The sequence below is a fragment of the Massilimicrobiota sp. An105 genome (assembly GCF_002161155.1).
Classification (GTDB): domain Bacteria; phylum Bacillota_I; class Bacilli_A; order Erysipelotrichales; family Coprobacillaceae; genus Allocoprobacillus; species Allocoprobacillus merdigallinarum.
In genome coordinates, this window is the sequence record NZ_NFLY01000003.1 from 1 (window position 1) to 57,671 (window position 57,671).

58 protein-coding genes, 1 tRNA gene and 1 other RNA gene (1 of these 60 running past the window's edge) are annotated in these 57,671 nt (G+C 30.8%); 6 read left to right on the forward strand and 54 right to left on the reverse strand.

Annotation, left to right across the window (positions count from 1 at the left end; all coding sequences use genetic code 11):
• Positions 1-149: 149 nt before the first annotated feature.
• The 5 genes from B5E48_RS01100 to B5E48_RS01120 form a co-directional block, all read right to left on the reverse strand.
• On the reverse strand, positions 150-1,859 hold the full coding sequence (locus B5E48_RS01100; protein ID WP_087303792.1) for a GNAT family N-acetyltransferase: 1,710 nt from the start codon (positions 1,857-1,859) through the stop codon (positions 150-152).
• On the reverse strand, positions 1,856-3,085 hold the full coding sequence (locus B5E48_RS01105) for an ATP-binding protein (protein WP_087303793.1): 1,230 nt from the start codon (positions 3,083-3,085) through the stop codon (positions 1,856-1,858). Before B5E48_RS01105 ends, B5E48_RS01100 begins: the two co-directional genes overlap by 4 nt.
• A 47-nt stretch (positions 3,086-3,132) precedes the next feature.
• Positions 3,133-4,497: a PFL family protein gene (locus B5E48_RS01110; protein WP_087244018.1), complete on the reverse strand. Its 1,365-nt coding sequence runs from the start codon at positions 4,495-4,497 to the stop codon at positions 3,133-3,135.
• Between the two features lie 11 nt (positions 4,498-4,508).
• Positions 4,509-4,781 carry an ACT domain-containing protein gene (locus B5E48_RS01115; protein WP_087244017.1) on the reverse strand — a complete coding sequence of 91 codons (273 nt, stop codon included), beginning with the start codon at positions 4,779-4,781 and terminating at the stop codon, positions 4,509-4,511.
• A gap of 83 nt (positions 4,782-4,864) precedes the next feature.
• Complete coding sequence (locus B5E48_RS01120) at positions 4,865-5,179, reverse strand: PTS sugar transporter subunit IIB (RefSeq protein WP_087244016.1); 315 nt, start codon at positions 5,177-5,179, stop codon at positions 4,865-4,867.
• 173 nt (positions 5,180-5,352) lie between these two features.
• On the opposite strand from B5E48_RS01120, the gene B5E48_RS01125 reads away from it, so the two are divergent.
• A complete protein-coding gene (locus B5E48_RS01125; RefSeq protein WP_087296502.1) occupies positions 5,353-5,892 on the forward strand; it encodes a metallophosphoesterase family protein in 540 nt (179 codons plus the stop codon).
• A 33-nt stretch (positions 5,893-5,925) separates the two neighbouring features.
• Here the strand turns inward: B5E48_RS01125 and B5E48_RS01130 are convergent, their stop codons facing one another.
• The 8 genes from B5E48_RS01130 to yqeH form a co-directional block, all read right to left on the reverse strand.
• Positions 5,926-6,267, reverse strand: a complete 342-nt coding sequence (locus B5E48_RS01130) for a helix-turn-helix transcriptional regulator (protein ID WP_087245222.1) — start codon at positions 6,265-6,267, stop codon at positions 5,926-5,928.
• Positions 6,268-6,371: 104 nt separating this feature from the next.
• Positions 6,372-8,705 (reverse strand): peptidase U32 family protein, encoded by a 2,334-nt coding sequence (locus B5E48_RS01135; protein WP_087303794.1) that lies wholly within the window; start codon positions 8,703-8,705, stop codon positions 6,372-6,374.
• A gap of 36 nt (positions 8,706-8,741) precedes the next feature.
• On the reverse strand, positions 8,742-9,437 hold the full coding sequence (locus B5E48_RS01140; protein ID WP_087303795.1) for a 5'-methylthioadenosine/adenosylhomocysteine nucleosidase: 696 nt from the start codon (positions 9,435-9,437) through the stop codon (positions 8,742-8,744).
• Entirely contained in the window at positions 9,434-10,153 is a 720-nt protein-coding gene (locus B5E48_RS01145; protein ID WP_087303796.1) for a class I SAM-dependent DNA methyltransferase, read from the reverse strand. Before B5E48_RS01145 ends, B5E48_RS01140 begins: the two co-directional genes overlap by 4 nt.
• Complete coding sequence (rsfS, locus tag B5E48_RS01150; RefSeq protein ID WP_087245230.1) at positions 10,150-10,497, reverse strand: ribosome silencing factor; 348 nt, start codon at positions 10,495-10,497, stop codon at positions 10,150-10,152. Before rsfS ends, B5E48_RS01145 begins: the two co-directional genes overlap by 4 nt.
• Positions 10,497-11,597, reverse strand: coding sequence for a nicotinate-nucleotide adenylyltransferase (locus tag B5E48_RS01155; protein WP_087303797.1), 1,101 nt, complete (start codon positions 11,595-11,597; stop codon positions 10,497-10,499). Before B5E48_RS01155 ends, rsfS begins: the two co-directional genes overlap by 1 nt.
• Positions 11,594-11,881, reverse strand: coding sequence for a ribosome assembly RNA-binding protein YhbY (gene yhbY / locus B5E48_RS01160; RefSeq protein WP_087245234.1), 288 nt, complete (start codon positions 11,879-11,881; stop codon positions 11,594-11,596). The genes B5E48_RS01155 and yhbY overlap by 4 nt, the downstream gene beginning before the upstream one ends.
• 16 nt (positions 11,882-11,897) lie before the next feature.
• Positions 11,898-12,998: a ribosome biogenesis GTPase YqeH gene (gene yqeH / locus B5E48_RS01165; RefSeq protein WP_087303798.1), complete on the reverse strand. Its 1,101-nt coding sequence runs from the start codon at positions 12,996-12,998 to the stop codon at positions 11,898-11,900.
• A 99-nt stretch (positions 12,999-13,097) separates the two neighbouring features.
• On the opposite strand from yqeH, the gene sigK reads away from it, so the two are divergent.
• On the forward strand, positions 13,098-13,781 hold the full coding sequence (sigK, locus tag B5E48_RS01170) for an RNA polymerase sporulation sigma factor SigK (protein ID WP_087245239.1): 684 nt from the start codon (positions 13,098-13,100) through the stop codon (positions 13,779-13,781).
• A 1-nt stretch (position 13,782) separates the two neighbouring features.
• Here the strand turns inward: sigK and parC are convergent, their stop codons facing one another.
• Together parC and parE are read right to left on the reverse strand one after the other, a co-directional pair.
• Positions 13,783-16,341 (reverse strand): DNA topoisomerase IV subunit A, encoded by a 2,559-nt coding sequence (gene parC, locus B5E48_RS01175; protein WP_087303799.1) that lies wholly within the window; start codon positions 16,339-16,341, stop codon positions 13,783-13,785.
• Between the two features lie 11 nt (positions 16,342-16,352).
• On the reverse strand, positions 16,353-18,281 hold the full coding sequence (gene parE / locus B5E48_RS01180) for a DNA topoisomerase IV subunit B (RefSeq protein WP_087245244.1): 1,929 nt from the start codon (positions 18,279-18,281) through the stop codon (positions 16,353-16,355).
• A 160-nt stretch (positions 18,282-18,441) separates the two neighbouring features.
• On the opposite strand from parE, the gene plsY reads away from it, so the two are divergent.
• A complete protein-coding gene (gene plsY, locus B5E48_RS01185) occupies positions 18,442-19,050 on the forward strand; it encodes a glycerol-3-phosphate 1-O-acyltransferase PlsY (protein WP_087297809.1) in 609 nt (202 codons plus the stop codon).
• A 30-nt stretch (positions 19,051-19,080) separates the two neighbouring features.
• Here plsY and B5E48_RS01190 read toward each other — a convergent pair whose 3' ends face one another.
• The 17 genes from B5E48_RS01190 to B5E48_RS01270 all read right to left on the reverse strand — a co-directional run bounded on the left by B5E48_RS01190 (position 19,081) and on the right by B5E48_RS01270 (position 36,893).
• Positions 19,081-19,722: a histidine phosphatase family protein gene (locus B5E48_RS01190; RefSeq protein WP_087303800.1), complete on the reverse strand. Its 642-nt coding sequence runs from the start codon at positions 19,720-19,722 to the stop codon at positions 19,081-19,083.
• Between the two features lie 24 nt (positions 19,723-19,746).
• Positions 19,747-19,947, reverse strand: a complete 201-nt coding sequence (locus B5E48_RS01195) for a YneF family protein (protein ID WP_087245250.1) — start codon at positions 19,945-19,947, stop codon at positions 19,747-19,749.
• Between the two features lie 60 nt (positions 19,948-20,007).
• Positions 20,008-20,361, reverse strand: coding sequence for a hypothetical protein (locus tag B5E48_RS01200; RefSeq protein WP_087297811.1), 354 nt, complete (start codon positions 20,359-20,361; stop codon positions 20,008-20,010).
• A 71-nt stretch (positions 20,362-20,432) separates the two neighbouring features.
• Entirely contained in the window at positions 20,433-22,406 is a 1,974-nt protein-coding gene (tkt, locus tag B5E48_RS01205) for a transketolase (protein WP_087303801.1), read from the reverse strand.
• Between the two features lie 88 nt (positions 22,407-22,494).
• The gene (locus B5E48_RS01210; protein ID WP_087245256.1) at positions 22,495-22,710 is read right to left on the reverse strand and encodes a DUF896 domain-containing protein; all 216 of its coding nucleotides are present in this window, start codon (positions 22,708-22,710) and stop codon (positions 22,495-22,497) included.
• Positions 22,711-22,727: 17 nt separating this feature from the next.
• A non-coding RNA gene (gene ssrS, locus B5E48_RS01215) (6S RNA) lies at positions 22,728-22,888 on the reverse strand.
• A 61-nt stretch (positions 22,889-22,949) separates the two neighbouring features.
• Positions 22,950-24,245 (reverse strand): EF-P 5-aminopentanol modification-associated protein YfmH, encoded by a 1,296-nt coding sequence (gene yfmH / locus B5E48_RS01220; RefSeq protein ID WP_087303802.1) that lies wholly within the window; start codon positions 24,243-24,245, stop codon positions 22,950-22,952.
• Positions 24,232-25,506: an EF-P 5-aminopentanol modification-associated protein YfmF gene (gene yfmF / locus B5E48_RS01225; protein WP_087303803.1), complete on the reverse strand. Its 1,275-nt coding sequence runs from the start codon at positions 25,504-25,506 to the stop codon at positions 24,232-24,234. Before yfmF ends, yfmH begins: the two co-directional genes overlap by 14 nt.
• A gap of 84 nt (positions 25,507-25,590) precedes the next feature.
• Entirely contained in the window at positions 25,591-26,538 is a 948-nt protein-coding gene (locus B5E48_RS01230) for an ABC transporter permease (protein WP_087297815.1), read from the reverse strand.
• A gap of 1 nt (position 26,539) precedes the next feature.
• Positions 26,540-27,628: an ABC transporter permease gene (locus B5E48_RS01235; protein ID WP_087297816.1), complete on the reverse strand. Its 1,089-nt coding sequence runs from the start codon at positions 27,626-27,628 to the stop codon at positions 26,540-26,542.
• The gene (locus tag B5E48_RS01240) at positions 27,612-29,147 is read right to left on the reverse strand and encodes an ABC transporter ATP-binding protein (RefSeq protein WP_087303804.1); all 1,536 of its coding nucleotides are present in this window, start codon (positions 29,145-29,147) and stop codon (positions 27,612-27,614) included. Before B5E48_RS01240 ends, B5E48_RS01235 begins: the two co-directional genes overlap by 17 nt.
• A gap of 129 nt (positions 29,148-29,276) precedes the next feature.
• Positions 29,277-30,386 carry a BMP family lipoprotein gene (locus tag B5E48_RS01245; protein ID WP_087303805.1) on the reverse strand — a complete coding sequence of 370 codons (1,110 nt, stop codon included), beginning with the start codon at positions 30,384-30,386 and terminating at the stop codon, positions 29,277-29,279.
• 141 nt (positions 30,387-30,527) lie between these two features.
• Positions 30,528-32,786: a DNA translocase FtsK gene (locus B5E48_RS01250; RefSeq protein ID WP_087303806.1), complete on the reverse strand. Its 2,259-nt coding sequence runs from the start codon at positions 32,784-32,786 to the stop codon at positions 30,528-30,530.
• Positions 32,787-32,862: 76 nt separating this feature from the next.
• Entirely contained in the window at positions 32,863-34,557 is a 1,695-nt protein-coding gene (locus B5E48_RS01255) for a ribonuclease J (RefSeq protein ID WP_087303844.1), read from the reverse strand.
• Positions 34,558-34,675: 118 nt separating this feature from the next.
• Positions 34,676-35,524: a 4-hydroxy-tetrahydrodipicolinate synthase gene (gene dapA / locus B5E48_RS01260; RefSeq protein WP_087303807.1), complete on the reverse strand. Its 849-nt coding sequence runs from the start codon at positions 35,522-35,524 to the stop codon at positions 34,676-34,678.
• Positions 35,525-36,103 carry a dipicolinate synthase subunit B gene (locus B5E48_RS01265; protein WP_087245274.1) on the reverse strand — a complete coding sequence of 193 codons (579 nt, stop codon included), beginning with the start codon at positions 36,101-36,103 and terminating at the stop codon, positions 35,525-35,527.
• Complete coding sequence (locus B5E48_RS01270) at positions 36,096-36,893, reverse strand: hypothetical protein (RefSeq protein ID WP_087303808.1); 798 nt, start codon at positions 36,891-36,893, stop codon at positions 36,096-36,098. The genes B5E48_RS01265 and B5E48_RS01270 overlap by 8 nt, the downstream gene beginning before the upstream one ends.
• 197 nt (positions 36,894-37,090) lie before the next feature.
• Here B5E48_RS01270 and B5E48_RS01275 point away from each other — a divergent pair, with 197 nt between their 5' ends.
• A complete protein-coding gene (locus tag B5E48_RS01275; protein ID WP_087303809.1) occupies positions 37,091-37,633 on the forward strand; it encodes a hypothetical protein in 543 nt (180 codons plus the stop codon).
• A gap of 25 nt (positions 37,634-37,658) precedes the next feature.
• Here B5E48_RS01275 and B5E48_RS01280 read toward each other — a convergent pair whose 3' ends face one another.
• From B5E48_RS01280 to B5E48_RS01330, 11 genes are all read right to left on the reverse strand, one after another.
• Positions 37,659-38,066 (reverse strand): hypothetical protein, encoded by a 408-nt coding sequence (locus B5E48_RS01280; protein ID WP_087245280.1) that lies wholly within the window; start codon positions 38,064-38,066, stop codon positions 37,659-37,661.
• Between the two features lie 173 nt (positions 38,067-38,239).
• Positions 38,240-38,608: a diacylglycerol kinase family protein gene (locus B5E48_RS01285; protein WP_087297824.1), complete on the reverse strand. Its 369-nt coding sequence runs from the start codon at positions 38,606-38,608 to the stop codon at positions 38,240-38,242.
• Between the two features lie 93 nt (positions 38,609-38,701).
• Positions 38,702-38,778 (reverse strand) — tRNA-Arg (locus B5E48_RS01290).
• An 88-nt stretch (positions 38,779-38,866) separates the two neighbouring features.
• Positions 38,867-39,337: a metallophosphoesterase family protein gene (locus B5E48_RS01295; RefSeq protein WP_087244974.1), complete on the reverse strand. Its 471-nt coding sequence runs from the start codon at positions 39,335-39,337 to the stop codon at positions 38,867-38,869.
• A gap of 34 nt (positions 39,338-39,371) precedes the next feature.
• Entirely contained in the window at positions 39,372-40,256 is an 885-nt protein-coding gene (locus tag B5E48_RS01300; RefSeq protein ID WP_087303810.1) for a GerMN domain-containing protein, read from the reverse strand.
• A gap of 263 nt (positions 40,257-40,519) precedes the next feature.
• Positions 40,520-41,305 carry a glutamate racemase gene (gene murI / locus B5E48_RS01305; protein ID WP_087297826.1) on the reverse strand — a complete coding sequence of 262 codons (786 nt, stop codon included), beginning with the start codon at positions 41,303-41,305 and terminating at the stop codon, positions 40,520-40,522.
• A 2-nt stretch (positions 41,306-41,307) separates the two neighbouring features.
• A complete protein-coding gene (locus B5E48_RS01310) occupies positions 41,308-42,456 on the reverse strand; it encodes a M15 family metallopeptidase (RefSeq protein WP_087303811.1) in 1,149 nt (382 codons plus the stop codon).
• 65 nt (positions 42,457-42,521) lie between these two features.
• Positions 42,522-42,725: a helix-turn-helix domain-containing protein gene (locus B5E48_RS01315; RefSeq protein ID WP_087244970.1), complete on the reverse strand. Its 204-nt coding sequence runs from the start codon at positions 42,723-42,725 to the stop codon at positions 42,522-42,524.
• A gap of 33 nt (positions 42,726-42,758) precedes the next feature.
• The gene (gene uvrC / locus B5E48_RS01320; RefSeq protein WP_087297828.1) at positions 42,759-44,531 is read right to left on the reverse strand and encodes an excinuclease ABC subunit UvrC; all 1,773 of its coding nucleotides are present in this window, start codon (positions 44,529-44,531) and stop codon (positions 42,759-42,761) included.
• Positions 44,531-46,840 (reverse strand): endonuclease MutS2, encoded by a 2,310-nt coding sequence (locus tag B5E48_RS01325; protein ID WP_087303812.1) that lies wholly within the window; start codon positions 46,838-46,840, stop codon positions 44,531-44,533. The genes uvrC and B5E48_RS01325 overlap by 1 nt, the downstream gene beginning before the upstream one ends.
• A gap of 4 nt (positions 46,841-46,844) precedes the next feature.
• Positions 46,845-47,618, reverse strand: a complete 774-nt coding sequence (locus B5E48_RS01330) for a CvpA family protein (protein ID WP_087303813.1) — start codon at positions 47,616-47,618, stop codon at positions 46,845-46,847.
• Positions 47,619-47,714: 96 nt separating this feature from the next.
• On the opposite strand from B5E48_RS01330, the gene rnhC reads away from it, so the two are divergent.
• Entirely contained in the window at positions 47,715-48,623 is a 909-nt protein-coding gene (gene rnhC, locus B5E48_RS01335; protein ID WP_087297831.1) for a ribonuclease HIII, read from the forward strand.
• A 131-nt stretch (positions 48,624-48,754) separates the two neighbouring features.
• On the opposite strand, the gene B5E48_RS01340 is transcribed toward rnhC, so the two are convergent.
• The 4 genes from B5E48_RS01340 to trhA (B5E48_RS01355) all read right to left on the reverse strand — a co-directional run bounded on the left by B5E48_RS01340 (position 48,755) and on the right by trhA (B5E48_RS01355) (position 51,350).
• The gene (locus B5E48_RS01340) at positions 48,755-49,222 is read right to left on the reverse strand and encodes a deoxycytidylate deaminase (RefSeq protein WP_087244965.1); all 468 of its coding nucleotides are present in this window, start codon (positions 49,220-49,222) and stop codon (positions 48,755-48,757) included.
• A 2-nt stretch (positions 49,223-49,224) separates the two neighbouring features.
• Positions 49,225-50,145, reverse strand: a complete 921-nt coding sequence (locus tag B5E48_RS01345; RefSeq protein WP_087298180.1) for an RluA family pseudouridine synthase — start codon at positions 50,143-50,145, stop codon at positions 49,225-49,227.
• Positions 50,121-50,627, reverse strand: a complete 507-nt coding sequence (gene lspA, locus B5E48_RS01350) for a signal peptidase II (protein WP_087244963.1) — start codon at positions 50,625-50,627, stop codon at positions 50,121-50,123. Before lspA ends, B5E48_RS01345 begins: the two co-directional genes overlap by 25 nt.
• 72 nt (positions 50,628-50,699) lie before the next feature.
• On the reverse strand, positions 50,700-51,350 hold the full coding sequence (gene trhA / locus B5E48_RS01355) for a PAQR family membrane homeostasis protein TrhA (protein WP_087298179.1): 651 nt from the start codon (positions 51,348-51,350) through the stop codon (positions 50,700-50,702).
• A gap of 129 nt (positions 51,351-51,479) precedes the next feature.
• Between trhA (B5E48_RS01355) and B5E48_RS01360 the strand changes: the two genes are divergently transcribed.
• A complete protein-coding gene (locus B5E48_RS01360) occupies positions 51,480-52,034 on the forward strand; it encodes a DUF1836 domain-containing protein (protein WP_087303814.1) in 555 nt (184 codons plus the stop codon).
• A gap of 38 nt (positions 52,035-52,072) precedes the next feature.
• Here the strand turns inward: B5E48_RS01360 and trhA (B5E48_RS01365) are convergent, their stop codons facing one another.
• The 7 genes from trhA (B5E48_RS01365) to rlmD form a co-directional block, all read right to left on the reverse strand.
• The gene (trhA, locus tag B5E48_RS01365; RefSeq protein ID WP_087244977.1) at positions 52,073-52,720 is read right to left on the reverse strand and encodes a PAQR family membrane homeostasis protein TrhA; all 648 of its coding nucleotides are present in this window, start codon (positions 52,718-52,720) and stop codon (positions 52,073-52,075) included.
• 16 nt (positions 52,721-52,736) lie between these two features.
• Positions 52,737-54,494, reverse strand: coding sequence for a MutS-related protein (locus B5E48_RS01370; RefSeq protein ID WP_087303815.1), 1,758 nt, complete (start codon positions 54,492-54,494; stop codon positions 52,737-52,739).
• Positions 54,491-54,973 carry a GNAT family N-acetyltransferase gene (locus B5E48_RS01375; RefSeq protein ID WP_087303816.1) on the reverse strand — a complete coding sequence of 161 codons (483 nt, stop codon included), beginning with the start codon at positions 54,971-54,973 and terminating at the stop codon, positions 54,491-54,493. The genes B5E48_RS01370 and B5E48_RS01375 overlap by 4 nt, the downstream gene beginning before the upstream one ends.
• Positions 54,974-55,011: 38 nt before the next feature.
• Positions 55,012-55,863, reverse strand: a complete 852-nt coding sequence (locus B5E48_RS01380; protein WP_087303817.1) for an undecaprenyl-diphosphate phosphatase — start codon at positions 55,861-55,863, stop codon at positions 55,012-55,014.
• Positions 55,864-56,114: 251 nt separating this feature from the next.
• Positions 56,115-56,432 carry a cupin domain-containing protein gene (locus B5E48_RS01385; RefSeq protein WP_087303818.1) on the reverse strand — a complete coding sequence of 106 codons (318 nt, stop codon included), beginning with the start codon at positions 56,430-56,432 and terminating at the stop codon, positions 56,115-56,117.
• A 53-nt stretch (positions 56,433-56,485) separates the two neighbouring features.
• Positions 56,486-56,911: a hypothetical protein gene (locus tag B5E48_RS01390; RefSeq protein WP_087303819.1), complete on the reverse strand. Its 426-nt coding sequence runs from the start codon at positions 56,909-56,911 to the stop codon at positions 56,486-56,488.
• Between the two features lie 46 nt (positions 56,912-56,957).
• On the reverse strand, positions 56,958-57,671 hold the 3' portion of the coding sequence (gene rlmD / locus B5E48_RS01395) for a 23S rRNA (uracil(1939)-C(5))-methyltransferase RlmD (protein ID WP_087303820.1). It continues 414 nt past the right edge of the window; only the last 714 of its 1,128 coding nucleotides appear in the window; its start codon lies off the right edge, out of view — the gene reads right to left on this strand; the stop codon is at positions 56,958-56,960.

A 57,671-nucleotide genomic window follows, 5' to 3' on the forward strand; every position in this document is an offset into this window, starting at 1 on the left:
TCTTCACCTCGATATAAGTATAGCACTGATGAAAATATCATGTTTTATTTTAAAGGGCTTTAACACCGTTTTTATGGAGTTAAAATCAATTACCAACATTTAACTGAAGTTAAATTTTTTATAAAAAAAGAAGCATTTTAGCTTCTTCATTAGTATACTTCATTAATATATTTATTAGATTCCATTCTATCTTTTTGAAGCGTATTGCTCATCATTGTAATGATATATTTACTTTCACAGTTTAAATTTACAGTCATATCACATTCAAGAATTAACTTTTTAGAAGATTTCTTAAAATATGACAACATTTGTAAAAGATTATTTTGATTGAAATAGATGGCTTCACTTATATAAATACTTTCATCATCTTCATGATATATAAAATAGCCTAAATCTTCAAATATAAGGATTTGATCATTGAAACTTTCACATCTTTTTCTTAAAAGTTGCCAGTATTCATGACTACGAATACGATATTCATCAAAATGACTAACAAATTGATGATAATATTTTTCTAACAAATCATATTGCTGACTTATTTTCAAATCAGAATAATTTTCCAACATATTTTTATCAATCTCAATAACCTGATGATAATGTGATGCATGAAATCCAAAAGGTCGATAAATTTCAGGATGATAAGCTTGCAGATAAATCGTTTTATTTGTGTATTTACTCAAAACAAAATATAGAAGTTGCTTCATTAAGCCTTGTTTTTGAAAATATGGATGTGTACACACACCTAATATAAAATAACATTCTTCTGGCTTCTTATTTTTCATAATAGACATTGGAACGATTTGTAAAGCAGATAAAATACGATTATCATTTTTAAGTACAAAAGTATTTTCTTTGTGATAAAGCTCTTGAAAATAATAGTTTGTTGATTCTTCTGTTTCATCTTCGAAACATTGTAGCCATAGTTTTTTAATATCTTCTAAATCATGATCATTTACTTTTTCAATTATTGTCTGATTTTCATAAATACGATATTTATGAATCATCTTAACAGGGTGTAATGATTGCTTTGATCGTCTTAAATTTTCTAGACCCATATCTTCTTCCCTATTTACCCATTTTTCATTTTGAAAATGATGTTCTAATAGTTCTTTTAATATAGCAGGATATAATCCTCTAATATCTTTATTTGCTTTTTCAACGTGTATTTGAATAGTAGAATGATTAAGTTTTGAAGCAATAATAAAAGCTTCTAATTGGTTATGGATAAAAATTCCTCCAATATGAAATGGTAAAAGATACTTTGAGGAAAGCAATGACATGATTCCTCTAACTTCACTTGTCATTGATTCACTTAAATTATCCTTTTCCCCTTCCCATCTATTTAGACATGTAAAAATGATATCGAAATCTTTGACTATATCCAAATCACGATATTCATAATCAGGATAAGCTTTAAGAAAAGCATTGTAATGATTACGTCTTTTTTGCATTTTCTTACCAGCTAAAGTTTGAAGCATATCTTTATCATAGATATAATCATCATTAAATGGTGTCCTTTCAAAAAGGAATTGATGCGAATAATCATTTTTTTGAAGTGTTGAAACAAAACTTTCAATAGCACAATCAATCATAAAAGGAAAACCATGTTGATGGCTATATTTGATCATGTAATCCAAAGCTTCCTGATAAAATTCTGGTGTCGTAAAAGGCATGGCCCAAAAATAAATGTTTTTATAATGATGCAGCATAATAAGAAAGTTATCATGTATTTCATATTGTATATGATACTCATGATTCCACATCATCATTGTGACAAAATTGGAGTTATATCCTTCATAATTGGCTTTTTCTAAATATGGTTGAATAATTGCATAATCTTCTAATTTTAATTGTTTCATGATTGTTGAGAAAGCAGCATATGAATAAACTGTTTTGCTGTTCTTCCTGAAAAACCTCCATTTCTTATTTCCCACTGTAATGCTAATTCATGTAGTTGTTCAGTAGGCATTGTTAAATGATAAGTCTTAGCTAATGCATCAATAATATCTAAATAATGTTGTTTATCTGGATGAATATACATGATTTGAACACCAAATCGAGATACTAAAGATAATTTTTCCTGCATAGCATCGTTATTATTAATTTCCTGATCATGATTACGATCATTCCATGTTTCTTTGATTAAATGTCTACGATTACTTGTTGCATAAATCAAAATATTATCAGGTTTCTTTTCAAGACCACCTTCAATAACGGCTTTTAAATATTTATATTCAACTTCAAATTCTTCAAAAGACAAATCATCCATAAAAATGATAAAACGATAATTTCTATTTTGTAATTCATTAATAATTTGAGGCAATGATATAAATTGATGTTTATAGACTTCAACCATTCTTAAACCTTGTTTATAATAACGATTCAATAAAGCTTTAATACTACTTGACTTTCCTGTCCCACTATCGCCATAAAGTAAAACATTGTTGGCTTTTTGACCATTTAAAAATGCTTCAGTATTTGCTATTAAGCGTTCTTTTTGACTTTCATAACCAATTAATTGTTCAAGTGTATTATTGCCAATATGATCAATTGGTATAATTTGATTATTCAAATATCGAAAGGCTTTATTTAATCCATATTTTCCAACACCATACTGATAATAATGATTATATAATATTTGATAAAACTCTTCCACTGATGTGCTTTGAGAAAGCTGAGTTTGTAAATTTGTTAATACATCAAAAATTTCTTGATTGATAATCGTAGAACTATTTTGAAAGTCAAAAAATAAATCTTTATATAAAGAATTAAGATAAGAAAAATCATAATGATAAAGATTGTAAATGATTTCAAAATCATGACAAACTACTTTTTTTAAAGAAACAGAAATGTCTTTTTTTCTTTCTAATGCCAATGTGAATGTATTTTCATGATAAGCTAATAAATGCGTTAATAGACTTTGGAATAATTGTCCATGTAATTCATATTTTTCAGCTAAAACAAGAAGACTAGCAATAAATTCTGATTCATCAATAGATGCATCATCATCCATAAAAGATAAACATTTTAAAACAACATCATCCTGAGATATATTTTTATAGACTATAAGCTGATCGTTAATCATAAATTGAACTCCTTTCTGTAAAAAAAGACGATAAAATCGTCTTTTTGTTAATTTTTAAAACTGTGGATAGGAGCAGGAATACGTCCACCTCTATCAATAAATTCATCACATGAGAATGGATTGACAGGCATGATAGGTGCATATCCCAATAAACCACCAAATTCTACTTTTTCACCAACATCTTTACCTATAACAGGAATAATACGTACTGCAGTTGTTTTTTGATTAATCATACCAATAGCCATTTCATCTGCAATAATTCCAGAAATTGTTTTTGCTGATGTTTTCCCTGGAATCGCAATCATATCTAAACCAACTGAACATACGCATGTCATAGCCTCTAATTTTTCCAATGTTAAGGCACCAGCTTCAACAGCATCAATCATACCTTGATCTTCACTGACAGGGATAAATGCTCCAGAAAGTCCACCAACATATGAAGATGCCATAACACCACCTTTTTTAACCTGATCATTTAAAATAGCTAGAGCAGCTGTTGTTCCAGGAGCCCCTACTCTTTCTAAGCCCATTTCTGTTAAACAGTCGGCAATACTATCACCAACTGCCGGTGTTGGGGCTAATGATAAATCAATAATTCCAAAAGGAATATTTAAAGCTGCAGAAGCTTCTCTAGCGACTAATTGTCCAACACGTGTAATTTTAAAAGCAGTTTTTTTAACAATTTCGCATAATTCTCCAAAATCTTTTCCTTTAGCTGTTTGAATTGCTTTTCTTACAACACCAGGACCACTGACACCCACATTAATAATAGCATCAGCTTCACTGACTCCATGAAAAGCTCCAGCCATAAAAGGATTATCATCAGGGGCATTACAAAAAACAACAAATTTTGCACACCCAATAGAATCTTGTTCTTTTGTTAATTCAGCAGTTTCTTTGATGATTTCCCCTATTAATTTAACTGCATCCATATTAATTCCCGTTTTTGTAGATCCTACGTTTACTGAACTACATACCAATTCAGTTTCTTTCATAGCTTGAGGAATAGATTGAATTAATAATTTTTCAGCAGGTGTCATTCCCTTAGAAACAATCGCACTGTAACCACCGATAAAATTCACGCCAACTTTTTTAGCACAACGATCTAAAGTTTTAGCGATTTTGACAAAATCATCTGTTGATTGACATACAGATGCACCAATAAGACCAATTGGAGTTACAGAAATTCTTTTATTAACAATAGGAATCCCATATTTTTTTTCAATATTTTCTCCAGTTTCAACTAAATGTTCAGCAACACTTGTAATTTTATGATAAATATTTTGACATAAAGTATCTATATTAGCATCAATACAATCAAGTAAACTAATCCCAATTGTAATAGTGCGGACATCTAAGTTTTCCTGTTCAATCATCTTATTTGTTTCATTAACTTCAAATAAATTTATCATGATTTTCCTCCTTAGATTCTATGCATTTTATTAAAAATGTCTTCATGCTGTAATTTAATATAAACGCCTATATGATTTCCTAAATCTTCTAATTGATCACAAACGTCTGAAAATGATTCTTTTGCTAAAGACATATCAACAATCATCATCATATTAAAGTACCCATCTAATATTGTTTGAGAAATATCTAAAATATTAATATTTGCTTTAGATAAAAATTGACATACATGAGCAATAATGCCAACCTGATCTCTACCTACAACTGTTATAATTGCTTTTTCCATTTTTCTTCCTCCTGATTTTTAAACATTATAACAAACAATATGTAAAAAGAAAAGAAAAAAAGGAGCATAGCTCCTTTAAGAAATTATTTTAATAAAGATAAAGCTTTTTCGAATACGGCTTTACCGTTCATTGTTCCATAATCTCTCATATCAATGACATCTACAGGGATAGGTCCAGCTTTTCTACCAGCAGCTAATTTTTCAATAGCAGCTTTTTGGAATCTAACTTGTGGGCCAAGTAAGATGCAATCAACTTCTTCTAATACTCTAGGTGCATCAGAGAATGGTAATGCAAAGATTTTGCATTCAACACCAGCATCTTTAGCAGCAGCTTCCATTTTAGTAACTAATAAACTTGTAGACATTCCTGCAGAACATACTAATAAAATAGTTTTCATATTTCTTACTCCCTTTCTTATTATTACAATATATATTGTAACAATTTTTACCTGAATTGTAAACACTTACGGATAAAAATTTTCTATTTGAGAAAATCGGTTGATTCTATCAATATAATTATGAATTTATAATTGAAATATGATAGAATAATATAAGAAAAGAGTTGATTGAAATGAAATTATTAGTTGTCAGCGATAGTCATCTTTACGAAAATTATTTACAGCGTGTGGTAACTCACTATCGTTTTCATGTTGATTATATGATTCATTGTGGTGATTCATCTTTACCTGTTGATGATCCATATATACAATTATTTGATATTGTTGTTAAGGGAAACCATGATGATGCACCCTTCCCTATCTATAAAACATTTCAACATATCTGTGTTACACATGGACAATATTATGGAGTTTATTATGGATATGATCAATTAATACAGCTTTGTCAAAAAGAAAATTGTTATCTTTGTTTACATGGTCATACACATGTTCCAACGATCCAAAAACATCAAAACATTCTTTTTGTTAATCCAGGAAGTTTAATGATGAATCGAGGAAGTTATGGATATGGAACATATGCTCTTATTGATATTCGTGATAACAATGATATCCAAGTTGAATTTCATCATTGTCAAACAGATGAGATTTGTAATCAGGATATATTAGATGAAGGACTTGAATTATTAGAAGAATTTAAAACACTGTTAAAATAAAAAAGAAATTAGCTTCTGTAACTAATTTCTTTTTTATTGGTTGTTTTTATTTTTTTCTTCAACTCTTTTACGTTTATATTCAATAATAAACATAACTTCTTTTAAATCATCATCTGGCAATTCTGTTAATAGACGTGCAATATTTGCAATATTATAATAATCGTATTTTTTACCACTCATAATTTCTTCAACACTACGTCCATAAAGATGTGAAAGAATTTTTAATTCACTAACTGTCACATCTCTTTTACCATTTTCAATATCTGAAATAGCAGAATGTGGAACATTAAGATGAGAAGCAACTTCTTTTTGAGTAAGGTGTTTAAAATTACGATAAACCTTCAGTCTTTTAGCTAAATCCATATCTATTGCCATAAGGTCACCTCCATAATAATATTATATCATGAATGAAAAACAATCGCAATTTAGAATATGAAAAAACTTTTTTTGTGAAAGACATAAATATTGATGATTCAACATTATTCTTTGAAATATCCTGAAGTTACTTTTATTTTCTGTCGAATATGGCTCTTTTGTTGGTTATAGATCATCTGCATAAAATCATCCATCACCATTTGAACTTGTTGTTGATCTTCGTTAGTGAACGCAATAAGGAATCCACCAACTGGTAATTGTTTAAATTGATCATAAAAAAGTGTATGTGCATTTAATAAGTGCATGCGACATTTATTATCAACCATTATGTCAAATTTCTCATTTTTTCGATCTCTCAAGGCAAAATGACCTTGTTTACACATTTGACAATGCTTATTTTGATATCCAAAATAATATTGAGTAATTGGACAATATTCGCTAATCATATTTGTTGTTTTACCAAAGATTTGAACAAGACAATGTGTTAAATCAACCTGCAAATGTTTAATTTCAGTTGCTGACATTTCTAAAGAAACCAAATATGGTTGATGATAATGATGTGCAGCATACGAATTATAAATATTTAAGCCCTGACCCACAACCAGTTTTTTATCTTGGAAAGCCATATATGCACCATAATCATTTACCAATATTGTATCTATTTGCGAATAAATCTGTGATGATAATACATCTTCAATATCATCATCTTTCATAACAGGAGATGTCATCATAATCATTTTCTTTTGATGTTTTTGACAAATTTCATAAGCTTTTTCTATCCTTTCCTGATAAGGATAAATAATTGTATCAAAAGGATATTGAATGACTGTTTTTAATTGTTCTATGGAATGAACAAGAATATAAAATTGAGGTGCTTGAGAAGTGCTTTTTTGGCTATATGTAGACATTTTTTGTCGACTATGATGATGTATTTTTTGATGAGATAATTTTTCAATCAACATATCTGTTGCATATCTACGCATCTCATTAATATCTCTAATAGGCATTGAAATCCCTTCATCTATGTTTATCTGTATATGCTCAGCTATAAATGGTGTAGATCCCAGTTTTGATAACTGCTGGTTGATTCTCTGTTTTTCAAGAGGCGTATTATGAGCTAATTGAACTTCCTGTTGTGATTCAACTGTTACTTTTAAATTTTCTTTCTTAAGAATAAGTCTTGCTTTTTGATAAATACGGGCTTCAAATTCCATAGATATTGAGACTTTTCGTGGTGATTTTTGATATGTCTGTTGCATTTTTTCAACAACATTTGTATCAAGTGTTTTTCTAACCAATCCTCGATCAACATAATAATCAAATTCTATTTCAATCACATCATTTGAATAAGCTTTATTCACTAATTTTTTTTGATGATAGATTTTATTGACTGGTCTTCCTTTATCAATATTTTCAAAAACAATGCTATCACCTTGCATGAGTGTATCTTTTAAACGAATCCCCACTCTTTTTTGTTTTTTATGATAATACAAAACTTCACCAATAATACTACCCCTATGTCCAGAATAGTCACCATCTACAAGATGAGTATCATGTTTTAAATAACCTAAAGTATAATTGCGATTAAACATCGCCTTCATATCATGAATAAGGGGCTGTAAATCAATTTTTTTATGTTCATAAAAGGCATCAATTGCTTGGCGATATGCACGTGTAACGCTGGCAACATATTCTGGCCTTTTCATACGTCCTTCTATTTTCAATGAAGAAACACCTGCTTCAATAAGAGCACCAACATGTTCTATTGTCATCATATCCTTTGGTGATAGAATAAAAGGATATTTTTCAGGTAAAACTTGATCATCCTTTAATAATTGATATGGCAAACGACATGGTTGGGCGCACTGTCCCCTATTTCCACTTCTTTTTCCAATCATACTGCTCATTAAACATTGTCCAGAATAGCACACGCACATAGCTCCATGAACAAAAACTTCAATCTCTATAGATGTATTTTGGCAAATAGATTGAATATCTTCTAATGTATTTTCACGTGCTAATACAACACGTGATGCACCACATTTTTCAAAATAATTGACACCATAGTGATTCATAATAGAAGATTGTGTACTCATATGAATTTCAAAATCAGGATATAAAGTTCTGACGATATCAAATAATCCAACGTCTTGGATAATCAGAGCATCTACTTGAAATTCATATAATTTATCTAAATATGAAATCAAAGCATCTATCTCCGCATCTTTAAATAACGTATTTACAGTAACATAGATTTTGACACCATATAAATGAGCGTATTGTATTGCCCATTGTAGTTGTTCATCATCAAAATTTTTTGCAAAAGCACGTGCACTAAATAAAGTTCCACCTAAATATATAGCATCCGCACCATTTTGTACTGCAGCGATTAAAGATTCTTTGTCGCCAGCAGGAGCCAATAATTCAATTTTTTTCATAGAGATCCTCCTTATATAAAAAAGCAATAACAAGTGTTATTGCGATAATATAGAAATAAGATGATAACACATTTTTGCAGAAGCTTGGCTAGCTTGTTTTAAATATTCATCAAATTGCACATGATTTTCACCTTTTTGATAGATATCACTTAGAGATCTTGTGATAATAAATGGAACTCGAAAAACATGACAAACCTGTGCAATAGATGCAGCTTCCATTTCAGCACATATTGCATCAGGAAAATTCTTTTTAATCTGACTAACCTGATCATCACGACAAATAAATTGATCTCCTGAAACAATAAGTCCCATATGATATGATAGATGAAGATCTTTCAAAATATTTTCAACCTGTTTTAAAGCTTTTTTATCTGGTTCAAAGATACGCGGCATTCCAGGCACTTCACCAAGTTCACGTTGAAAAGCAGTTACATCAACATCATGATGGAGAACCCCTGTTGAAATAACAACATCACCAACATTTTGTGATAAAGAAAGTCCACCAGCAGAACCTACATTAATAAGAAAATCAATATCATAATTTGTTAATAACAAAGTGGTTGAAATAGCTGCATTCACTTTTCCAATACCACCTTGTACAACTACAACTTTTGTATTCGCTATTGTACCTTCATAAAAAGTATATCCATGAATTGTCTGCATAGAAGTTATATCCATATACTTTTTTATTTCAGCAACTTCTTCTTCCATAGCTCCAACAACTGCTATCATATGGTTTCCTCCTTTTGACATACAAATATAATTCTTTCACAATCATCATGATATTCATGAAAATCACTATAATAATCAACTTGCGAAAAACCAGCTTCCTTTAACCAGTATAAATATTGATTTACCGAATAAGTCTTTTGATAATGATCTTCATCAACTATTTCAGATTCTTGTTTATCTTCAATATAAACATGATGATGCACATATCCATCATCTATTTTATCAACACGCCATTCAAAAACAAACTCTTCATCTTCTTCTTTTTCTGAATATTGATCTAAAATAACATTCATTTTGTATAAACTATCAATATCAAAAATAAAAGTACCTCCAGCTTTTAATGAACGAAATACATTTTGAAAAGTCTGCATAATCTGATGTGGTTCAAGTAAATAATTGATAGAATCACACAAACATAAAATAAGATCAACTGGTCGTGATGTTTCAAAGTCGCACATATTAACTCTTTGTAAAATAAGATTTACTTGATTAGCAATAGCTTTCTGTTTTGCAACTTCTAACATATCAGTAGAAATGTCAGAAGCATATACAGTTTTATGATCTTTAGCTAAACGAATAGCAATTTCACCTGTTCCACATCCCAATTCAAAAACTTCTTCAAATTGACAATGTTCCAATATAAATTGATAGTAATCTTCATAAAATTGTTCATCCATTAAGCTATCATAATAGTAAGCAAAGTTTTCATAACTCATTTGGCCAACATTCCTTCAATGTTAATACGAGGCATATCTCCCCATAATTTTTCCAAATTATAACTTTCTCTTTCAGCCGCTTCAAAAATATGACAAACAATATCTCCTAAATCTATAAGAATCCATTTAGAATTTCTTAAACCTTCAATACTTTTGACTTCATAATGATTCTTAGCACATTCATCTTGAATATTATCAGTAATTGCCTGCATTAATCTTTCATTGCTAGCTGTACATAAAACAAAAGTATCAAACATTGGACTTACATCACGCATATCAATAGCAGTAATGTTAGTAGCAAGTTTGTCATCCATAGCCTTTACAACACATTCTAATTTTGTCATTATTTTTCTCCTTTTACAACGAAATAATCATAAATTTCATAAAAACAATCATCAATTTCTCTATTTTTCTTTTTTGAAAATTCATAAAAATCTATCAATGAATCTCTAAATCCTGCATTTATATCTTTTTTACATAATTCAATCTGCTTTGATGAATCATAACCTCTTAATGGGTCTAATTTATCTGCAACATATAGACATTTTCCAATCAATGAAATATCAACAGAAGCAGTTGTATGGTCTTCAATAGCCTTTAAAATAATAGGATCTTCTATTAAAAACTCATGTTCACTTACATATCTTGATAACCATTGATGCCATATAGGATATGGTTTAGAGATATATTCTGGAAAATAATTTTGCATAATAACAGTTGCTTCTTTTTGATCCATTTCTTTAGCAACATCATGCATAATCCCTGCAATATATGCCTGTTTTTCATTCAAATGATTTGCTTTAGCAATCTTTTTAGCCAATTGAGCAACACTACATGTATGTTTCCAACGTTTTTCTTTCATACGTGAAGCAACCATTGTTTCTAAGTATAATCCCTGGCTTGAAATATAACGCAATACATGGGGATTCAACATTTCAATATGCCCCTGTCTAACATCACTGCTTGATGCATAGACAGGACGATTATTTAAAACAAGAAAATGATATTGATTTAAAACATCCGATAATGGCTCATATCCTCCACGCTGAAAAGCAACTAACTGTACTAAGTTAGAAATTTTTTTAGCTTTTTTCCATTTATCAAAAGCATTTGCCTGATCCATACCCATAATATAATAATATTTGTTATTGGGATGTTTTTCAATGATCTTTTCAAGAGTATGAATAGTATAATTTTTTTGATTTTGATCATCATCAAGTTCAATTGTATTCACTGTGAGTTTATCATTGCCCTGAATAGCCAAATGAATCATATGTAAACGCTCTTTAGCATTGGCACAACTTTGATTTTTCCATGGATTATGTCGTGTAGGGATAAATTGCACTTCGTCTAATTGAAGTTGTTCAATTGCACACATGGCAATTTCTACATGTGCTTTATGAATAGGGTCAAAGCTTCCGCCAAATAATCCTATTTTTTTCATGGTAAGCGATAAATTCCTTGAGGACTATGACGATAAAAAACAATCGTACGACCAATAATTTGAACAACTTCTGCTTTTGTATGCATACTTAATTCAACAGCTACACTATTCACATCATCAGGACAACTTTCTAATATCTTCACTTTAATTAATTCCTGAGCTTCTAAAGCATCATCAATACCTTTAATCTGATTAGCAGAAACACCCTCTTTACCAACCTGAAAAATAGCTTTTAAATGATGTGCTTCACTTCTTAAATATCTTTTTTGTTTACCTGTTAACATAATTGTTTCCTTTCTTTTATATAATTGCTTCTCTAATCATAACTGAAATTTGAGGTGGAACATGAACTTTAACTTTTCCACCATGAGATGAAATGGTTATAAACCCTAATCCTGAAATAACAATATCACATTTTCCAGGTTTTAAGGTAAAATCATATGTTTTCATTTTTTCAATTGAATCCATACCATTTAATTCAAATGAAAAAGTTTTATGGCGATTATACAATGCATCAGCATTGCTTGTTTTTGTACGATGAATTTTAAGTTGTCTAGAAAAATAAGTAATAAAACTTGCCTGATCACCACTGATATAATCAATTCTTCCTAATCCATCAAAATAAATAGTCTGTTTATCCTGTAACTGAAAACCAATAGGTCTCAATTCACTTTGAGGAATAATCTTTTTTAAATCCTGAGGATCAATAAAATGAGTCATTTGATGATCATTAATAATTCCTGGTGTATCATATAAATATGAATGATTATCTAATGGAATTTCAATAAAATCAAGTGTTGTCCCAGGGAATTCTGAAACAGTAATTAAATTCTGTTCTTCAACTTGAGCATAATGTTTTAATAAGGCATTGATAAAAGTAGATTTTCCAACATTTGTTACACCTACAACATAGACATCCCTTTGTTTACGATATGACATAATAGCATCATAAATCGAATCCATATTCATATTTTTCTTACCACTTGTCACAATCACATCTACCGGTTTTATTCCTTCTTGTTTTAATTGTCTTCTCACCCAATGTTCTAACTTACGTTCTTTTACTGATTTAGGTAAAAGATCACGCTTATTAGCTAAAACCAGGACATCATTAAAACCAATATGACGTAATAACCCAGGAATCATGCTTCCCTGAAAATCAAATAAATCAATCATATACACAACTAAACAATCTTTTTCACCAATATGATCCAATAAATTTAAAAAATCATCTTTTGTGAGATTTGTTGTCTGCAATTTATGATAATTTTTTAATTGAAAGCAACGCTGACATAAGATATGTTCTCTTTGAGTTGCATTTTTAGGAACATAACCAATATGCTTTTCATTATGACTTTGAATGATAGCACCACAACCATAACATTTTTTTACTTCTTCCATATATACCTTCCTTCTCGCTTATTGTATACTATTTCTTATTTAATGAAAAGAGATAAACATAAACATCGACAAATTTCATATAATATTTTGAGGTGACTTATGTTTACAACAATTATTGCATTATTACAACAATTTTTATTTGTTTCGTTTATTAAAACGCAAGCATTTAAACCCCAATTAACACCACAACAAGAAAATGAGTTATTAGAAAAATATTTTCAAGGTGATCAGAATGCTAGAAATGCGCTAATTGAACATAACTTAAGACTAGTTGCACATATCGCTAAAAAATATGAAAGCTCTAAAGATTTACAAGAAGATCTGATTAGTATTGGTACAATTGGCCTTATCAAAGCAGTAGATAGTTATAATGCTGATAAATCAACAAAACTAGGAACATATGCTGCTAAATGTATAGAAAATGAGATTTTAATGCATCTGCGTCATCATAAAAAGACAGCTCTTGATGTTTCATTAAATGAAGTATTAGGTGTTGATAAAGATGGCGGAGAAATGACTTTACTTGACATTATCCCTGCCAAAGATAAAGATATTGTTGAACAGATTCAAACCAATGATCAGATTCAAAAATTACAAGAATATTTTACATTACTGACACCTCGTGAACAAGAAATACTCATTTATCGCTATGGGCTTAATCATCATCGTATATATACCCAAAAAGAAATCGCTCAGCAAATGAATATTTCTCGTTCTTATGTTTCACGTTTAGAAAAACGTGCTTTAATTAAGCTTCTTAAAGCATATATTCATTCTTCATAAATTAGAAGTCATCATTAAATAAGTCATCAAATGAAATAGGTTCAAAATGTTTATCTTGTTGTTGTGGTTCTAAAGGTTGACTCTTTTCAACCTTTTTTACATTTTGAGTTGTAGATAAATCTTGAGTTTCTGTAACATTCTGATATAAATCTGTAGATAATACCCCTTGATAATAAATATATGTAATATTTTCGTTCTTTAAAGATTGAATGATACTTGGTTTTTGTAAGATTTGAGATAATGAATAATCCTTAATAGCAACCGTTTCTTTATGTTCTTGTGTTTCGATAATGAGTGTATCTTGAACATCTAAAACATAAGCTGATAAAGCATGAATTGGATTTGTCTTTGGTGATTTAAAAATTAATGTTCCTTTGGTTGAGCGATTGCAGCTTGGTATATCAGAAATTCTCATACGCTTAATTCCTGGCTGATCACTAATAAGAACATAAGAATAAGAATGCAGTGGATCAAATGTATTCATAGCAACTAATGAATCATTTTTCAAATTGATTCCTTTGATTCCACCTGCTTTTAATCCTAAAATAGAAATTTCCTGTTCACTATAAAGCGATACATATCCTAAAGATGATGTTAAAACAATAGCTTGATGATCATCTGTTAATGAAACTTGTAATAATTGATCATCTTGTTTTAAATTCATACATTTGATTGGTTTGCTGTATCTTGTGACTTCAAAATCTTGAAGAGAGACACGTTTCATTTGTCCTAAACGTGTTGCTAATAAAACATATAATGGTCTTTGGAATGATTTGACAAGAATAGATCCAATCATTTTTTCTTCTGGTGATACTTTTATCAGATAGCTGATATGTTTTCCAAGTTCTTTCCATTTAAATTCTTCTAATTTATGCAATGGAATAAATAAATAGTTTCCTTTATCAGTAAAGACAAGCAATTTATCCAAAGTACTAGCAAAATGCAAATCTAATAAAACATCATCATCTTTCTTTCCAAACGCAATATTTTCACTTGCCTTATATGATCTTTGAGAGATTCTTTTCACGTATCCATCACGAGTAATAGATACATAGATGTCTTCAGGAAGAATCATAGCTTCTTCATCAATAACAATTTCTTGAACTTCATCTTTAATCTCTGTTAAACGTGGACTAGGATATTGCTTTTTAATTTGTTTTAATTCATCTATAATGACTTTTCTTAATACTTTATCACTTGCTAGAATATTGTTTAATGTTTGAATTAAGACCTCTAAATCAGATTTTTCTTTTTCTAATGAAACAATATCCGTATTTGTTAAACGATATAACTGCAACATTACAATTGCTTCTGCCTGTTTTTCAGAAAACTGATACTGTAATTGAAGATTCTTTTTAGCATCCTGTTTATCATGTGAATGACGAATCGTATGAACAACTTCGTCCAAAATAGAAACAGCTTTAATCAAACCATCAACAATATGTTTACGATCTTCAGCTTTATGAAGATCAAACAAAGAACGTTTTGTAATGACTTCAATCTGATGTTCAATATAGCCATCCAAAATATCAACAATTCCCATACAGACTGGTCGTTTATTTTTAATCGCAACCATATTATAATTATAATTCTTTTGTAAATCTGTATTCTTGTAAAAATAATTTAAAGTATTTTGAACATCTACATCTTTCTTTAAATCAATCACAATACTTAATCCATTACGATCAGATTCATCACGAACTTCAATAATACCATCAATATTTTTTTGAAAACGAATTTCATCTAATTTTCTAACAAGTTCAGCTTTATTCACTTCATAAGGAATCTGAGTAATCACAATTTTATTTATATTTTTTTCTTCAATTATTTGAGTCTGTGAACGGACAACAACTTTTCCTCTACCTGTTTCAAAAGCCTTTTTGATACCATTTAAACCTTCAACAATCGCTCCCGTTGGAAAATCAGGACCTTTCATAAATTTCATTAAATCATCTAATGAACAATGTGGATGTGAAATACGATAAATCGTTGCATCAATGACTTCTTCTAAATTATGTGGTGGAATATCAGTTGCGTAACCAGATGAAATTCCTGTTGCACCATTAACCAATAAATTAGGGAATTTAGCTGGTAAAACCGTTGGTTCATATTCAGTATCATCAAAGTTAAGTGCCATTTGCACTGTTTCCTTGTCAATGTCTTTTAATAACTCCAATGCAATGGGCGATAATCTCGCTTCAGTATAACGCATAGCGGCTGCAGGATCATTATCAATAGAACCATTATTTCCCTGCATATCAATTAAAGGCATACGCATTTTCCAATCCTGTGACAAACGTACCATAGCTTCATAAACAGAAATATCTCCGTGAGGATGGTAATTACCAATAACGTTACCAACAGTTTTGGCAGATTTACGATATGGTTTTTGATGTGTATTTCCTTCTTTGTACATTGCATATAAAATTCTACGTTGTACAGGTTTCAACCCATCTCTTACATCTGGTAATGCACGATCTTGAATGATATATTTAGAATATTTTCCAAAGCGATCTCCCATAATGTCATCCAGCGACTGGGTTATGATTTTTTCTTTCATGTTAGACCTCCCTATTGATTAATGAAAAATGAATCTTCTAAAGAAAATTGAACATTGTCTTCAATCCATTCACGTCTAGGTTCAACTTTATCTCCCATTAAAACCGACACTCTACGTTCAACCAATGCAGCATCTTCAATAGAAACCTGAATCAAAGTTCTTGTTTCTGGATTCATAGTTGTTTCCCATAATTGATCAGCGTTCATTTCACCTAAACCTTTATAACGCTGAACATTATATCCACGCCCTATCTGTTTTTTTGCATTTTCTAATTCTTCATCATCCCATGCATAAACAACATCTTCATGTTTTCCATTTTTCTTAGATACCTTATACAAAGGTGGTAAAGCGATATAAACTTTTCCTGCTTGAATTAAACCTCGCATATAACGATAGAAGAAAGTTAGTAATAAAACCTGGATATGCGCACCATCAGTATCAGCATCGGTCATGATAATGACTTTTGCATAATTAGAATCATCAGCGTTAAAATCAGCACCAACACCAGCACCAACAGTATTGATAATTGTACTAATTTCTTCATTTTTTAAAATATCAGCCATTGCTGCTTTTTCAGTATTAATAACCTTTCCACGTAATGGTAAAATAGCCTGATATTTTCGATCTCTTCCCTGCTTTGCACTTCCACCTGCAGAATCACCTTCGACTAAATATAATTCTTTTCTTTTTTTATCTTTTGACTGTGCCGGAGCAAGCTTTCCACTTAATATCTTTTCAACTTTATTTCCTTTACCTTTTCTTGCTTCTTCTCTCGCTTTTCTAGCTGCATTTCTTGCCTGTGAAGCTTTAATCATTTTTTTAACAAGTTCATTAGCGGTTTCTTTATTTTCTTCTAAAAAATAATTAACCTGTTCATAAACAACATTTTCAACTATATTTCTTGCTTCAGGAGTTCCTAATTTAGATTTTGTCTGTCCTTCAAATTGTAATAATGATTCAGGGATTTTAACCGATATAACAGCAGTCAGCCCTTCTCTTACATCACTACCCTCAAGGTTTTTATCTTTCGGTTTTAATAATCCATATTTTCTGGCATACTCATTGAAAACTTTCGTAAAGCCAGAACGGAATCCTGTTTCATGTGTTCCACCATCACCAGTTCTTACTAAATTAACAAAAGAAATCAGATTTTCCTGATATCCATCTGTGATTTGAAAAGAAATTTCAACTTCAATAGGATGAGAAGCATCATCAAATGATACTGTAGAATGAAGTGTCTTTTTATCATAATTCAAATATTCAATAAAAGCTTCTAATCCATTTTCATATTGAAATGAATCATGTTTTCCTGTTCTTTCATCAATAACATTCATCTCAATTCCTTTTAATAAGAAGGCACTTTCTCTTAATCGTTCACAGATTGTTGAGTAATTGAATTCAACTGTCGAAAAAATATTCTGATTCGGTTTAAAATGAATGATTGTTCCAGTGCGAGACGTTTTACCAATGACCTTTAAAGGAGAAATGATTTTAGCTCCATCTTCAAAGCGTTGTTGATGAATTTTACCATCACGATAAACTGTAACTTCTAACCATTCACTCAAAGCATTCACAACAGACGATCCAACACCATGTAAACCACCAGATGTTTTATAACCACCATCTTCACTAAACTTACCACCAGCATGTAATATCGTTAAAATAACTTCTGTTGTAGGCTTACCAGAAGCATGCATACCTGTTGGCATTCCACGCCCTTCGTCCTCAACACGAATACTATTATCTTTTCCAATTGTGACAGTGATTTTTTTACCAAATCCAGCAAGTGCTTCATCAATAGAATTATCAACAATTTCCCATACAAGATGGTGTAAACCTCTTGAATCTGTTGAACCTATATACATACCTGGACGCTTTCTGACAGCTTCTAGTCCCTCAAGAATTTGAATGTTAGATTCATCATAGTGATTTGCTTTCATATCTGATTTCCTCCTTTTCCAACTTTATAATTATATCAAAAACTATTTGATATTGCTAGAGAATTCATATCATAGCAAATTTCTAGAATTTTCGCAAATCTTTTAAAAAAATTGATTTTTCTCCTTTTTTATGTATAATAAAGCTCGGGGAAGTGAAAAAATGAATATATTAATATATTTACTATTAATTTTAATGGGATATTTATACGGCTCAATACCATTTGCCTTAGTTATAGGAAAACTATTTTATCATACTGATGTAAGAAATAGTGGCTCTGGTAATTTAGGTGGAACCAATGCTGGAAGAGTTCTAGGAAAAAAAGCAGGACTATCAGTTATTATATTAGATGCTTCTAAGTGCTGTATTTCTATTCTTATTGCTGGAACAGTTGCCAAATATATGGAACTTGATATGAATATTATTTACCCATGTGCTTTAGCATGTGTGATAGGACACTGTTATCCTATCTTTGCTGGATTTAGAGGTGGAAAAGCTGTATCAGTCGCTATTGGGTATGCATTAATGACAAATATTTATGCATTTTGTATTGCATTGGTTATTTTCTTGCTTACATTAAAGATTTCAAAATATGTTTCTTTAGCATCAATTCTTGGAGCAATATCAATTGCAGTTATATCTCCTTTTTTAGGTTACAGCACAATTGGTATTATCACGAATATATGTATAGTTGCTTTACTTGTCTATAAACATAGAAGTAATATTCAAAGATTAAGAAATGGTACTGAAAATAAAATTACATGGATGTAAAAACCTGAATGTTTTTAAACACTCAGGTTTTTATTTTGCAAAACTTGCATGCATAACATGCGGTAAAAAATGATGATCGTTATAAGATAAAACTTGATAAATGCCATCATGTTCTTCAATACACGTTAAAGAGCATCCTTCAACAATCTGTTGATTGATTTTTACGAAATCTTTTTTGTCTAATTGTAAAATAACAGCCATAAAAATCACAAAACACATTCCATGAGTAACAATAAAGATTTGACTATCTGAGTCCATTTGTTTTAAATCATTCAAAAAACTTTTGACTCTTGTCATGACTTCATCATAACTTTCACCTTGTGGAATTCTCTCAAACAACTCTGGTTGATTCCATAACTGGTAATATAATTCGTGCTGGTTTTTTAATAAATCAGCAATTTTTTGTCCTTCAAAAACTCCAAAATTCATTTCCATCAAACGATCATCAGTTATTACTTTTTCTTGACCAAATAATAAACAAGCTGTCTGATAGGCACGTGGTATGGGACTAGAGTAAACACAATCAAATTGCAAAGCATTATCTGTGAGATATTTTTTTAAGGCAAGAGCATTGTCAATACCTTCTTGAGTCAATGGGGAATCTAAACGTCCCTGCAACCTTTTTTGTTCATTCCAAAGAGTTTTAGAATGACGCGTTATATATATCTTCATATACGAAAAAATAAGGGATATCCCTTATTTATATTGATCATTAATGCTTTTCATAATTCGTTTGATTTGTGTTTCATTAGGTTTACGTCCCATTTCCATAAACATAGCACGAATCATTTTTTCATTAATTGGTGGATTCTTCTTTAAATTTCTTTTGAAGAAATAACGAGCAGCAAAGAATCCTATAACAAGACCTATTAAAAGTCCTAAAATTCCATATAACATTTTTCAATCCTCCATTCAATTACCAAATTATTATAACATAGTCCTATGCTTTTTGCAAAATTATTTCGTAATCATATAAAAATTTTTAGAAAAAGACGATATCATATCATATATATGATGATTGCTACCCTCTTCTTCTATTTGTAAATCATATTCATTCATGATAATTGTCATCTTTTCTTGAGTTATAGGATTAAAAAGCTGATGAATTCCATGATAATAGGAATAATGTTCACGTGATTGAATTTTATGTAAAAGTTTTTCTTTTTCGTTGACCATATTAGAAAAAATCAATTCTATCTGTTTAGTCTTATACATATTATCTTGTTCCTGATAAACTTGTTTCAAAAAATCAGGATACATATTTACAAATTCCACAAAACGTTCCTTAACGCAGACAATTTTATATTTCATATTCATCACCATGTTTATTATAATCCTTTACCAATAAAAAATATGTCAAAAAAAGAACCTATTACAGGTTCTTAAAGTGATAAGTATGTTTCAACAATGTTTTCAACAGTAAAACCATATTTTTGGATAACGATATTGGCTGGAGCACTTGCACCAAATTGATTAACAGAAATAACTTTTCCGTCTAACCCTACATATTTATGCCAACCAAAATCACAAGCCATTTCAACAGCAAGACGTTTTCTGATATGTTTTGGTAAAACCTTTTCTTTATATGAATCATCCTGCTGATCAAATAATTCCATTGAAGGCATTGATACAACTCGAACATCTTTTCCTTGTTCTAATAACGCCTTTTGTGCCTGCATAGCTAATTCTACTTCGCTACCAGTTGCAATGATAATACCATCTAAATTGTCTTTTTCTTGAGAAACAACATATGCCCCATGACAAACATCTTCATAAGTTGCATGAGTGAAATTTGTTACATTTTGTCTTGTTAAGATAAGCGCAGTTGGACAATCATTTGTTTCAACCGCTTTTTTCCAAGCGCCACACATTTCATAAGCGTCAGCTGCTCTTATCACTTGAATATTTGGCATTGAACGTAACATTGCCAATTGTTCAACTGGTTGATGTGTTGGACCATCTTCCCCTACAGCAATTGAATCATGTGATAATGGTAAAATAATTGGTAATTTCATTAAGCATGCCATTCTTAAAGCAGCTTTGAAATAATCACTAAACACCATAAATCCACCAGCAGCAACCTTGATACCTTTGTGTAAAGTCATCCCATTCATTATTGCAACCATTGCAAATTCACGGATTCCAAAGAATAAATTACGTCCTCCATAATTCTCACAACTAAAACGTTCTGCATTTTTGATAATTGTTTTTGTAGAAGATGCTAAATCAGCTGTTCCTGATAGGAATGTTGGGTTTTGTGCTGCAATAGCATTGATTAATTTTTCACTTGTTACACGTGTTGCTTCACTTATACCATCTTGATATTCTTCTATAAAAGCAGTTTCATCAAAAGAATATTCATCATTTATATTTTGAAATAATTCCTGGTATAAATCAGGATATTCTGTTTTATATGTATCCATCATTTTGTTCCATTTATTATAAGCACGTTTACCACGATTAAATACATTTTTCTTAAAATCATCATAAACTTCTTCAGGAACAAAGAAATTATCATATTCAAATCCATATTGTCTTTTTGCATATTGTCCATCTTCTTCTCCAAGAGGAGCACCATGAACTTTACTTGTTCCCTGATTTCGAGAACCAAATCCAATAATAGTATTCACGATAATCAAAGTCGGTTTATAAACTTCTTTTTTAGCTTTTTTAATGGCTTTTGCAATAGCTTCATAATCATTTCCATCTTGAACACAAATGACTTGCCAATTCATAGACTCATAACGTTTCTTTACATCTTCACTGAATGAATAATTTAAAGGACCGTCAAGAGTCACATTATTCGCATCATAAAGCACGATAAGCTTTCCTAATGAAAGATGCCCAGCCAATGATGAAGCCTCATAAGTGACACCTTCTTGCATATCTCCATCACCACATAATACATATGTATAGTGGTCAATCACTGGATAATCTTTTTTATTGTATCTTGTTGCTAAAAAAGCTTCAGCCATAGCCATTCCAACAGCCATTGGGATACCTTGACCTAAAGGTCCACTAGAAGCATCAACACCATCTGTCAGTTCTACTTCAGGATGTCCTGGTGTGCAGCTTCCCCATTGTCTGAATTGTTTCAAATCATCCATTGAAACTTGGAAACCAGATAAATGTAATAGGCTATATAACAGTGAAGACGCATGTCCACTTGCTAAAACAAAACGATCACGATTAATCCACTGAGAATGTGCTGGAAAAACTTTATATTCTTTTGTAAATAAGGAATATAAAGCTGGAGCAGATCCTAATACCATTCCAGGATGTCCTGAGTTGGCTTTATTAATCATATCTATCCCAAGTGATCTAATCGTTGCAATTGATAGTTCAGATTGATTCATTATCTCATTATTCCTCCTTCTAACACACTAACATTATACACAAAAACACATGAATATCAAACAAGATTTGACATAATCTAAGATTTCCTTAGTTTTTTCGTTTAGAAGGTGTTATATCATTCCCTTTAGGATCGACAACTTTGACATGCTGAAGCTGTTGTTTAAACCCTTTACGAAATAAACGAAGATATTCTTTACGTAATTCCTGTTGTCTTTTCTTTTCTTCCTCATTTAAACCTTCAGTTTTACTTTTTCTTGCAAGAGCATTAATCTCATTAATCATCTCATCACTTATTTTCTCCATGTTTTCCTCCTCAAAAAGAAAAACCTAAGAGTTTTTTAGATTAATCCCTGGTATATGCAGGTGGGTATCTTGTGTCCAATTTTAGGATCCCTATTCAAGATAGGTTTTCAACACCATCAGACAACAGTCAGATTCCCTTATCTATCGTGTAGGAAATACATATATCTCTTAGGTCACTCACATTATAACATAAAAATAAATTGTGTAAATAGTGAAATCTTTCATTCTATAAAATGTCTTTATTTTTGTGATTGATTTTGCGGTAAAACAGTAAATGAACTGATATATTGTATATCAAATAAATCTTTTAATTGATTTAAATCATCTAATGTTAAATCATTTAAACAATCTATTAATTCAAAAATCATAACACCTTCAAAATAATATCGACTAAACATATTTGCAATAGCTTCAGGACTATTGAAAACAGATATCAAAATCCCCATTGTTTTTTTCTTTAGACGTTCAAAATCATCCTTAGAAATGGAATAATCATGAATATGTCTAACAAAATCATAAATCTTGTCTTTCAATTTATCAGGATATAGAGTATCTCCTCCTATTTGTAAGAAACAATAATCTCTTTCTTGTGTAAATTGAGCACTAAAACTATCATTAATCAATTCATCTGTTAGCCACTTCTCATATAATGAAGAACTCTTTGCAAAGAAAATATCTAATAATAAGTTCATACCTAATTCTCTTTTTAAACGTTCTTGTGGCGCTTGTAAAATATCATTTATTTTTAATGATACAATGATTTTAGGCATAGTTACATCCATATATAAAGTTGCATCATTTTGTGCTACTTCTAATGGTTCATTAACAACTTCTCTTTGAATAGGATTTTCTTTTTCAAAATGCTTATTTTCTTGGTTTTCTCTAATAAGTTGCATAGTTTGTTGAGGATCAATATTTCCTACCACAAATAACATCATGTTACTAGGATGATAGAAAGTATGATAACATTTTTCTAATGTATCTTTATCAATAGAAGCAACTGTTTCAACAGTTCCTGCAATATCAATTTTCACAGGATGATGCTGATATAAGTTTTGAATACTTCCAAAATAGCATCGCCAGTCTGGATCATCATCATACATTCTGATTTCCTGATTGATGATTCCTTTTTCTTTTTCAACATTTTCATCTGTTAAATAAATATCTTGTACAAAATCAAGTAATAACTCAATACATTCTTTTTCATGACTTGTTGTACTAAATAAATATGCAGTTCTTGAAGAAGAAGTAAAAGCATTTGTATTCGCACCTAATCTTGCAAAGGCATCACTTGCATCACCATTTTCCATTTCAAACATTTTATGTTCTAAGAAATGAGCAATTCCATCAGGAACTTTTATCATTTCAGATTCATGTAGAGGAACAAAAGTCGTATCTATAGAACCAAAACGTGTAGAAAATAGACCATATGTTTTGGAAAAACCAACTTTAGGTAAAAGATAAACTTTTAATCCATTTTTCATTTCTTCATAATATAACGTTTCCTTTAATGTTGGATCTTTAATTATTTTCATGGAACTCCTTTCCTGTAAGGAAGTAAATTGTATCCAGTTTTACTTTTTTAGCAACGTCAACAATTTCTCCTAAAGTTACATTCATTAGTTTTTCAATATATTCTTCACTCGTTTCACGAACATGAGTGATGTCACGGTTATAAGCCAAGGCAATCATACTACTTGCTTCATCATTTGTCTTTTTTAAAGCATTTGTAAGCATCATTTTCGCGATTTTCATTTCTTCTTCACGAACATTTCCATTTTGTAAATCACTAAGCTGTTGATGAATCAAATCAAGAGTCTTTTGATAATCTTTCTGTTCAATTCCAGCATTGACAATCATCATGCCATTAAAAGCATCATAACTAGAAGAAATATAATAACATAAACTATGTTTCTCTCTTACAACCTGAAATAAACGTGATTGTGAAAATCCACCAAATATGGCATTAAAAACAGTAAATGCATAATGCTGTGGTGATGTAAAATCACATTGAATCTGGTATCCTAAATTCAACTTAGATTGCGTAATATCCTGTTTTTCAATGACTTCTAAAAGTTCATGGCGAGGACTTTGAAAAATATATGCTGAAGGATAATCATAGTATTGTTCTGGAAATTGCAAAAGACGTTGAAAAATATCTACAATATTTTCTGGAATATCACCAACAACATAAATATGTTTTTCATCTTCAACAATACATTTTTTCATATATTGATAAAGCTGTTGAGGTGTAATCTTTTGAATTTCATTTTCATAACCAGTACTTGGAATACCCAACACTTGATCTCTACCCATATATTCAAACAATTTATCTAAAGAATATGAAAACTTATCATCTTTATTAGCTTGTAGTTTTTCTTTTAATTCTTTCTTTTTGAGTTGCACGATTGTTTCATCAAAACCATTGTCAACTATCAATGGACGATAAAATAAATCACTTAATAATTGTAATTGCTTTTCTAATAAGTTTTCTTTTGTAGGCAAATAAGCATCATTCACAAAGCTTGTTGTCACATTGATAACGTGTGACTTCCCTTTTGTTGTAATATGTGTAGACAAGCTTGCTCCATAGTTTTCATCAAGATAACGCGCCAAAGATTTAGTAGATGGATAATCTTGTGTTGCTGCCATCATGACAAATGTTAATAATGTTCTCATTGTTGTCGTTTCTTTCAATAACGGACTTTGTAATCTTAATGAAATTGTCATTGTTTTAAATTTTTGAGTTGGAATAAGATGTAAAGTATATCCCGACATTTGATAGACGTTTTCCATAAATAACCTCCAATTCGTATACACATATATTATACTCAATTTTCAACAAATTAAAATAAAAAAGACCAAGAGATTCTCTTGATCTTAACGTTTACCTTTATCAAACGGTTCTCCTTCCGCACGTGGTGCAGCAGAATTTTTAGATGTAAAAGCTAATACAATAAGTGTTGCCACATATGGTGTGATTTTATAAAAGTAATTTGGAATAGCTAACGAAGCCAGAAATGGCAAACCGGCAGAAGCAATAGTTTTCATAAATCCAAAGAAGAAAGCTGCTCCAGCAATATGCCAAGGTTTCCATTGTCCAAAAATCAATACAGCTAATGCTAAGAACCCATAACCAGCAACGTCTGCATTAAAGTTTGTACTTGTAGGAACAATAAATATTAATCCTCCAATACCAGCTAAGAATCCTGAAATAAGCGTTCCAGCATAACGAATTTTATAAACATTAATACCAGCACTGTCAGCTGCTTGTGGTAATTCACCACAAGAACGTAATCTAAGTCCAAAACGTGTTTTATATAAAATCAGCCATGACAAAATCAAAATAAGAATTCCTAAAAAGTTTGTAATATATGTATTTTGGAAAAGGAACTCTCCAATAAATGGAATATCTCCAAGAACTGGAACTTTTGTAATTCTAAATGTATTAGAAAATTCAACCTGTTGTGTTTGTTGAACTAATCTAGCAACAAATATACAAAATGCAGGTGCAAACATATTCAATGCAGTCCCACTAATTGTTTGATCGGCTTTCATATTAATAGAGGCAATTGCATGGAATAAAGCAAATAATGTTCCAGATAAACCAGCAATAAGTAAAGCAATCAACAAACAAATTTGTGGATCCATTGCCTCTTGAAAAAAGTGAATGAAAAAGATTCCTGCAAATGCTCCAATAATCATCATACCCTCTAACGCAATATTAATAATACCACTACGTTCAGAGAATAAACCACCCAATGCAACAATTAAAAGTGGAATAAAGAAGAACATTGTCTGTTGAAATAAGAATAAAATATCACTCATATTATTGTCCCTCCTTTACTTTAGGTTTCTTCTTAAAATGGAAACCATTTGCTATAATACCCTTAACCATAAGTGCAAAAGCTGAGAAATAAATAATAATTGCTATAATAATATCAACAATTTGTGGAATAAATCCATAAATTTGCATTAATGAACCACCAATTGTTAAATGAGCAATAAATAATCCTGCTGCTAAAATACCAAAAGGACTAGAAAGACCTAATAAAGCAACAGCTATACCATTAAATCCTTCAGGTGCTAAAGTATCTACAACTGCCAAACATTTTCCAGTTCCACCTAAATAAACCAAAGCACCACCAATACCAGCTAATGCTCCTGCAATCATCATAGAGCAAACAATTTTTTGTTTAGCATTAATACCAGCATACTTACTCGCATCACGATTAAAACCACAAGCCTTTAATTCATAACCAAGTACAGATTTGTTGAGAATGATATGAATAACAACAACGAGAATGATCGCAATAACAATACCTCCATTCACATTTGGAATAAGATGTTCAATTCCAAATTGTGGAATAACAGCACTTGAGGCTACTGGTAATGTTTCATTTTTATTAATATTAAATACTGTTAATGGAACGATATAATTAACTGTATACATTCCAATATAATTCATAATAATTGAAGCAATAACTTCATTAACATTTAAATAGGCTTTCATAATTCCTGGAACACATCCCCATAACGCTCCAGCTAATGCTGCAAAAAGAATAGCAACCAGCCAGTGAATAGCACCAGGAAGAAAAGTCCATTCAACACCAATATAAATGGCTACAAATGCCCCAACAACAAACTGTCCAGGAGTTCCAATGTTAAAAAGTCCTGTTTTAAAGGCAAATCCCACTGATAAACCAGTTAAAATAATAGGCGTTGCATTATTCAAAACTTGTCCAATTCCTCTTGTTCCATTACTAAAGCCACCTTGAATGAGAGTTAAAAACCCATTCAATGCGTTTGATGGATTCGCAATAATAATAACAATTAATCCTATAATTAACCCCGCAATAATCGCAGTGACAGAAGATGCAAAATTAAGTGATGCTTCAGATTTAAACAGCTTTTTCATTTGTATCACCTCTCTTACTTCCTGCCATATAAAGTCCTAATTCTTGTACAGTGATTTCTTTAGGATTAAGTTCCCCAACAATTTCACCTTCATAGATAACTAAAATTCTATCAGACAAATTCATAACTTCATCAAGCTCTAAAGAAACCAATAAAACAGCTTTTCCTTCATCTCTTTCACGAATGATTTGTTTATGAATATATTCAATAGCTCCTACATCCAATCCTCTTGTTGGTTGTACAGCAATTAAACAATCAGGATCTTTATCAATTTCTCTAGCAATAATTGCTTTTTGCTGATTACCACCAGACATGCTTCTAGCAATTGTTTTTGAACCTTGACCACTTCTTATATCGTATTGCTCAATCAATTTTTCAGAATATTTTTCAATTTCTTCAAATTTCAAAAAGCCATGCTGTGAAAATTGAGGTTCAAAATATCTTTGTAAAACCAAATTATAAGAAAGTGGATAATCCAAAACAAGTCCATGTTTATGACGATCTTCAGGGATATGTGAAATACCACTCACATTTCTTTGACGTATGGAAGCGTGTGTAATATCTTTTCCATTTAACGATATTGTCCCATCTAAAACAGGCATCAATCCTGTAATAGCTTGTACAAGTTCTGTTTGACCGTTACCGTCTATACCTGCAATACAAACAATCTCTCCTTTTCTTACAGAAAAGCTAACATTATTTACAGGATTTTTATGTCCTTTTTTACCTATTGAAAGATTTTTTACAACCAAAATATCATCTGTTGGATGTGACTCAGTTTTTTCAGTTGTTAAATTGATTTTTCGACCAACCATCATTTCAGACATTTCTTCTTTAGTTGTTGCGGCAACATCAATTGTTCCAATATATTTACCTTTTCTAAGTACAGTACAACGATCTGCCACTTCTTTAATTTCATTTAACTTATGTGTAATGAATAAGATAGATTTACCTTCTTTTGCTAAATCTCTCATGATTTGCATAAGTTCTTCAATTTCTTGTGGTGTTAAAACAGCGGTTGGTTCATCAAAAATCAAAACCTCATTATCACGATATAACATCTTAATAATTTCAACACGTTGTTGCATTCCCACAGTAATATCACTAATCAAGGCATCACAATCAACTTTTAAATTATAACGTTGAGAAATTTCTTCTACTTTTTTTCGAGCATTTTTCATATAAAGGAAACCATGTTTTGTATCTTCGGCACCTAAAACGATATTCTCTAAAACAGTAAAATTATGAACTAATTTAAAATGTTGGTGAACCATTCCAATTCCCAAGCTGTTTGCATCATTAGGATTATTAATTTGAACAACATGACCATTCTTTAAAATCTCTCCTTTTTCAGGTTGATATAGCCCAAACAAGACACTCATCAAAGTTGATTTTCCTGCACCATTTTCCCCCAGCAGTGCATGAATCTCACCTTTTCTTAATTCAATAGTCACGTCATCGTTTGCAATGATTCCCGGAAAAACTTTCGTAATATGTCGCATCTCGATAACGTTTTCCATTTTCTTCCTCCTTTTTCAATTTATCTTCATTATTTATTATAACTTAATTTTCAAGAAAATCACAACAATAAAATTCATTTAACAAAATAAGGCTTGAAAATTATGAATTTCAAGCCTTAACCATTTCAATTAATTTTCTATTGTTAATTCTACATTTGAACAATTTAAATCTTTTGGAGATTCAGCATCTTTATTATTTTTAATTGTTATAGAACCATTAACAATTTTATCATAAATTGCATTATAATCAGCTTCAGTAAATTTTTCAAATTTAGAAGTTTCTAATGGTAAACCAACATCTCCATCTTTAGCACCTAAAACAATATTTTGTCCACCTCTAAATTGGATATTTGTATCATCAGTTTTATCGAAATCTCCACTATAAATAGATTCAAGCGCTTTTTGAACAGCATCACCTAATTTTTTATATGCAGAAGTGACAACTGTATCAGATTCAGAAGATTGATCAACGTCAACACCAATCACTTTTCCTACAGGATTACTTGCTTCAGCAGCAGCCATAACAGAGTTTCCTACAGAACCACCGCATCCAAACACAATAGTGACTCCATCTTTATACCATGAAGAAGCTTTTGTTTGAATTTCAGGAGTTGCACTAAATCCACCTGTATAATGATATTTCATTTTGACTGTAATACCTAATTCTTTAGCAGCATCATTAGCACCTTGAACATAACCATATCCAAAGTTCATAACAGCAGGTACTGCTTGTCCACCCATGAATCCTAAGCTTGTATTACCATCTTTAACAGCAGCATATCCAGCTAAATAACCAGATTGTTCTTCTTGGAAAGTAATACCGATTGTGTTCTTTTCAGTTTTATAGTCTTTATAACTTGCATCATGTGGGTTTCCATCAATTAAAATAAATTTAACATCAGGGTATTCAGTTTGTTTGATATAGATTGATTCTTCAAATAAATATCCAGGACACACGACAACTTTTGCTCCTGATTTTACAGCCTGATCAATAGAATTGTTGTATTCATCTGTTGTTGCATCAACAGGTTTGATGTATGTACAATCAATTCCATTTTTCTTTGCATATGCTTTAACACCTTCATATGTACCTTGGTTGAATGACTTATCATCAATAGTACCTTTGTCAGTTAACATAACAATTTCAGGCTTTGAACTAGATGCAGAATCACCTCCATCACCACCACATCCTACTAACACCATAGATAATGCCAATAAAGACGCAAACATTTTTTTCATATCTTGTTTTCCTCCTTTAACATTCTAACCATATTTTAACATTATTTTCACAAAATAAAAAGAGAAAACGACAAATATCTTTATATTCGTCATTCTCCCTTTTTAAGAATATTTTATTTTTATTGATATATTCAATGTTTTTTATAAATCTTCTTCATGATATTGTCGAATATAAACTTCACGAGGTTTACTACCAAGCTGTGGTCCAATAACCCCTTCTTCTTCCAAACGGTCAATAATACGAGCTGCTTTATTATAACCTATTCTAAATTTACGTTGTAATAAAGATGTACTGGCCTTTTGAGCCTGAATAACAAATTCTCTACATTTTTCGTATTCTTCGTCTTCTTCATCAAAGTCATCACTTCCCTGTGTTGAGGAAATAGACTTGACATTGACATATTTGTCTTCATAAACCACTTCTTGTTGAGAAGAGACATAATGAACAATGGCTGACACTTCTTCATCACTTACAAAACATCCTTGAACACGCATTGGCGAAGATGATCCCATTGGTGAAAAAAGCATATCCCCTTTTCCTAATAGTTTTTCTGCTCCAGATGTATCCAAAATTGTACGTGAATCAATGCTTGATGACACTGCAAAAGCTATACGTGATGGTATATTGGCCTTAATGACACCTGTAATAATATCTGTAGAAGGTCTTTGAGTCGCAACTATCAAATGAATCCCAGCTGCTCTAGCCATTTGTGATATACGCATAATACAATCTTCAACATCTTTACTGGCAACCATCATTAAATCAGCAACTTCATCTAAGATAATAACATGATAAGGTAAAATTTCTTTTGGTTCATCAGTATGATCTTCATTATATGTTTTCGCAAATTCATTATATCCTTGGATATTTCTTGCATTTACACTTGCAAACAAATCATAACGTCTTTCCATTTCAGCAACGACTTCTCGTAAAACTGCAGCTGCTTTTTTAGGATCAGTAACAACAGGTGCCAACAAATGAGGAATTCCATTATAAATAGATAATTCAACTTTTTTAGGATCGACTAAAATCAATTTCACCTCATCTGGTTTAGCTCGCATCAAAATAGATGAAATAATTGTATTGACACAAACAGATTTCCCTGAACCTGTTGCCCCTGCAATTAATAAATGAGGCATTTTATCCAATTGTGCAAAAACAGGTTTCCCAGACACATCTTTTCCTAATGCTACAACAAGTGGATTATGCTGATATTTTGAATTTGATAATAAACTTTTTAAAACATCTTTAAAACCAACCATTGCTGCGCTTTGATTAGGAACTTCAATTCCAACATAAGGTTTCCCTGGTATAGGAGCTTCAATTCTAATATCTGCCGTTGCTAATGCAAGCTTGATATCATCCTGTAACTGTAAGATTTTATTAACACGTGTACCAATTTCCAATTTCAATTCATACTTTGTAATTGTCGGTCCTATAAAAGCATTTTCTATTGTTGCATTGACCCCAAATTGTTTAAGAACATTGGTTAATCTTGCAGCGTTCTTGTTTGCTGCACTCTTTTCTTTAGAAACATTATGCGTTGATCTTGTTGACAACAATGATAGTGGCGGTAACTGATAGTGTGATAAATCTGTTTTCTTAGGTGGCTCTATGTAAGATTCTTGAGGACTTTCTTTCTCTTCTTTGATTTTTAAAGGTTTTTTTTCTTTAATATCTAATTTCATATTATCTTGATCAAATTCAAAAGCACTTGTCATTTCTGGATCAATCTTTTCTTCAACATCATCAAAAGCAGAATCAGGAAAAAGAGGAATTTCTTTATCTTTTGACAAAAAATCAAAGAAATGAGATTTCTTTTTTAAAACAATTGTTTGTACTGGTGTTTCTTCTTGTTTAGATACTTTTGGTTTTTTCTTCTTTGTTTTTTGATGTTGAAAATAAAGTTTACTAAAAATCAACGCCAAACCAATAATCAAAATAATAATTGATAAAATCAATGCGCCTAAACTTTCAAACAGCGAACTAAAAACACCATATAAACAAATGCCAATAAATCCACCTTTATTCATCTGTTGACTCTGAAGATATGTAGAAATAACCCCCATTCCACTTGCCTGTGGCTGACTAGGAATAGAAGCAATAGTCAACATACTGATAAAAATCGCATAAATACCAATTGCTTCTGGTCCATTCAAACGTGGAATTTGAGCCTTACATAATATATATATACAGACGACAAGAAGTGCTAAATAAACAACACCGTATAAATTTCCGGTTAAAAAAGCAACACAATTATGAATTCCCTGTCCAATAAACCCCAATCGTAAAGCTGATACAATAATAGCAAAGATCACAAATAAAATAATAATTCTCAAACGTAACTTTTCTTCCAGAATCTGATTCTTAGATTTTTTTGAACGCTTTGTTTTCGCCATTATGCTCACCTTCTTTCATTTTTCCATTATAACAAAATCTCACATTAATGAAAAGAAAAAGCAAGATTTCTCTTGCCTATATCTCGACAACAACACCAATAAAAACAGGTTTCTTGCCAGTTTCCTTTATAATATATTTCATTGACTGTTCTTTCATCATACTTCTTATTTCAGCAATTTCCATATCAGGATTATCTTTTAACTGACCAACAACTTTTTCACAAATTTCAATAACATGCTTAATAACATATTCAGAATCTTTTAAATAAACAAATCCTCGACTTTGACAATCCGTTTGAGCAACAATTTCTTTTGTTTCTCGTGATATTGTTAGTCCAACAATGACCACTCCATCATTTGCTAATTGAATACGATCATCAATGACCTTTTCACCAACATCACCAATACCGATACCATCAATCATGACATCATCAATCTCATACACATCACGACTTTGTAATAATTCTCCCTTTTCAAATGTTACACGTTCCCCATTATCCATAATAATGATATGATCATCAGGGATTCCCATATCTTTGGCAATTTGTTGATTGAATATAAAATGCTGATATTCACCTTTCATTGGAATATAGTATTTTGGTTTAAATATTTGAATAATAACTTTAAGATCTTCTTTTGATGCATGCATAGAAAATAAATCTTTATTTTTTAACAGATGAACATGTGCATCAGTTTTATACAAGCCATTATGAGCTTTATTCGCAATTTTTTCTGTTCCAGGCAATACAGGAGAAGCAACTATAAAAGTATCACCTTTTCTTAACTTTAATAAGTCATCACCACCATCAATAATATCACAAATATCATGGTAGATACGACGTGGACTACCACTTAACAAGATAACATAGTTACTGTCATATTGTGGCTGACCAATTTTTTCTTTATCACCTAATAATGAATCAGGTACATTTAAAACAGGCTTTTTAGACCTTTGGGCAATTCTCAATAAACTATTTGTATTATCATATTTATCACGTCCATAAAAAACGATTTGACGTTTGTATTTTTTTGTAAGTTCAATAATTTCCTGAGTTCTAAAGACATTTTGCGCATAACTAGAAATAATGATTCTTTCATAGCTATCTTCAAATATATGATCAATCTTATTTGTCAGTTTATGATTTGGAGAAGTATATCCATCATGTTTAGCACCTGATGATTCGACTAATAATGCCAAAACACCTTTCTTACCAATTTCCATCATTTTTTGAATATCACATTGAAATTCCTTTGGAGCACCAAAATCAATAATAAATTCACCACTATAAACAAGATAACCATAACTTGTCCAAAGTGCTACTCCAACACTTCCAGGAATAGAATGTGTCACTGGGAAAAATTCAACAGGAACACCTTCGATATCAATAGAAGCATTGCGATGAACAGCATGTAAATCCAAATCAATTTTGACATGATTATGACGTTGAAAACGTTCTATCATTTGTTTGATTAAAAGTGCTGTTAATTGTGGTGCATAAACAGGAGCATGAATGCTTTGAAGTAAATAAGGCAGTGCTGCCATAGCGTCATCATGACCATGTGTTATGATAATTGCCGCAACCTGATCAGCTCTTTCTTCTAAATATGTAAAACTAGGAATGATGATATCAACACCTAGTTTATCTGAATCAGGGAATCGAAATCCTGAATCTATTATAAAAATTTTATCATTAATTTCAAAACAATACATACTTTTACCCATTTCAGCTTGTCCACCCATAGGTATAAACTTTATGACATCATTTTTCATTTTTTCACCCTTTCTTTTCATGATTACTCTTTAATATCATTATACATTTGTTTTCTCTTTGTGTATAGATGTTTTCAAAAGTATGAATATCATATCATATTATATTCATGGCTTCAAATTATTTTTTCTGATAATTTTCTATAAGCGACTCTAACTCTTGTTGCAATTGTGGTGTAATACTTGTCAAAGGACTTCTTAATATATTTTGAATATAACCCATTTCACTTAAAATATACTTTACTGGAGCGGGATTTGGTTCTTTGAAAAGAAATTGGCTTAAAATCTTCAAATGTGCATCATCATATTGTTTTCTTTTTTGCATAATTCTTTCAATTAACGGATAATCAATATGACTTGCCACTGAAATAAGACCATCAATATGATATTGTAAACCTTCCAACAAAAGATGATCATCACCTAAATAAACTTTAAAATGCGGTAATGCTTTTTTTATTATTTTGATGTCATCTAATGGTCCACATTGTTTCATTCCAATAATATTTTGATGCTTTGTTGCTAATCGAATGACAGTGGAAGGCGTAATACCAACTCCACAACGACTTGGAATATTATAAATCATTATTTTCTTATCTGTTGAAGCTCCAATCATATCAAAGTGCCTATAAATTCCTTCCTGATTCGGTTTTATATAATAGGGAACGATAACTAAAAAAGCATATATAGCCTGATTATCTTTATACATTTGAATATGTCTAATAACTTCGGCTGTACAATTTGAACAGATTCCTATAATAACACGAATATGTGGATATTTATCTAATATTCTTTCTACTAATACTCTCCTTTCTTCAAGCTTTAGTGTAGATATTTCACCTGTTGTCCCACACAAAACAAAAGATTTGTTACCTTCATGTATCAATTTATCTAACAAACGAAATAATCCTGGGTAATCAATAGACTGATCTTGATTGAATGGTGTTATTAAAGCTGTAAAGATCTCTTTCATTTAAATCTTCCTATACCCTAATAAAAAAGGTTGATTTTGCTGATGTTTCAATGCGAAATGTAATGTATCTAATACTTTATCTTTAGCCGCAATCATGCTTTGTGGCTTTCTTTGATAATCGTCTTGAAACATAGGAACAAAATAAAAATTTTTCTTATTAAAAAGCGAAAAAAGATGAACACCACTGTTAGATAGAATATCATTTGAATAAACCCCTAATACAATCGGAATTTGATTACGTAAACATGATTTAACCAACATTGTTACACAATTATCATTAATACCTAAATCTATTTTATTTAAAGTCGTAGCATCACAAGGATAGACAAGTACAGCATCCAATTGTGGTTTTGGTCCATAGACTTCAGCCTCTTGAATCGTTGTATGAATATCTTTATGAGTGATTTCTTTAATCTTTTCTTCTAGCTCTTCATGTGTATAAAAACGAGTATCCAGTTGATGCACATGTGGCGTTATAAAAACTTCTACATCATAATGTTGACAAACTTGTTTTAAAACTTCCAGCATATCATTCATACTACAAAATGAACCTGTTACAGCAAAACCAATTTTATACATTTTTCATCTTCTCCTTCATAAAATCTGTCATCATCCTACCAGCATACCCATATGCATATTTACTAGGAATAGATGGCAAGATAATACTATTGAAACCTTTTGATAATGCATAGTGATGATCTACACCATATGGATAGGAAGCAATGTCAAGAATCATCATAGATGTTGGAGCCTGATCAAGCTTAGATGATGTCACTACCTGCGATGGAATTGTATTAATCAAAACATCACAATCACTTAAATCCATATGATCCAAATGATACGGTTTAGCTCCTGTTTTTTCAATGTCTTCAAAAAGCTGACGATTTCTTATTCCTACATGAACATAGGCTTGTAAAGCTATGAAATCACGAACAATGACCTGCCCACAATGCCCATACCCCAGCACATGAATTTGACTGTGATATATAGGAAAACGACGATGTGAAATCAAATAGGAAATGATACCTTCAGCCGTCAAAACACTATTTTTATCAACAAAATCTTCCTCATCTAAAAAAGCATAATATTGAAAACCATATTGTTTAGATAATGTATCTAGATAATCATTATGAATCATTGTTATGATTATTGTCTGTGGATGCAACTGTTTCCATGTTTTTTCATCAACAATAATTGTATCACGATGTAATAAAAGTCGATTTTTTCGATCAATTCCTTTTAAACCCAAATAAATCATTTGACAATAACGCAAATCTTTCCATTCATCAGTTACATAATATCCATTTTTCACCAATTCTTCCATGACTTCCTGTCCACGTAAATCATCATGATTAACAAAAATCAGCATTCCTAGTCACCTCATTTTAAAATATGAATTATTTTCCAATTGGTGACATTTTCCCATCAATAAAATATGAATAAATTGATGCAAGTGCGGTAAAATAAAATCAATATGATCTTTTCATGTATCTTTATTCTTTTCTATGTTTAGAATTTTCCTTTTTATTTTTTTTAAAAAGTATATAATTTTAAAGAGGTGTCTATATGTCTTATATTTTAATCTTTCTTTCAACATTATTTATTGCTACACGTAAAGATGTGATGTATGAGAATATTACAGGCGTGTCTACATTACCAGAATATCATCTTCTCGTTGTTGTTTATACAATTGTCTGTGCATTTTATTTTGCATATCAAACTTATCGTCATTTTCAATATTTAAATTATTATCCAAAATATATTCCCTATCTTATTGTTTTAACAACTTTCATAATGTGTATTGGTGCCATATGTCCGTATTCAAATGATCAATCATGGCTATCACAACTCCATGTCTATGCTTCGATGATTTCATCACTACTTTTTATTGTGATATTACAAATCTATACACATTATCTTTCTATTCAATATCCATCCATTTACATTCAAACTCACTGGATTTTTCATTGTGGTTTACAAGTGCTGATTATTTTATTTATAGTCAGTGGTCATGTAAGTGGAATCCTAGAAATTCTTTATGTCTTTTTTATTTGTCTATACCTTTTCTTAATTGATCAATATAGAATCAAAGGTGAATCACTGCAATGATTCACCTTTAAAAGTAATAATATTTTTATCCATAACCAACGCTATGTAATTCCCATATGCCTTGATTATTTTTAATACAAACATATTGATATCCGGATGCATGATAGTTTCCTATAAATCCAGATGGTATGTTAAAGAATCCTGTATGGAATTCTAGATAAACAACTATAGCGTCCTGATATCCATAATCATTAATAAGTCTATTTTCCGTCTCTTGACTTTCTTTACCATCATAATGAACTCGAGTCACTGTAATCCCGTCTTGACTTATAAAATCAACAGCTTCATTCATAATCAATTGAATCTCGTCATTTTTATGCCTTGTATTATTGAATATATCTCTTTTAATTTCTATAGGCTGATGAATGAATATTGTGATAAGAGAGATTATAACGACTACTGATAATATTATACCTTTTGTTTTCTCCTTCATCTTTTTCCTCCTTATTTACATTCAATATTACAAAAGCAATGTGAAAATATAATGAAAAAAACAAAAATTTTATGAATAATATTATACTGTTTTTTATAAACAAACATTTTATTATTTTATTCATATTCAGTGATACATAATTAGCATTATTCATTTCATCAAAAAAAGTAAGCCTATAAGCTTACTAAACTCAAAATCTTAGGGACAAAAATAATAAGCCCTATAACAACTGAAGCAATTGCACTTATTAAAACAGCACCTGCTGCAGTATCCTTTGCTATTTTAGCAAGAGGATGATATTCTTGCGTACATAAATCGACAACCGCTTCAATAGCAGTATTGACTAACTCTAAAGAAATAACGAGTCCAAACAACAAAATACAAACTAACCACTCTGTAATAGATAATCGAAAAAGAAAACCACATATAATAACCAAAAACATAAATACTAAATGTATTTTAATATTTCTTTCTTTTTGAATACATTGAATAATACCAGATATAGCATATCCTAAACTTTTATAAAATGGATCTTTGTGCATAGTCTTTTCTCCTTTAAAAAATTATATCATAGAAAAAAAGCAGACTCCACTTTTTTAACAAAAAAACCCTGATAAATCAGGGTAGTTTTTAAATGGCGTCCACGGAGGGATTCGAACCCGCGACCGCACGCTTAGAAGGCGTGTGCTCTATCCAGCTGAGCTACGTAGACATCTGTTTTTCGACTGCCCATATATATTAGCATAACATATTATAACATGCAAGACTTTTTTTACTTTTTTATAAAAAAAGATACATTTTTATTTTTGTATCTCTTTCAGTCTAAAATCCAGTTTCCCATTATCAATGAATAACACAGCATAGCTTCTGGCACTCCCTCCACGTGGTAAGGTTGTAGATCCAGGATTAATATAATAGAATGATCCATCTTTTTGAAACATTGGCATGTGCGTATGACCTGATATTAAAACCTGACAATGATTCCTTGTCAGTATATCATTCATAGCTAATTCTCTATTAAAATAGCCAAAATACTGACCATGAGTAATGAAAATAGATACACCTTCTACAACAAGACGTGCCTCTTTAGGTAAATCTAAAGACCAGTCATTATTTCCTTTGACACAGATAAAACCCTCTAATACTCTTAAATCATAAGCCTCGCTATCTCCACAATGAATATAATAGTCCCCATCTTGTTCATGTTCTTTTACATAATCGATCATAGACTGATCGCCGTGGTTATCAGACATAATTACAATTTTTTTCATTTACATCACCTAGACACTATTATACCAAAAAAATCTAAATTTTAATATAATTATAATGAATTTGTGAAGTTTCCTGATTTCTAACACTTTCTCCATTAATGAGAATGTCTACATCCTTGACGTTATCTAAAGATGTTAAAGATAAAATGATAAGTTCTTCTAAAGTCTTATCTATTCTTTCATTGTCTAATAAAAGATTTGAATCTAATTCCAGTGTTAAAACCTGATTATCGAGTGATGCATTTAATAAATGAATTTTACTATTGATATGACTTAAAATAGTTTGAACTTGTTCTTCTAAACTATCAGACTCACTAATACGTAATGTTGTTGGAACATAATAAAGATAATCAGCTATTGTCTTTTCCTGATAAACCATCACAGGTACACTTTGATGTAAGAAAGTTGATGCTTCTTCAAAATTATTCAACCCTAAATCATGTGTTAGATGATTTAATGGAACAGTGCTATTTGGCAAATATGTTACATCTTTTCCATCTATTTGTATTTTAAGTTGATTAACATCATCATAATCAGTGAGTACATAAGTCAAAGCTTCAATAATATTTAAAGCATCTTGATTAGAATATAAACAATCATTAAAACTCACTGTTAACATATGATCTTGAAGTTCTACTGATTGAACTTCTAATTGTGAATCAATAACAGGATATAATCCATATGCCTGCAATTGAGACGATTGCATTAAATCAATTTTATTTCTAATATCAGTTTCTAATTCCATTTGATTATGCACATTTAAGCTTACAGGAACAAGATCATGATTAGCATCCTGATATATGAGAGTTTGTAAAAATGTTTCACTGACCTGTTTTGAATCATCCATCTGTAAATATATAAAAGAACCAATAGCTAAACAAATAATTGAAACAGACACAATGATAATCTTCTTTTTCATGTTCCCACCTCAAAACAATATATGAAAATATAAAAAAAAGATTCCTATGAATCATATTTCTATAAAAAAATATGATCTTTGACTTTCAATCAAGACTATTATGTATATTTCATTATCAAAATCTCAAATAGAATTTATAAAAAACATAAACAACAGAATATATTGCTGTATTTTTTACTTATTCTTCAATTCCATGTTATACAATAAAGGAAGTAACGTTATTTGTTACTTCCCTGCCATGTTTAAAATAACATCTATAAATTTTATAAATGAAGATGTGAAACAGATAAATCCTGATAATCAAAAAATCCTTGTGAAGATTCTACAAAAGTTTGTGTATCTCCCGTTGTATAAATGGTAATTGTCTGAGGTAATGAAGAGGTATTTTCTAGATGATGGTTTTTAAGATATGAAGCCACTTCCTGACAGATAGATGCACTGCTGGAAATATAATCAATATCTTCCATCACGTCTTGAAACTGTTTTAATAGAATAGGATAATGTGTACACCCTAAAATTAAAGCATCTATTTTATTTTGATATGGCAACAAATATTCTCCTAAAAGTTCTTGTATTCCATATTTGTATTCACCAGACTCAATGACTGGAACTAAGCGTGGTGTCGCCAATTCATAAACAGTTAATTCAGGATTGTATTGTAAAAGCATTTGACGATACTTATGAGATTGAATTGTTGCCGATGTTGCAATCACCAAGACTCTTTGATGATGACGTGCTAAAAACTCATGTACTGTTGAATGAATGACACCTACGATGGGAATATGTGGATATAACTTCTGTAATTCATCCAAGACATTTGCACTTGTTGTATTACAAGCCAAAACAATCATTTTAACATGTTGCTTTGCAAAATAATCACATATTTGACGTGTATATTCTAAAAGTTGACTTTTCGTTTTATCACCATAAGGACAATGTGCATTATCACCAATATAAATCATATTTTCATGCGGAAACTGTTGACGCATATAGTCTAAAACTGTAAGTCCCCCTACTCCAGAATCAAAGATTCCAATTGGATTATTCATAATTATTCTCCCTTGTTTTGTAATTGATATTCTTCTAATGTTAAATTTGAATCATGCAAAGATTTAGCTAAAGATTTACCAACATATCGATAAATATGAGCATCATAGGCATGATTTGTAATAGAAGCCTTGCGCTGTGGATATCTTAAAATAAAACCATATTCATAAGCATGTTCTTCAAGCCATTTTGACATCTCAGTATTTTCAAATTTCTGATAAGCCAATTCAGATTGTGTAACTTCAATTGTCAATCCTAGCTGCATTTCATTATAACCCACTTCTTTTTCATCTAATGTCTGTGGTGACTGATAAGCACTGCGCAATAAAAAGCCTTTGTATTCTTTGCTTAAATCTGTATAAAGTTTTAATAAAGCATTATATGCATCCTTTTGTAAATACATTGTATAACTTACCCTTGGTATATCCTGTACGAGAAGTAATTCACGTGGCTCATATTTTCCAATATAGTTTTGTTGATTCACTAAGGTATCTAACTCATAAGGTGCAAAAACCATTTGTACTCCTGCTGGTAATGTTGTCGCCATTAAATCAGCTAAAGTCTGCTGATTATAAGCACGTGCTAACATTTCCATAATCTGACTAATCTGATTTAAATCATCATAGCCCATTTCCTGTAAAATGAGGATATATTTCTCGCTATCCTGTACAAATGAATAATCATTTTCCTGATATAATGATTTCATTGATGTGTAGATATCAATATAGTCAAAATTAAAATTGTCAGTATTTAAAAAAGCTTCTTCCAAAACATTATGTACTAATACTTTGGCCTGATCAAAAGCCTGTTGACGATAAAGATAATCTAATCGTGTAGCTAAAGAATTTCCAGTTTCTAGAATATCTGTTATTGTTGAATAACGATGAGTTTCTTTTAAAAGGTTATAATATTGATAATTGACTAATTGAAAATCATCATATTCTATGTAGTCAATAAATAGATCAATTGAAATCTGATTATCTATTAAATATTCCTGTTCGTCATCACTTAAATATTTTTCAATTAAGACACGATTATCATTATTAATGCCATTAAGTCTATAAAATTTATCAAAATGAAGATTAACAACATAAAAAGAACAACCAAACAAAATAATGATTACAAGAAATAAGTGCCATGTTTTTAATTTCATGTCATCACCCTTTCTCGACTATTATAATACATATTGTTATATTTTTAAAGAAAAGAAATTGATTTCTAAAGATCAATTTCTTTCATTTTAATAAGTTCCAAGACAGCCTGGATACGAGATTCAACACCTAGTTTTTGAATCACGTTGGAAATATGATTACGAACTGTCTTTTCACTAATATATAATTGTTTTGCAATTTCTTTTGTTGTATAAGATTGTATCAAGAGTGTAAATATCTCTTTTTCACGCTTTGTCAATAAGGAATGCATCATAACCCTCCCACATTAATATATGAGTAAAGGTTATGAGCTGTGCTCATTTGTATGCAAAGATTGAAAAAGTTCTTTCGCAACTTTTTCGGGTAAAACTTCCTGAAGTTCTTCTATAGTTGCTTCTCTCATTCGTTTTACACTTTTAAAATGATGCAACAATTGTTGCTTACGTTTTGGTCCGATTCCTTCAATATCATCTAACGTAGAAGCAAATAAAGATTTAGAACGTACATTTTTATGAAAACTAATAGCATAACGGTGAACTTCATCTTGCATACGTGTCAATAAAAAGAAAAGTTCACTTTTTGGATGAATAGGTATTGGCTGCCCATCCTGGTCCAACAACATGGCCGTCGAATGTTTATCATCTTTAGCTAACCCATAAACAGGTATATTCATTGCTAATGAATCAATAACTTCTTTAGCCGCATGAATTTGTCCTAATCCACCATCTACAATAATCATATCAGGAGGTGTCAGATTTTCCATCAAGACACGGTAATATCTACGATAAATCACTTCTCGCATACTTCCATAATCATCTGGTCCATCAACAGTTTTGATTTTAAATTTACGATAATCCTTTTTAGAAGGAACGCCATCTTTAAAACAAACCATTCCAGCAACTGCATAAGCACCCTGAATATTAGAATTATCAAACAATTCAATAATATGAGGTGTTTTCATATGCAAAAGTTCACCTAACTGTTGGATAGCACCTAAAGTCGCCGCTTCATTTTTTTCCATTAATTGGAATTTCTTTTCTAATGATTCTTTAGCATTTTCAATCGCCATTTGAACAAGAGAAGCCTTATTACCTTTTTGAGGTTTTAGAATTTTACATTCAATAATTTGTGAAAGCAAATCTATATCCATATCCATAGGAACAAGAATTTCCTTTGGTAAGGTATTATTTTGATAAAACGAAACCATAAATTGCTGCAAACTCTCTTGAACATGATCTTCAATAGGTATTAAATTCAAATCACGTGATAACAGTTTACCGTGACGCATAAAAAATAACTGGATGCTTAAATAACCATGATCAACATAATATCCTAAAATATCACGATCAATCTGATCATTAAATTGAACATGCTGTTTAGCTGTCACATAACGAATATGTGAAATTAAATCACGATATTCTTTAGCTTGCTCAAAATTCAATTCCTCACTAGCCTTCATCATTTTTTCAGTTAACTCATTAACTTTTTCTTTGATATCCCCATTAAGAAGTTTAGTAATAGATTTTTTAATATCAACATATATATTCTCATCAACATCTTGAATACATGGCGCCAGACATTGTCCCAATGAATAATAAAGACAAGGTTTTTTAGGAATATGATTACATTTTCTAAGAGGATATAAACGATTTAATAATTTAAAAGTTTCTCTAGCTGCAGTAGCATCTGGAAATGGGCCAAAATGTTTGGCTTTTTTTTCTTTGGCATTTCTAACAATACGTAAGCGAGGATGTGTTTCATTTGTCATTTGAATATATGGATAATAGGTATTATCCATAAACATTATATTATATTGAGGGGTATAATCTTTAATCAGATTAATTTCTAAAAGCAGTGCTTCTTTTTCACTATCAGTTACAATATAATCAAAATCCTCAATTTCACTTACCAGTTTTGTCGTTTTATAATTATGAACACCAACAAAATAAGAATGAACACGATTTTTTAATTTTTTAGCTTTACCAACATAAATCACAGTTCCCTCTTTATTTTTCATTAAATAACATCCTGGTGATGCAGGTAATAAAGAGAGCTTATTTCTAATAAGATCATTCATTATTCAAAATATACCAGTGTAGCCCCTAATCCACCTTCATTAGGTCCACCATCTCGATATGATACAACGTGTTTGTTCTTATCTAAAATTTTCCTTACTCCTTTTCGAAGTGCACCAGTTCCCATTCCATGTACAATACGGACATGCGGATATCCCATCACCAAAGCATCATCCAAGAATTTATCAACCAATGCCATTGCCTCTTCATATCTTTTGCCAATAATATTGATTTCATAATTTCCTGTTTTAGAAACGGTTGATTTCTTTATTTTTGCTTTTTCAACTTTTTTCACTTTTGTTTGAGGATGTAAATAAAGCACTTCATCTTCATGTAATTTAACAGTGAGTCCAGATATAGAAACCATAACCATATGATTCTTTAAAACTTCCACAATATCCCCTTCTCTGTTCATCTTCAACACACGAACATGATCTCCAATATGCAATTGATGATCCTGTTTATGAACAACCTCCTGATTAACATATTTCATTTGATCTAAATCATGACGTATTTGATTCATTTCATGAGGTTTTAATGTCGATTGTTTCATAATGTTCATCATATCCTGAACTTCTGTTTTGGCTTTATCAATAATTGCATTAGCCTCGTCTTTAGCTTTTTGAATCATTTGATCTTTTTGATTTTCTATCTGACGTAACTGTTTTTCATATTTGTTTTGTAAGATTTGAACTTCTTCTTGAGATTCAATAAGTTGTTTTTCCTTTTGTTCTAAAATATCCTCTTTCATTTGCAGTGTTTCCATTAATCTTTCATGTTCAGACATGGATTCATTTTTAATATTTCGTGCATTTTGAACAATGTTTTTGTCTAAACCTAAAAGTTCTGCAATTTCAATAGCATATGATTGTCCAACACTGTCCAATTTCAAATGATATGTTGGTTTCATTGACTCCACATCAAAAGCAACGGCCGCCATCAATATCTCTGGATGCTCTTTAGCAAATGTTTTGAGTCGACCATAATGGGTAGTGGCTAAAACAAAAGATTTCATATCTACAAAACGTGATAAAATAGCTTCAGCCAGACTTTCTCCTTCTTGAGGATCAGTTCCAGATCCAATTTCATCTAATATAACTAAACTTGATGCAGTTGCATGATGTAAAACATCTATAATTTTCATCATATGACTAGAAAATGTTGAAAGTGACTGCTCAATAGACTGTTCATCCCCCAAATCGACATATATCTGATCAAATAAAGGAATAACAGCTTCACGAGCTGGGACTGGTAGTCCACATAACGCCATAAACGATAATAAACCAGCTGTTTTTAATGTCACTGTTTTTCCACCAGTATTACTTCCAGTGATTAATAAAATACGATGCTGTTTTAATATAATGTCATTCGCAATCACTTTTTCTTGATCAATACATGGATGACGTGCTTCTAAAAAAGACAAAACATTGCCATCTTTTTGGATCGTTGGTCGACAACAATGATAAAGCACACCAAACTGTGCTTTAGCAAAAATAAAATCTAATTCAGTAAGAATCTCTAAGTTGAAATGAAAGTGATAATAATGATTTTTAACAAGTTGAGAAAGATGAAAAAGAATACGTTCCATTTCTTCCTTTTCTTGAGCCTCGTATAAACTGATCTGATTGTTCATACTTACAACTTCTGCTGGTTCAATATAAACAGTTTGCCCGGTCGCACTTTGAGCATGAATAAGTCCTTGAATCTGATTTTTATGATGCGACTGAACTGGCAATACCAGCCGATTATTTCTTGATGTCATTTGATCAATAGATAAATAATCCTGACTTTCCTTCACAAGATGTTCCATTCTTGTACGGATTTGTGACTGAGTATGCCTTATCTGTTGACGAATATGAAAAAGCTTAGGACTGGCATGATCATCGACTTGACCATCTGGAGTTATACATCTTCTTATTTCCTCTAATAAACGGGGTTGAGCTACTAAACCAGTGTTAAGTTCATTTAAAAAATGAGCTGTTATTTCGCTATTATCAAAATAATTTTGGACATTAACAACACATTCCAGATGAGTTTGGACATGTAACAATTCTTCACCTGTTAATTGACCATCTCTATTGGCTTTTTTTAAACTCAAAGAAATATCACTAAGTCCACCTAATGGTAATCTTCCTTGTCGATCAATAAATTTCATGGCTTCATCAACTTTATCTAATGCCTCATTAACATCATCTTCATCATCAAATATCTGTAATTTTTGAACTTCTTGTTTCCCTAATGATGAAGCACAAAAACGCATAATTTTTTCTTGAATGATGTTCATTTCTAATGTTTCATATATATTCTTCATTTTATCACCCCTTTACTTGAGATAGAACGTCTTGAATCTGTTGTGTTGAATAGTTTGAATCTTCTAATAATTGTGTTAACTGCTGAATTTGTGAAGGATTCAACTGAATGGTCTGATTTTGATGAAATACATAATCTTCAAATAATTGAAGTGCATCTTGTTCATTGATAAAATGAGCATTCATGGCATTCAATGTAAATTCAGCGATAAATTCTTTTGAATAAGTATCCAGACTATTATTATCTTGCATAAGATCACTCATATTCATAACGGTTTGAGTGACATCGGGAATCATATCGACAATGGCATTTGCGATATAGGAATTTTGAATCATTTCTTTTCCATTAGCTACAAATGTAATGAAAAGAAAAACCAGACAGATATAAATAATCAATATTCCTTCAACCACATGACAACATAAACCTAATAAACGATCTGCAAAAGCAGTTAAAGAAAAAGTATGCATAATACCTTTTAATAGTGGTTTTACCAAAACTCCTATGATTTTTTTTATGATCATGAAAACAATAAATAGGATGAAACCAACGACTATACGATTAATTGTAGAACCTATTAGTGAAGCAATAAAATCATGGCTGTCATATTGATAAATTGTCCATATTGATGATAATGGATCACTTAAAAAATAGACCAACAATAAAACGAATAAAAAAGATACAATATCATAAAGCTGAATAATGAATCCTTTTTTATACCCAATAATTGCAGTTATCACTAAAAATATGACACAAATGATGTCTATTGAAAAAAAATCCAAGAAAAACCCTCCTTATAAACGCCGATATTATAACATTTGAAAAATGTTCTGTCAAAATTAACAAAATTATGTTAAAATAATAATGAGGTGATTAACGTGGAACCAATTATTTTAAAAGTTGAACAAATTACATTGGAGAAAATGAAAAAATATTATGATAGTCAAATGGTTCCAGTTGATGACACAAACCTTATATTTAAAGCACATGCTATTGGTTGCGATATTATCGCTAAAGATAATCATACAGTTGAGTTTTCGGGTGCTAATGCTTTTCAGGAAGCCAAACATTGGTCTAAGAAAATAGCGAAACAATTAGCTAATATGACAACGAACATTGAAGATATTTTTCCGTATCATCATATTGGATGTGCTGAAACAGGTTCTACTGATTATTTAGGTCCAATTTGTGTTGTATCATGTTATGTACACGAAAAAGATATTGAGTTATTAAAAGAGCTCAAAATTGATGATATAACAACTTTAAGTAATCGTGAAATTATTCAATGTGCAAAGCTCATTAAAGACAAGCTTATTTATAGTTTATTAATTTTAGATAACTCACATTATAATAAAATGGTAAGTGATGGTTTTAATCAAGCTAATATTAAATCAAAACTCTACAATCAGGCAACTGTGAATGTTATGCAGAAAGTCAAACAAAATGTAAAGGTAAAAGTGATCAATCAATTTGTTTCTCCAAAAACATATTTTAATTATCTGAAAAATGAAGTTATTGTTGTAAAAGATTTAATGTTTGTTTCAGATGCCGAACAAAAATACATGGCTGTATTAGCTGCGGAAATTTTATCAAGATATGCATATTTACAGTATTTTGCAAATATGACAAAGAGTTTAAAAATGAATTTAATCCGTGGATCAAGTTCTCAAGTTGATGTTGTTGCTGCAAAGATTGCTGCTAAATATGGCGAAAATATTTTAACAAAAGTTGTCAAACTCAATTTTACAAACACAAAACGTGTTAAGGCATTATTGAAAGAACAGTAAGAATGGAAATGAACCATTCTTTTTTATTATGACCTTTTGATATTTTATAAAACCAATTTTGAATAAGTTTATAAAATATAAAAACTGAGCTATATTGGAATGATTAAAAACAATATAACTCAGCTTTTTTATTAATCTTTAATCTCTATATCGAAGCGTTGCATTTTTTGATAGGCAACACCTGCAGCATCCAGCATACGCTTTGCAGCACGATCACTAGGTGTATCATTATATTTATCATCTTCGTAAATAATCTTTTGAATACCACTTTGAATAATAGCTTTCACACATTCATGACAAGGAAATAATGATACATAGATACGACATCCCTTGAGATTTTGAATACTATTTAAAATTGCATTCAACTCAGCATGAACAACATATGGATATTTTGTATCATACATATCCCCTTCTCGACTGTTCCAAGGAAATTCCGTATCCTCACATCCCCAAGGCAATCCATTATATCCAACACCTACGATTTTATTTTCAGGACTCACAATACAAGCCCCCACTTGTGTATTAGGATCTTTTGAACGATATGCTGATAATTTTGCAATTCCCATAAAATACTGATCCCAACTAATCACTTTAGACATTTTTATTCCCCCATTTCTTCTCTTAGTTGTGAAAGTTTATTTAAAAAGAAATCTGGTAACTCACTTTCAAAATATAATTCTTCATGTGTTCGCGGATGAATAAATCCTAAAATTTTAGCATGTAAATATTGACCATGACTTGTATCATCACGTCTAAGTCCATATTGTGGATCACCATATACAGGATGTCCAATATATTGCATATGAACACGAATTTGATGTGTACGTCCAGTTTCTAAACGACATTCAACCAAACTCATATCACGAAAACGTTCAATCACTTTAAAATTTGTGATTGCTTCCTTGGCATTTTTATCAGTACAAGTCATTTTCTGGCGATCACGAGGATCACGTCCAATAGGTGCTTCAATTCGTCCGAACTCATGAGGAATCAAACCATGAACCAACGCATAGTAACGTCTTGTAACTGTATGCTCCTGTAACTGCTCACTTAAACTTTGATGTGCCAAATCATTTTTTGCAACCATTAATAAACCACTTGTTTCCTTATCAATACGATGAACAATACCTGGTCGCATCACGCCATTAATACCTGATAAATCTTGACAATGATATAATAAAGCATTCACAAGAGTTCCTGAATAAATACCTGCTGATGGATGAACAATCATACCACTTGGTTTGTTGACCACAATAACGTCCTGATCTTCATAAACAATATCAAGTGGAATATTCTCTGGTAATATATCTGTATTTTCTGGTTCAGGAATAGATACACAACAAATATCTCCTATTTCGGCTTTATAACTTGATTTAACAATGACATCATTCACAGTCACATTTTGTTGACGAATTAATTGTTGAATCTGTGTTCTTGACATATCTTTCAAATAACCAGACAACAATTTATCCAGCCTTTGACCTTTATGTTCTTCATCTACTGTGATTTTGATAGTTTCCATGCTTTATACTCCTCTATACATATTTCTAAGATGACTAACGCCATACCAATAGTAATCGCCATATCAGCAACATTAAAAATAGGAAAATTATATCCAAAAATAATAAAATCAATAAAATCTCTTACATATCCAAAGGCAATACGATCAATTAAATTGCCAATTGATCCCCCAAAAACAAGTACCAATCCAAAACGTGTCAATTTTTGATAGGGTTCAGATTTGATAAAATAATAAACAATTCCAATCGCAGCAACTATCCATACAATCACGAATAGATTTATTTTACCTGCCAACATTCCCCAGGCTGCCCCTGTATTATGTGTATATGTAAAATAAAAGAAATTATCTATAATGGAATAACTACCTCCTAGAGATAATGTATGATCAACAATGATTTTTGTCACCTGATCTCCAATAACAATGACCAAAAAGGTCAAAACATATAATATCATAGTCTGATATGTTAATTTTAATTTTTTCATTCTTTTATCACCAGTTCCTATTATAAGCAAAAATGACATATAAAGCAAAGAAAAAAAGCATAGATATGCTTTTTATAAAATAAAAATAACAATTGCCAGATAATGAAATACTGAACCCATAATGACAAATATATGGAAAAGTTCATGAAAGCCAAAATCTTTCGTTAAATTAGGTTTTTTAAAAATATAAATAAAAGCACCAATAGAATATGCAATACCACCACAGGCAATTAAGAACAAACAAGGTAAAGGAATACCTCTAAATGATTGAAAATCAAATAAGATAGACCATCCTAAAATCAAATAAATAGCTGTTGCAACTGCACGAGGTGCATTTAACCAACAGATTTTTAAAATAATTCCAATAATAGCAACACTCCACAAAACAGCAAGAAAATAATATGAATGAGGCGCAGGCATACATGCAATAACAACTGGAGTATAAGTTCCAACTATTAATACATAGATCATTGAATGATCTAATTTTCTTAAAATCGTTTTTATTCTTTGACTGCCACTAAAAAAATGATAAATTGAACTGGCACTATATAAAGCAATCAATGATATGCCAAAAATGATTCCAGCACATAAAACAGCCGGTGACGTATCTTTCTGTATTCCAATAAAAATCATAATCAATAAACCAATGAAAGATAAGCATGCCCCTATAAAATGAGTTTCACTGCTAATAGGATCCATAGCTTTCTGAAACAACTTTCTCACAATATCAACTCCTTTATATGTAGTATTTAATACTACTTTATACATCTATTATATTTTATTTTAATCATTTGTCAACGAGATATTGTTATTTTGTATAAATTCATGTATAGTTATTTATGAGGTGAGTTTATGAACAATGAAAAATTAGATATGATTTTAGATCAGATTGAAAACATGAGTCATTTAAAATCGGAAGATATACCTTCTCTTGATTTGTATATGGATCAGATTATGACTTTATTTGATATTAATCTTGCTGATAATAAGCGACATGATGATGATAAGCTTTTAACCAAAACAATGATTAATAATTATTCTAAAGAAGGATTATTAAAACCTATCAAAGGAAAGAAATATACAAAAAATCATATTTTACAAATGTTACTTATTTATTCACTAAAAAATACTATTTCTATCCAGGAAATCAAAAAGATTTTACAGCCTTTCCATGATCATATGGAAGAAATTGAACCCATTTATAATAATTATTTAAACATACAAAAAGAGTTATCTCATGATGTGACAGTTTCTATTCAAAACTTAATTAAAAATCAACACATAGATTTAGATAACTCTTACCAACTTGTTTTCATTTTATTATTAATCTGTTCTTTAAGTAATCAATATAAAATGATTGCCGAAAGAATACTTGATACTTTTTATGAAACAGATGAAGAAAAATAACCCCAAAGACAAGCTAAAGCTCTGTCCTGGGGTTTTTATTACATGAGAAAAACAATTGCTATGAAATGTAAAATACTTGCGCAATTAATGAATAAATGCCAGACAAAATGAAAATATTTTTTATGCTTAGCATAGAAGAAAACACCTACGGAATACATGATTCCACCCATAACAATAAAAAACAAAAACCAGAAAGAAGAATGAATAAGAAATGGAATAAAGATAATGGCTATCCATCCCATGACTAAATAAATAGTCGTAGATAAAACGGGAAAAGATCGTTTCGCAATAGCTTTCAATAAAATTCCAGCTAAAACTGCAGACCATTGAATAACTAAAATTAAAATACCAACCCAGCCTTGAACGACACATAAAGCTACGGGTGTATAACTTCCAGCAATCGCTAAATAGATGCAGATATGATCTAATTTTCTAAAGACATATTTCTGTTTAGAATCATAAGCCATACTATGATATATTGTTGAAATCAAAAACATTAAAAATAAACAAATAACAAAAATAGAAACACCTACACTACGAACAACTCCACCTTTAATATATGAATATACAGCTACAAAAGGCAAGGATAATAAACATAGTAAAGCCATCACACCATGACTGACAGCATTTCCAACCTCTTCGCCAAAAGTTAATTTAAACATATCTTTCATTGTTTTTTCTTTCATTTCCATTAACCCCCTATCAATCAAGAATACCAACCTGTTTTAATAAGAATTGCCCATTGCTTGATTTTGATATGCCTTTTTTGATTTTATAATCAAAATATATGTGTTCATCTTCATAGTATTCATCAAAATGATAATTCTGTTTTTTAAGCTGACCTAGTTCTAAATCATGCGTTGTTAAAAAAGTATAAGCATAAGGTAAGGATAACTTTTCAATCGTTGCTTTTGCTCCGGCAATACGATCCAAAGAGTTTGTTCCTTTAAAAATCTCATCAATAAAACAAATCATTGGTTGTTTCTTATGAGAATATTCAATCATTTCCTTAATATGTAAAAGTTCTCCATAAAAAGTAGAAATACCTTCTTCCACATTATCTTTCACACGCATCGAGGTCATAATATGCATTGGAAAACAGCTCATATTTTTAGCAAAAACAAATCCCCCGGCATATGTTAAAATTAAATTTAAAGCAATAGTTCGCATAAATGTTGTTTTTCCAGACATGTTAGAACCTGTAATCACACATAAAGATTCCTGCATTTCAAAATCATTTCCAACAACATGATAAGGATCAATTAAAGGATGACGCAAATCATGGAATGATAATGTTTTCTGTTTCTGAATATCGGGCAAGACAACATCAAACTGATCCACTTTTAAAATTGCCAAGCTCATTAATGCTTCTATATGCGCTAAACTTTCAAACCATTTTGGAACAGCATGACTATATTGCTTGAGCCACTTGGCATATTCATATTGAATATAATAATCAAATAATCCTAAACCATTTAAAAATAGAAAAGCAAAAATATTTTGACGATAGATAACCTTTTGACTTATACGCGAAAGTTGTAAAATAGCCTTTATAGCATCCTCTTGATGCGTTATATTTGATTGTAATGATTTTAGATAAGATGAAGAAAATGAGTTGTTCACAATTTGTGCATAACTCTGTGCATAACTTTCCAAACCTGTGGATAAGTATGCAATTGGTTCAAACATTTCCTGATGATAACGATATTTTAAAAACGTAATACACAATTGTAAAACGACTCCTACTTCCAATATGGCTTGGCTATATGGTGTCCCCCATCCGAAACAGACACAAATCAAACTACAGCAGATAATCAAAGGTATAATAAATAGAAATCGTAATAATGTTGGAATGGACTGATTTTGAATATATGCCATCCATTTTTCAATGCCATTCTTTTTTTGTTCTGGAATCATTGAACCTAATGTTTCTAATCGAACAACAAATTCTGGCATATCTGCCAATTCTTTAACTGCTTTTTGACGTTCCATCATTTGATCATAGCTGCTATCCTGAATCAGATAATCTGCTAATTGCTTTTTCCCTTGTTGGGTAAATGCTACACAAATCATCTGATATAATGAATTTTGACCTAAAACATCCAAATCAAGGCTTTTATAGTCCTGATCACTTAAAAAAGCCTCTCCATTCTCTTCGAATTCTTTCCATTTCCCCTCTTTTCTATCAATATGACGCTTATATGTTTTCAAAAGGGATTGGATATAAAGATTTTGTTTTTTATAACGATTATGAATGATAACCATGACTATAAATCCAATAAAGAAAATTCCTGCTAAAACATAGCCAATGTTTTGCCAATAATATCCCAATAATAACAATACAATCATCACGCAAAAAAAGACAAGTCTTAACACAGCAAACATATTGCAATAACGATGAATATATTGACTCTCTTTTTTTGTATTCATATATTCTTTTTCAAAATCAATAAAACTCATAATACCTCCATAGACTGTTTTTCAAATATTACAACTTCTTCATGACCCCAATATGAACGAGCTATTTCTTTAAAGCCCATAGCTTGCCAAAAAGCCTTTCCGTTTTTATTTTGAGATAAACAAGCTAGCTGTATCGTATATTGAGAATAATTTTGACATAATCTTTGAATAATTCTTTGACCATAATGATGATGCCATAAGCTTTCTTCTATTAGAAACAAACCAATCCATAAATACGACTGATCATGTTTCATAGAAAAACGATAGCCAAGCATATAATCTATATAAGCAATCATTGTTTGATGTTCATATATTTTATAGTGAAAATGATTTCTTTCATCAAACCCTTCAGGACCTAACATATCCTGATTGATATAATCATAAGTTATTTCTTGAACATCCAATGAAAAATACGTTCTTTGACACAAATAAAACTGATAAAGTTCTTCATCACATGAATGCACTAACTGATACTTCATATTTCCTCCATACAAAGAAAAACACGACAGAAATCGTGTTATCCTAAAAACATAAAATATACAAGAACTATGATACCTAAAACAATACGATACCATCCAAAAACTTTAAAGTCATGTTTTTTAATATAACTCATTAAAAACTTAATAACAAATACAGAAACAACAAAGGCGACAACCATACCAACAATAAGAATTGTTGCTTCCTGCATTGTAAAAGACAGACCAAATTTAACAATCTTTAATAGTGAAGCTCCAAACATAACTGGAATCGCTAAAAAGAATGTAAACTCAGCTGCAACGGTTCTAGATACACCTAATAATAAAGCTCCTACAATCGTTGCACCTGAACGTGATGTTCCAGGGAAAATCGCTGCAATCAGCTGAAATACACCAATCAGTAAAGCTGTCTGAATTGTAATATTTCGTAATGAATGGATGCGACTATGTTGATGCGCATTTCTATTTTCAATCACAATAAACGCAATCCCAAAAACAATCAATGCTATAGATACTGTCTGATAATTATAGAACATTGCTTCTAGTTGTTCATCAAAGAGTACCCCAACGACTGCTGCTGGAATACAGGCTACTAATATTTTAATCCATAAGACAACCTTATCAACTTTTACATAAGATAATAAACCATCTTTAGCTAATGGATATTGATTGTCTTTTTTTCCAAAAGGAAAAAAATCATTCCAAAACAAAATAACAACAGCCATAATTGCACCCAACTGAATGACAACCTGAAACAAACTATAAAATTCTGGACTTACATCCAATTTAATAAATTCATCAAGTAAAATCATATGTCCTGTACTGCTGATAGGAAGCCATTCTGTCACACCTTCTACAATACCGAACAATATCGCTTTTAATATTTCAATCATTATTAACCCTCCTGATTGATTGTCTACTTGTATTACTATATATGAAATATACTCTTTTGTATATGCTTTTTGATAAAAATAATTATTTTCATCTATCTTTTTCTATAGATTTCGACTCAAAAGTACGACACTTTCAATATGGCTCGATACGATAGGCTGAATGTCCTTGCTATTTTTATGAGCAAGGGAACATATCCACAGCCTTTTTCGTTGTTTAGTCGTTTGTGGAAACATATCCATAAAACTGGAATTTAGCAGTTTGGCGCCGGTGCTTTAACAACAATAAACTCCAGCGTTTCTTCAGAAACATTTTTTAAGTTCATTTTTGTATGGAATGGAACTTTTAATACTGTTTCTGCCTGATATTCATGTGTTTCCTGTTCATTCAAAGTCGCTGATAATGTTCCGCGAACAACTGTAATATACACACTTTTTGCATTTGAAAAATGCTCTGGCAGACATTCACCCTTATTCAAGATCATATGCATATAGTGTATATTTTCATCAATAATTACCTTTTCAACTGTTTTTTTATTTCCTTGTGTTAATTTAAAAATTTGTTCAATCATATTTTTCCGTCTCCCTTTGTGTTTCATCAACTCTCTAAATTCATATTTTCCGCTTACGCTACAGGCGGGTCGAAATCCTCGTCCGTACACTTACGGATGATTCTCTTTGTTTTTTCAATAGGTAGAGGCACATTTTCTTCACTGAAATACTCAATATTCACTACCTCTACAACCGCCTCATGGTTATCCTTACCTGCAGGCACAAGCACGAAGTCACCAATTTCAATGCTATCATCATCTGTCAGATAATAATAACTCTTGTAACCTTCATCAAAAGTAACGCTACAAAAGATGTATTCTGATTTGCGCCGTTTTACTTTGCCATAAACTGATGGGTCAAGTATTTCTCCTAAACCATAGAAACAAATGAAGTCAAACACCGTTTTCGCAAAATCTGCGAAGTCCTCCGGCAGACCATTTTTATCGTAGCTACCCGCAATGGTAGAGCAATTCTTCGTGGTGTTCGACATAGATGTCATAAGCTGACACTCCCGGAAAAGGCTTAAAATAAGGCTTTTTTAGGCATTATTTATCTACTCTTGACATCAATACTACCGTCTCAACATGCTCAGTATGTGGAAACATATCAACTGGATAAACATCATGACTTTGATAGCCAATTTTAGCAAACATTTTCAAATCACGTGCCTGCGTTGTTGGATCACATGATACATAGACAACCTGTCTAGGCTGTAAAGTACGAATTGCTTCAATAAAAGTTTTTGTACTCCCAGCACGTGGTGGATCCATAACAACACAATCCACTTTTTGTTTTTGAATAGCCAATTGATGCATAAACTCAGAAGCATCCCCATTAACAAAATGAATATTTGAAATATGATTCATTTTTGCATTGTTAATAGCATCTTTATAAGCTTCTTTGTTGATTTCCACCCCAATAACAGTTTGAACATATTGAGCCAAAAACATTCCAATCGTTCCAATACCACAATAAGTATCTAAAATGATATCATCCTGATGTAAATTCAATAACGATAAAATGCGATGATAAAGAACTGTACACTGTTCATGATTAATCTGGTAAAATGATTGTGCTGATATTTTAAATGTTAAGCCACATAATTGATCAACAATAAATCCTTTTCCATATAGCACTTTTTCTTGTTTAGATAAAACTACACTTGTTTGTCTACGATTTGTATTTAAAACAACCGATTGAACAGATGGACAGGCTTTTATTAATTCCTGACAAAAATTTTTACTTCCCTTCATGACATG

Excerpts from the sequence above, each read along its gene's own strand:
- B5E48_RS01375 (WP_087303816.1), bottom strand. The coding sequence starts at position 54,973 with ATGAAGTATCAGTTAGTGCATTCATGTGATGAAGAACTTTATCAGTTT.
- B5E48_RS01200 (WP_087297811.1), bottom strand. The coding sequence starts at position 20,361 with ATGAAATATAAAATTGTCTGCGTTAAGGAACGTTTTGTGGAATTTGTA.
- B5E48_RS01120 (WP_087244016.1), bottom strand. The coding sequence starts at position 5,179 with ATGAAAACTATTTTATTAGTATGTTCTGCAGGAATGTCTACAAGTTTA.
- B5E48_RS01235 (WP_087297816.1), bottom strand. The coding sequence starts at position 27,628 with ATGAAAAAGCTGTTTAAATCTGAAGCATCACTTAATTTTGCATCTTCT.
- yhbY (WP_087245234.1), bottom strand. The coding sequence starts at position 11,881 with ATGTTAACAGGTAAACAAAAAAGATATTTAAGAAGTGAAGCACATCAT.
- B5E48_RS01250 (WP_087303806.1), bottom strand. The coding sequence starts at position 32,786 with ATGGCGAAAACAAAGCGTTCAAAAAAATCTAAGAATCAGATTCTGGAA.
- B5E48_RS01280 (WP_087245280.1), bottom strand. The coding sequence starts at position 38,066 with ATGAAGGAGAAAACAAAAGGTATAATATTATCAGTAGTCGTTATAATC.
- B5E48_RS01310 (WP_087303811.1), bottom strand. The coding sequence starts at position 42,456 with ATGAAATTAAAAACATGGCACTTATTTCTTGTAATCATTATTTTGTTT.
- yfmF (WP_087303803.1), bottom strand. The coding sequence starts at position 25,506 with ATGGAAAACGTCTATCAAATGTCGGGATATACTTTACATCTTATTCCA.
- dapA (WP_087303807.1), bottom strand. The coding sequence starts at position 35,524 with ATGAAAGAGATCTTTACAGCTTTAATAACACCATTCAATCAAGATCAG.
- B5E48_RS01300 (WP_087303810.1), bottom strand. The coding sequence starts at position 40,256 with ATGAAAAAGAAGATTATCATTGTGTCTGTTTCAATTATTTGTTTAGCT.
- uvrC (WP_087297828.1), bottom strand. The coding sequence starts at position 44,531 with ATGAATGATCTTATTAGAAATAAGCTCTCTTTATTACCTGCATCACCA.
- B5E48_RS01115 (WP_087244017.1), bottom strand. The coding sequence starts at position 4,781 with ATGGAAAAAGCAATTATAACAGTTGTAGGTAGAGATCAGGTTGGCATT.
- B5E48_RS01360 (WP_087303814.1), top strand. The coding sequence starts at position 51,480 with ATGAACAATGAAAAATTAGATATGATTTTAGATCAGATTGAAAACATG.
- B5E48_RS01315 (WP_087244970.1), bottom strand. The coding sequence starts at position 42,725 with ATGCATTCCTTATTGACAAAGCGTGAAAAAGAGATATTTACACTCTTG.
- B5E48_RS01370 (WP_087303815.1), bottom strand. The coding sequence starts at position 54,494 with ATGAGTTTTATTGATTTTGAAAAAGAATATATGAATACAAAAAAAGAG.
- B5E48_RS01105 (WP_087303793.1), bottom strand. The coding sequence starts at position 3,085 with ATGATTAACGATCAGCTTATAGTCTATAAAAATATATCTCAGGATGAT.
- B5E48_RS01245 (WP_087303805.1), bottom strand. The coding sequence starts at position 30,386 with ATGAAAAAAATGTTTGCGTCTTTATTGGCATTATCTATGGTGTTAGTA.
- B5E48_RS01275 (WP_087303809.1), top strand. The coding sequence starts at position 37,091 with ATGTCTTATATTTTAATCTTTCTTTCAACATTATTTATTGCTACACGT.
- rsfS (WP_087245230.1), bottom strand. The coding sequence starts at position 10,497 with ATGACAAAATTAGAATGTGTTGTAAAGGCTATGGATGACAAACTTGCT.
- B5E48_RS01155 (WP_087303797.1), bottom strand. The coding sequence starts at position 11,597 with ATGAAAAAAATAGGATTATTTGGCGGAAGCTTTGACCCTATTCATAAA.
- B5E48_RS01110 (WP_087244018.1), bottom strand. The coding sequence starts at position 4,497 with ATGATAAATTTATTTGAAGTTAATGAAACAAATAAGATGATTGAACAG.
- trhA (WP_087244977.1), bottom strand. The coding sequence starts at position 52,720 with ATGAAAGAAAAAACAATGAAAGATATGTTTAAATTAACTTTTGGCGAA.
- B5E48_RS01270 (WP_087303808.1), bottom strand. The coding sequence starts at position 36,893 with ATGCTGATTTTTGTTAATCATGATGATTTACGTGGACAGGAAGTCATG.
- B5E48_RS01140 (WP_087303795.1), bottom strand. The coding sequence starts at position 9,437 with ATGATAGCAGTTGTTGGAGCTATGGAAGAAGAAGTTGCTGAAATAAAA.
- B5E48_RS01255 (WP_087303844.1), bottom strand. The coding sequence starts at position 34,557 with ATGAAAAATGATGTCATAAAGTTTATACCTATGGGTGGACAAGCTGAA.
- B5E48_RS01125 (WP_087296502.1), top strand. The coding sequence starts at position 5,353 with ATGAAATTATTAGTTGTCAGCGATAGTCATCTTTACGAAAATTATTTA.
- yfmH (WP_087303802.1), bottom strand. The coding sequence starts at position 24,245 with ATGAAAATAATTAAAGATCCAACATTAAAGGAAACGTTATATTATGAA.
- tkt (WP_087303801.1), bottom strand. The coding sequence starts at position 22,406 with ATGAATCAATCTGAACTATCAATTGCAACGATTAGATCACTTGGGATA.
- B5E48_RS01240 (WP_087303804.1), bottom strand. The coding sequence starts at position 29,147 with ATGGAAAACGTTATCGAGATGCGACATATTACGAAAGTTTTTCCGGGA.
- B5E48_RS01390 (WP_087303819.1), bottom strand. The coding sequence starts at position 56,911 with ATGACATCTATGTCGAACACCACGAAGAATTGCTCTACCATTGCGGGT.
- B5E48_RS01190 (WP_087303800.1), bottom strand. The coding sequence starts at position 19,722 with ATGAAGATATATATAACGCGTCATTCTAAAACTCTTTGGAATGAACAA.
- B5E48_RS01265 (WP_087245274.1), bottom strand. The coding sequence starts at position 36,103 with ATGTATAAAATTGGTTTTGCTGTAACAGGTTCATTTTGTAGTATGAAT.
- B5E48_RS01345 (WP_087298180.1), bottom strand. The coding sequence starts at position 50,145 with ATGGAAACTATCAAAATCACAGTAGATGAAGAACATAAAGGTCAAAGG.
- plsY (WP_087297809.1), top strand. The coding sequence starts at position 18,442 with ATGAATATATTAATATATTTACTATTAATTTTAATGGGATATTTATAC.
- B5E48_RS01380 (WP_087303817.1), bottom strand. The coding sequence starts at position 55,863 with ATGATTGAAATATTAAAAGCGATATTGTTCGGTATTGTAGAAGGTGTG.
- lspA (WP_087244963.1), bottom strand. The coding sequence starts at position 50,627 with ATGAAAAAATTAAAATTAACATATCAGACTATGATATTATATGTTTTG.
- parE (WP_087245244.1), bottom strand. The coding sequence starts at position 18,281 with ATGAAAGCAAATCACTATGATGAATCTAACATTCAAATTCTTGAGGGA.
- sigK (WP_087245239.1), top strand. The coding sequence starts at position 13,098 with ATGTTTACAACAATTATTGCATTATTACAACAATTTTTATTTGTTTCG.
- B5E48_RS01195 (WP_087245250.1), bottom strand. The coding sequence starts at position 19,947 with ATGTTATATGGAATTTTAGGACTTTTAATAGGTCTTGTTATAGGATTC.
- parC (WP_087303799.1), bottom strand. The coding sequence starts at position 16,341 with ATGAAAGAAAAAATCATAACCCAGTCGCTGGATGACATTATGGGAGAT.
- B5E48_RS01340 (WP_087244965.1), bottom strand. The coding sequence starts at position 49,222 with ATGTCTAAAGTGATTAGTTGGGATCAGTATTTTATGGGAATTGCAAAA.
- B5E48_RS01130 (WP_087245222.1), bottom strand. The coding sequence starts at position 6,267 with ATGGCAATAGATATGGATTTAGCTAAAAGACTGAAGGTTTATCGTAAT.
- B5E48_RS01135 (WP_087303794.1), bottom strand. The coding sequence starts at position 8,705 with ATGAAAAAAATTGAATTATTGGCTCCTGCTGGCGACAAAGAATCTTTA.
- B5E48_RS01325 (WP_087303812.1), bottom strand. The coding sequence starts at position 46,840 with ATGAAGAATATATATGAAACATTAGAAATGAACATCATTCAAGAAAAA.
- yqeH (WP_087303798.1), bottom strand. The coding sequence starts at position 12,998 with ATGGAAGAAGTAAAAAAATGTTATGGTTGTGGTGCTATCATTCAAAGT.
- B5E48_RS01230 (WP_087297815.1), bottom strand. The coding sequence starts at position 26,538 with ATGAGTGATATTTTATTCTTATTTCAACAGACAATGTTCTTCTTTATT.
- B5E48_RS01100 (WP_087303792.1), bottom strand. The coding sequence starts at position 1,859 with ATGAAACAATTAAAATTAGAAGATTATGCAATTATTCAACCATATTTA.
- B5E48_RS01385 (WP_087303818.1), bottom strand. The coding sequence starts at position 56,432 with ATGATTGAACAAATTTTTAAATTAACACAAGGAAATAAAAAAACAGTT.
- murI (WP_087297826.1), bottom strand. The coding sequence starts at position 41,305 with ATGAATAATCCAATTGGAATCTTTGATTCTGGAGTAGGGGGACTTACA.
- B5E48_RS01285 (WP_087297824.1), bottom strand. The coding sequence starts at position 38,608 with ATGCACAAAGATCCATTTTATAAAAGTTTAGGATATGCTATATCTGGT.
- B5E48_RS01145 (WP_087303796.1), bottom strand. The coding sequence starts at position 10,153 with ATGAGTTATGAAAACTTTGCTTACTATTATGATAGCTTAATGGATGAA.
- B5E48_RS01210 (WP_087245256.1), bottom strand. The coding sequence starts at position 22,710 with ATGGAGAAAATAAGTGATGAGATGATTAATGAGATTAATGCTCTTGCA.
- B5E48_RS01295 (WP_087244974.1), bottom strand. The coding sequence starts at position 39,337 with ATGAAAAAAATTGTAATTATGTCTGATAACCACGGCGATCAGTCTATG.